We start from the raw sequence: 54,604 nt of genomic DNA on the forward strand, positions 1-54,604 counted from the left end.
TGGGTGGCGGCGGGGTGCGCTTCCTCAGGATGCGCGACCACGGTCAGCAGCGGGCGGGGGGGGGGGGGGGTGGGGGGGGGGGGGGGGGGGGGGCCCCCCCCCCCCCCCCCCGACCCGTCGGCGGGCGCTGTCACGGCATCTGTTCGGTATCAATTCGCCCAGGGCGTAGGGCAGACCCGGCGAAGAGGACGGAATCACGGGCCCGGCAGAGTACCGTCGGATAGCGAGACCGAGCGCCGTCGGCGCGGACGGTCCACAGCACCAGGCCCCGGAACCCCCGCGGGGCCCCTGGCGAAGGGGAAGCACCTCGTGGCACGCATCGGAGACGGTGGCGACCTGCTCAAGTGCTCGTTCTGCGGCAAGTCGCAGAAGCAGGTGAAGAAGCTGATCGCCGGCCCAGGCGTGTACATCTGCGACGAGTGCATCGACCTGTGCAACGAGATCATCGAGGAGGAACTCGCCGAGACCTCCGAGGTCCGTTTCGAGGAGCTCCCGAAGCCGCGTGAGATCTACGAGTTCCTGGACCAGTACGTGGTCGGCCAGGACCTCGCCAAGAAGGCGCTGTCGGTCGCGGTCTACAACCACTACAAGCGGGTCCAGGCGGGCGAGGCCGGCCGTAGCGGCGGCAACGGCCGCGAGGACGCGATCGAGCTGGCCAAGTCGAACATCCTGCTGCTGGGCCCCACCGGCTCCGGCAAGACCCTGCTGGCGCAGACCCTGGCCCGGATGCTGAACGTCCCCTTCGCGATCGCGGACGCCACCGCGCTGACCGAGGCCGGCTACGTCGGCGAGGACGTCGAGAACATCCTGCTCAAGCTGATCCAGGCGGCCGACTACGACGTCAAGAAGGCCGAGACCGGGATCATCTACATCGACGAGATCGACAAGGTCGCGCGCAAGAGCGAGAACCCGTCGATCACCCGCGACGTCTCCGGCGAGGGCGTGCAGCAGGCGCTGTTGAAGATCCTGGAGGGCACCACCGCCTCGGTGCCGCCGCAGGGCGGGCGCAAGCACCCGCACCAGGAGTTCATCCAGATCGACACCACCAACGTGCTGTTCATCGTCGGCGGTGCCTTCGCCGGCCTGGAGCGGATCATCGAGGGCCGCGCGGGTGCCAAGGGCATCGGCTTCGGCGCCAACATCCGCTCCAAGCGCGAGTCGGACGCCAGCGACCACTTCCGCCAGGTGATGCCCGAGGACCTGGTGAAGTTCGGCATGATCCCCGAGTTCATCGGCCGTCTGCCGGTGATCACCAGCGTGCACAACCTGGACCGCGAGGCGCTGCTGCAGATCCTCACCGAGCCGAAGAACGCGCTGGTCAAGCAGTACCGCAAGCTCTTCGAACTGGACGGCGTGGAGCTGGAGTTCTCCCGGGACGCGCTGGAGGCGATCGCCGACCAGGCGATCCTGCGCGGCACCGGCGCGCGCGGTCTGCGGGCCATCATGGAGGAGGTGCTGATGTCCGTGATGTACGAGGTCCCCTCGCGTCAGGACGTCGCCCGCGTGGTGGTCACCGGGGACGTCGTCTCCAAGCACGCCATCCCCACCCTCGTCCCGCGCGACATGATCAAGCGCGAGCGCCGCGACAAGAGCGCCTGAGTCCGGGCCGACGGCCTTCGGCCGGAGGCAGCGAAGGGGCCCCGCACCGGAATCCGGTGCGGGGCCCCTTCGTCACCGCGGTTCCGGGCGGGCCTACTTGGGCACCTCGGCGACCGCGCGCAGGTCGCGGGTGTCGGCGGCGAGCTTGTCGATGTCGGGCTGGGTGCCGTCGTCGGAGCCCTTGAGCACCATGACGACGGTGCTCTTGTCGGCCCAGGCGCAGAGGGCCAGCTTGCTCTCGCCGCTCTGCGAGGTGGCGCACTCCATCTGGCCGCCCTTGGGGCCCGGGTCCACCGCGTGCCGGCCGCTGATCGTGCCGCCCGCGCCGGAGAAGCCGGCGAACATCTGGTCCAGCTCCTGCTTGGGCAGCAGCACCTTGCCGTAGACGCCGACCGCGATCAGCTGCGGGGTGGAGTCCGCGTCCTGGTAGACCCCGGCGACGCCGGTGGGCTTCCAATTGCCGTCGCCCTGGCCGATCTTGGAGGTCAGCTCGTCCTGCAGCTTCCCGGTCACCGCCGGGTCGTCGTTGGCCTTGAGGTCCTTGAAGGTCGCCGGCATCACGAGCTTCTCGGTGCCGGTGCCGCTGGTCACGTTCCAGGCGAGGTACCCGAACACGCCGATCAGGACGACCAGGACGGCGCCGACGGTGCCGAGCACGATCCACAGCGTGCGGCGCGACTTGCGCGGCGGCACCGGCGCGTACCCGCCGTAACCGGGGTAGGCCCCGGGTGCGCCCTCCGGGGTGCCCGGGTAGCCCGGGTAGCCGCCGGCCTCCGGCCCGCCGGGTGCGGGGTAGCCGGGCGGCGGGGCCTGCGGCGGGACACCGCCGTAGCCGGGGGCGGCCGGCGGCGGGGTCGCCGGGTACCCGGGCTGCGGCGGGGGCCCGTACGGGTTCTGGTCGGACATGCGGGACCCTTTCTGGGACGTCGCGCGTGGAGACCGCCGGGGGTACCGGCGGAGTGGTGCTGCCGCGGGGGCGGCCGGGCGGGGCCGCGGGTCAGCGGGCCACCTTCATGGCGTCGCGGATGGTGCGGGTCTTCTCCGCGGCCTGGTCGGGGGTGAGGCCCGAGTCGCTGCCGCCCGTGCTGCCGGTGGTGCCCAGGCTGAGGTGGCTGAACGTGACCCGGCCGTAGGTGGACTTGTCCGCCCAGACGCAGACCGTCGGGCCGGGCTTGCCGATGATGCTGGCGACGCCGCAGCTGAGCTTGCCGTCGGAGGCGTGGCCGTCCTTGGCGGGGAAGTCGGTCATCGGGGTGGACCAGGTCAGGCCGCCGCTGTCCTTCTTGGAGTCGGCGATGATCTGCGCGGGGTCGTTGAGGGAGCCGTAGATGCCGACGACCGACAGCGAGTCCATGTTCTTGACGTCGGCGCCCTTGCTGTAGCTGGCCACCAGCGCGTGCAGGTCGGTGCCGACCTTGGCGACCTCGGGCTTGCTCATGTCGGCGGCCTCCTCCTTCGCCGACTTCTGGACGTAGCCGTCGAGCAGCGTCTGCGGTGCGCTGAGCTTGTAGCGGCCGCCCGAGTCGCTGCCGGCGCCGAGGAACTTCCAGGCGGCGAAGCCGCCGCCGCCGAGCACCAGGGCGCCGACGACGAGGCCGACCACCAGGCCGCCCTTGCCCTTGCGCGGCGGCGCCGGGTAGCCCGGCTGGCCGTACGGGCCCTGCGGGGGCACGCCGTACTGCGGTTGCGGGGCGCCGTAGGGCTGCTGCGGCGGGTACCCGTACTGGGGCTGCGGGGCGCCGTAGGGCTGCTGCGGCGGCGGTGCGCCGTAGGGCTGGCCGCCGTAGGGCTGGCCCTGTGGCGGCGGATACTGCTGTCCCTGTCCCTGGCCGTACATGTGTCCTCGTGCTCCCCCGCCGCACTCGCGGCCGATCTTCGTATGGGTATGTCCGTGCACGCCCGGTCACCCGGACGAGTGCCCGGGCACGCTACCGCACGGCACCGGCGGCGGGAGCGCCCGGACCGGCCGAGTCCGCGGACCGAAAGCGGTTCGTAACCAGCGCCCACGGTTACGTAAACTGTGCGTCGTGACCGACACGACGAACCAGCGCCCCGTGAGCACCACCGGGGACGATGCGGCAACCCTCCCGACGACCTACACCCCCGCGGACGTAGAGGGCGAGCTGTACGAGCGCTGGGTGGACCGTGGCTACTTCACCGCGGACGCGAAGAGCGACAAGCCCGCGTACACGATCGTCATCCCCCCGCCGAACGTCACCGGCGTCCTGCACCTCGGTCACGCCTTCCAGCACACGCTGATGGACGCGCTGACCCGCCGCAAGCGCATGCAGGGCTTCGAGACGCTCTGGCTGCCCGGCATGGACCACGCGGGCATCGCGACCCAGAACAAGGTCGAGCAGCAGCTCGCCGAGGCCGGTCTCTCCCGCCACGACCTGGGCCGCGAGGCCTTCGTGGAGAAGGTCTGGGAGTGGAAGCAGAGCTACGGCGGCCGCATCCTCGGCCAGATGCGCCGCCTCGGCGACGGCGTGGACTGGTCGCGCGAGCGCTTCACCATGGACGAGGGCCTGTCCCAGGCCGTCCAGACCATCTTCAAGCGCCTGTTCGACGACGGCCTGATCTACCGCGCCGAGCGCATCATCAACTGGTGCCCGCGCTGCCTCACCGCGCTGTCCGACATCGAGGTGGAGCACGAGGACACGCCGGGCGAGCTGGTCTCGATCCGCTACGGCGACGGTGACGACTCGATCGTCGTCGCCACCACCCGGGCCGAGACGATGCTGGGCGACACCGCGGTGGCCGTCCACCCGGACGACGAGCGCTACCGGCACCTGGTCGGCCGGACCATCAAGCTGCCGCTGACCGACCGGGAGATCCCGGTCGTCGCCGACGAGCACGTCGACCCGGAGTTCGGCACCGGCGCCGTCAAGGTGACGCCCGCGCACGACCCGAACGACTTCGCCATCGGCCAGCGCCACGGCCTGCCGAACCTGACGGTGATGGACGAGCGCGGTGCGATCACCGTGCACGGCCCCTTCCTCGGCCTGGACCGGATGGAGGCCCGTTCGGCCGTCGTCGGCGCGCTGCGCGAGCAGGGCCGGATCGTCGCCGAGAAGCGCCCGTACATGCACGCCGTCGGCCACTGCTCGCGCTGCCACACCGTGGTCGAGCCGCGGCTGTCGCTGCAGTGGTGGGTCAAGGTCGAGCCGCTGGCCAAGGCCGCCGGCGACGCCGTCCGCGACGGCAAGGTGGAGATCCACCCGAAGGAGCTGGAGCGCCGCTACTTCGACTGGGTCGACAACATGTACGACTGGTGCATCTCGCGCCAGCTCTGGTGGGGCCACCGGATCCCGGTCTGGTACGGCCCCGAGGGCGAGGTCGTCTGCGTCGGACCGGACGAGCAGCCGCCGACCGGCGAGGGCTGGGTCCAGGACCCGGACGTCCTGGACACCTGGTTCTCCTCCGGCCTGTGGCCGTTCTCCACGCTGGGCTGGCCGGAGAAGACCGCCGACCTGGAGAAGTTCTACCCGACCGACGTCCTGCTGACGGGCCACGACATCATCTTCTTCTGGGTCGCCCGGATGATGATGTTCGGCCTGTACGCGATGGACGGCGAGGCGCCGTTCAAGACCGTCGCGCTGACCGGTCTGGTCCGCGACGAGTTCGGCAAGAAGATGTCGAAGTCCTCCGGCACCGCGGTGGACCCGCTGGACTGGATGGACGCCTACGGCGCCGACGCCGTCCGCTTCACCCTGGCCGGCGGCGCCAACCCGGGCGCCGACGTGCCGATCGGCGAGGACTGGGTCAAGGGCTCGCGCAACTTCTGCAACAAGATCTGGAACGCGACCCGCTTCGCGCTGATGAACGGCGCCACCACCGAGGGCCCGCTGCCGGCGCCCGAGGAGATGACCGCGGTCGACCGCTGGATCCTGTCGCGGCTGAACGCCACCGTCGCCAAGGTGGACGGGCTGTACGAGGACTACCAGTTCGCCAAGCTCTCGGACGCGCTGTACCACTTCGCCTGGGACGAGGTCTTCGACTGGTACGTGGAGCTCTCCAAGACCACCCTGGCCAAGGGCGGCCCGCAGGCCGACGCCTCGCGCCGGGTCCTGGGCGAGGTCCTGGACGTCACCCTGCGGCTGCTGCACCCGGTCGTCCCGTTCGTCACCGAGGCGCTGTGGACCAGCCTCACCGGCGCCGAGTCGCTGGTCGTCGCCGAGTGGCCGAAGGACAGCGGCTACCGCGACGCGGCCGCCGAGTCGGAGGTCGCCACGCTGCAGCAGGTGGTCACCGAGGTCCGCCGGTTCCGCTCGGACCAGGGCCTGCAGCCCGCGCAGCGCGTCCCGGCCCAGCTGGAGCTGGCCGGCACCGTGCTGGCCGTCCACGAGGACGCGATCCGCTCGCTGCTGCGGCTGACCGTCCCCGAGGAGGGCTTCGCGGCCACCGCCTCGCTGCCGGTGGCCGGTGCCACCGTCGCGCTGGACCTCTCCGGCACCATCGACGTCGCGGCGGAGCGCAAGCGCCTCGCCAAGGACCTCGCGGCCGCCGAGAAGGAGAAGACCCAGACCACCGCCAAGCTCGGCAACGAGGCCTTCCTGGCCAAGGCGCCGGACGAGGTGGTCGCCAAGATCCGGGGCCGTCAGGAGGCCGCCGAGGCCGACATCGCCCGGATCACCGCCCAGCTCGCGGCGCTGCCGCAGGGCTGAGCCCGCACCGCCCCTGGGGGGCCGCATCCCGCGACGCGCGGGGTGCGGCCCCTCGGCGTTCTCCGGCGTGCCCGATTCTCGGCGTGCTCCTTCCGGCGTGCTCCTTCGGGCGCGCTGGTTGCGGCGCGTTCGTTTGCGGCGCGCCGTTTTCGGCGGGCCCGGCGGGCCGGTCACTACGCCTAATAGAGCAGCAACATTGCTCCCTTCCGGCGAATATTCATCCTGGACCGGGTGAGGTCCTATTCCGAGCGAATTGATTCCGGTCTTGCCCGCGCGCGTTCGCGGAAGTTTTCAGGTCGGATGTGTACGGTGTGCTCGGAGTTTCCGAAGGTGTTTCTGCTGAGCGTTCCTGCTGAGCGACGGACGGGAGGCATGGCGTGGTGGTGACCGAGGAGTTGGCCCAGGAACTGCCTGCCGAGGCGGTCGAGGAGGCCAAGGCCAGGGCGGCGACCCTGCTGCTCGCCTTCCGCCACGGCAACCAGCTCGCGTTCGACCACGAGTTGGACCTGCTGCTGGCGGAGAACGCCGAGCGGGAGGTGACCGCCCTGCTCACCTGGATCGCCGCCGAGGCCGTCCGCAAGGCGTACGCCCCCGAGGTCGGCGACCGGGTGCTGCGGGCGATGGCCCGCCGGGCCCCTCTGGACGGCGGCGCCGTCCAGGTGGACGAGGAGAGCGCGAACGCCGCCCAGCTGATCGAGGCGGTCGCGGACGGCCGGGTGGCCGAGGTCCGCGGCCTGGTCGCGGCGACGGCGGACACCACCTTCCTGCTCGGCGGTCTGCTGCAGGGCGTCGCGATGATGCTGCCGCTGCTGCCCGAGGGTGAACTGGCCCAGATCACGGCCGAGTTGCGCCGCCGGCACGGCGGCTGCGCGCACGTCCCGGAGGCCCGGGCCGGGGTCTGACCCCGGCCCGGGGGCGGCTCACGGCATGGCGTGCAGGTGGGCGCCGATGGTGGCGGAGACCGGATTGCCCGCCCTGGCGTCCCAGTTGGTCGACCAGGTCATCGCCCCGCCGATGCCGGGCCAGGCGGTGTCCGGCCGGTAGCTGCCGCAGCCGGTGCCGGAGGCCAGGCAGTCCAGCGCCTTGTTCACCGTGCCGGGGTCGGTGTAGCCGCCGCCGGCGGCGCTGGTGGAGGCCGGCACCCCGAGCCCGACCTGGTCGGGCCGCAGTCCGCCCTTGAGCTGGATGCAGGCCAGGGCGGTGAGGAAGTCCTCGGTGCCCTGGGAGTAGACGTTGCCGTCGCAGCCGTTCATCGCACCGGAGTTGTAGTACTGCATGTTGACGATGGTGAGGACGTCCTTCACGTTCAGCGCCAGCTTGAAGTACTCCATCCCGGTCGACTGCATGTCGATGGTCTGCGGCGCCATGGTGAGGACGAACCCGCTGCCCGCCCGCGCCGCCAGGGAGTGCAGCGCCTGGCCCATGTAGGTGGAGTCGATGCCGTTCTCCAGGTCGATGTCGATCCCGTCGAAGCCGTAGTTCTGCAGCAGGGCCCAGGCGGTGTCGGCGAAGGTCGCGGCGGAGGCGGAGTCGCCCACCCAGACCGTGCCGTTCTGGCCGCCGACGGAGAGCACCACCCGCTTCCCGGCCGCCCGCTTGGCCGCGATGTCGGCCTTGAACTGGGCGTCGGTGTAGCCGCCGAGCTTGGTGGACAGGGCCGGGTCCAGGGTGAAGCCCAGGCCGCCGCGGGTGGCGGTGGCGTCGGCGAAGGCGACCGCGATGATGTCGTAGGCGGCCGGGACGTCGCTGATCCGCTGCACCGTGGCGCCGTTGTCGAAGTTCTGCCAGTACCCGGTGAGGACGTGCTTGGGCAGGCCGGGCGGCCTGGTCGGGGTGGACGTGCCGGTGGGGGTGGGCGTGCCGGTGCCCGTGCCGGTGGCCGTCGGGCTCGGTGAGGCGGTGCCGGTGGCGGTCGCCGTGGCCGTCGGGCTGGGGGAGGGCTGCGGCCCGCCGGGCCCGAGCAGGGTGACGTCGTCGGCGAGGAAGGCAGGCTGGGCGTACCAGCCGTGCAGGTAGACGGTGACGCTGGTGGTGCCCGGGCCGGTGGTGAAGCTCGTGCTCAGCCGGCTCCAGCCGGTGCCGCCGGGGGTCCAGGTGCTCGGATCGCCGCCGCCGGTGCCGCGGGCGCCCAGGTAGACGTACGAGCCCTGGACCCAGGAGCTCAGGGTGTACGAGGAGGAGGGCTTCACCGACACGGTCTGGGTGCACTCGCCGGTGTCCGAGCCGGCGGGGGTGGACTGCAGGGCGTACCGGCCGGAGTGGGCGCCGGCGCTCCGGACCGTGCCGTTGGAGCAGGTCCAGCCGGAGAGGTCGCCGGTCTCGAAGCCGCCGTTGGTGATCAGGTCGGTGTCGGCGGCGTGTGCGCCGGTGCCGTCGGCCAGGACGAGCCCGCCGAGGCCGAGGACGAGGGCGCAGGTGCCGGCGAGCAGCGGGTGGAGGGCGCGCGGGCGCCGGTGTCGGGCAGGTGGCATGACTCCATCTCCAGTGGGGGAGGCCCGGCGGCGCTGGGTGGGGTCAGTGCCGTCCGGGGTGTCGATGGTGCGCGTGCGGGAGCTACCGACAACTCAAGTCCCGGTCGGGAACGGAGACTTGCCTCACAAGGTGGAGTAGACCAATCCGGCTGTCAAGAGGCCCTACGCGGCCAGCGGGGCGTCCTGGGCGGCGTCGCTCCCGGCGGTCCCGGTGCTCCCGGCGGGTCCGGCCAGGGCGGCGGTCAGCGTGGCGATCCGGGCCGAGGCGCGGCCGTCGCCGTACGGGCTCGGGGTGGCGGCCAGTCGGGCCAGCCGCTCGGGGGTGTCGGACAGCCAGCCGCGGGCCAGCTCGCCGAGCTCCTCGCCGGGCCGCACCAGCGCGGCGAAGCCGGCGTCGACCGCCTCCGGGCGCTCGGTGGAGCGGCGCACCACCAGCAGCGGACGGCCGAGCACGGTGCACTCCTCCTGCACGCCGCCGGAGTCGGAGACCAGCAGCGCCGCGTGGCTCGCCAGGCCGAGGAAGTCGCCGTAGCCGACCGGCTCGGTGACGGCCAGGCGTTCCAGCAGGGCGTCCAGTGCGAAGCGCGCGACGGCGGCCCGGGTGCGCGGGTGCATCGGGAACAGCACCGGGGTGCCGGCCCGGGCGATCCGGTCCAGCTCGGCGAGCACGGCGCCGAGCGCCTCGGCGGTGTCGGTGTTCTCCGGGCGGTGCACGGTGGCCAGCACGTACCCGTCCGGGCGCAGCCCGTGCGCGGCGAGCAGCGCGGCGCGGGTGGCGGCGTCGGGCAGCTGACGGCGGACCACCTCGACCACGGTGTTGCCGGTGAGCTCGATCCGCCCCCGGTCGAGGGACTCGGCGCGCAGGTTGGCGACGTTGTCCTCGGTGGCGGCGCAGAGCAGGTCGGAGACGTGGTCGACCATCACCCGGTTGTGCTCCTCGGGCATCGCCCGGTCGTAGCTGCGCAGCCCGGCCTCGACGTGCACCAGCGGGATCTCCCGGGCGTTGGCGGCCAGCGCTCCGGCGAGGGTGGCGTTGGTGTCGCCCTGGACGACGACGGCGGCGGGGCGGTCCTCGGCGAAGGCGGCGTCCAGCTGGCCGAGGGACTGGGCGATCTGGCCGGCCCGGGGGCGGCCGCCGACGCCGGTGAGCAGCTCGGGCTCCGGCAGGTCGAGGTCGCGCAGGAAGCGGCCGGACATCGCCTCGTCCCAGTGCTGGCCGGTGTGCACCAGCCGGGTGGCGTCGCCGAGTTCGTGGATCAGCGGGGCGAGCTTGACCAGCTCGGGGCGGGTGCCGAGGACGACGGCGACGCTGTTCGGGGGCAGGCACGTGCTCATGCGGGGGCTCCGGGAGGACGACGCGGGGTGGGGGAGTGGGGGCTCAGGACTCGAGCGCGGTGGGGGCGCCGACGGCGACCTTCTCGGCGTTGCGCCGGGTCTTGGCCCAGCCGTTGCGGCCGAGCAGCAGTCGGACGGCGGCCCGGGCGGCGACCACGAAGAGGTGGTAGGCGTACAGCCACACCAGGACGCCCCAGAGCAGTCCGGTGAGCCGGCTGCGGTCCGGGTGGACGGCCCTGCGGTAGGCGAGGCCCCAGAACACCATCGGCAGGGTGGCGAGCACGAAGGCGAGCAGCATCCACGGGCCGAACCGGAGCTGGAAGTCGGCGGTCTCGGCGGGGAAGAGCACCAGCCCGGCGGTGGTGATGGCCAGCGAGAGCGGGAAGAGCAGCACCAGCAGGACGCAGACCACCGGCTGGAGGAAGGTGTAGAGCACCTCGGCCTTGCCGGAGGCCGGGTAGTGCGGGGAGCGCAGCACCCGGCCGGTGTAGCGCAGGCACTGCATGTTGCCCTGGGCCCAGCGGGTGCGCTGGGTGAGGAAGCGGCGCAGCGAGACCAGGCCCTCCTGGGAGACCTGGGCCTCGGTGACGTGGGTGAGCCGCCAGCCGGCCAGGCGCAGGTCGAGGCCGGACTCGTAGTCCTCCAGCAGGGCGCGCTCGGGCCAGGGGCGGCCGGCCCGGCCCTCCTCGGCGGTGAGCGAGTCGAGGGCGGTGAGCCGGACGAACTGGCCGTTGCCGCCGAGGCCGACGCTGCCGGTGCGGCGGCGCAGCAGCTGCATGCCGGCGTTGTTGGCCTGGAACTCGACGTCCTGCATCCGGACCAGGGCGCGGGCGAGGGCGTTGGCGGTGCGGCCGCGGCCGGGCAGCGGGCGTTCGTCGTCGGCGTTGCGCATCCGGACGCCGATCTGGACGGCGCCGGTGTCGGGGCGGCCGAGGGCCTTGGGGTTGCAGACCTGGCCGAGGGCGCCGGGGTCGAGCTGTCCGTCGGCGTCGACCACGCCGATGACCACCCGGGAGCGGTCGGTGGACTCGGGGAGCCAGGCGGAGATCTCGCGGTAGGCGGCGTTGAGCGCGGCGCCCTTGCCGATCCGGGCGTGCGGGCGGCGGCGCTGGACGAGGTGGATCCGCGGGTCGCGGGCCGCGGCGGCGAGGACGAGTTCGCGGGTGGCGTCCTCGCTGTCGTCGTCGATCACCCAGAGGTGGGCCTCGGGCGCGCTGGTCCGCAGGCCGTCCAGGGTCTGGGTGACCACGGCCTCCTCGTCGCGGCAGGGGATGACCAGGTGCCACTGGAGGGCGGCGGGGTCGCCGGGCGGGGCGGGGCGGCTGTGCCGGAAGGCGTGGCGGGAGCCGGCCCAGTACACGAGGAAGCGTCCGAAGACGAGGGCCATGTAGCCGACGAGGGCCAGGGAGATCAGTCCGGCGAACCAGACGACGGCGTCCTGGCGGAGCACGATCCAGTCGTGCAGGGCGTCGGGCATGGCGCAGTGCTCCTCGTGATCAAAGGCTGTCGGCTCCTGTGGGTTGCGAATCGATGCTCCATTGCCGTACAAACTCGCTGAATCGATAGTAAAGGGAGCAAACTCAAGAAGCCGGGCAAAGACGGGGCAAAGTGGCCGTTCTCACCCCGCGCCCACCCCGCCGCGATCCCGTCGGCGCCGTTCCCCTCGCCCTGTGAGGACGGGCCGCCGCCGCTCCGTAGACTGTGGACGTGAGCGACAAGGCCGACCCGAATCCGTACACCCTCCGCCCCTCCGACGACAGCACCGGCGACGCCCTGCGCGACGTCGAACTGGAGCTCTCCAAGCGCTGGCCGGAGAACAAGCTGGAGCCCTCGCTCGACCGGATCGAGGCGCTGATGGACATCCTGGGCCAGCCCCAGCGGTCCTTCCCCTCCATCCACATCACCGGCACCAACGGCAAGACCTCCACCGCCCGGATGATCGAGCAGCTGCTCAACACCTTCGAACTGCGCACGGGCCGCTACACCAGCCCGCACGTGGAGAGCGTCACCGAGCGGATCACCCTGGACGGCGCCCCGATCAGCCCGGAGCGCTTCGTCGAGGTCTACCGCGACATCGAGCCCTACGTGCAGATGGTCGACGCCGCGCAGCCCGTCCCGATGTCCTTCTTCGAGGTGCTCACCGGCATGGCCTACGCGGCCTTCGCCGATGCCCCGGTGGACGTCGGGGTGGTCGAGGTCGGCATGGGCGGTTCCTGGGACGCCACCAACGTCATCGACTCCGCCGTCGCCGTGATCACCCCGATCGGGCTGGACCACACCGACAAGCTCGGCAACACCACCGGCGAGATCGCGGTCGAGAAGTCCGGGATCATCAAGTCCGGCGCCGTCGCCGTGGTCGCCCAGCAGCAGCTGGACGCCGCCCAGGTCATCCTGCGCCGGGCCGTCGAGGTGGACGCCACGGTCGCCCGCGAGGGCATGGAGTTCGGCGTGATCCGCCGTGAGCTCGCCGTCGGCGGCCAGCTGGTGACGCTGCGCGGGCTCGGCGGCGAGGAGTACGAGGACGTCTTCATCCCGCTGCACGGCGAGTACCAGGCGCACAACGCGGCGCTGGCGCTGGCCGCGGTCGAGGCCTTCTTCGGCGTCGGCGGCGCCCGCGGCGGCCAGCTGGACGTCGACAAGGTCCGCCAGGGCTTCTCCGGCGTCTCCTCGCCGGGCCGCCTGGAGATCGTCCGCCGCAGCCCCACGATCATCCTGGACGCCGCGCACAACCCGCACGGCGCCCGGGCCACCGTCGCCGCGATCAACGAGTCCTTCGGCTTCACCCGCCTGGTCGGCGTGATCGGCACCTCGGGGGACAAGGACGTGGCCGGCGTGCTGGAGGCCTTCGAGCCGATCCTGGCCGAGGTCGTCATCACCCAGAACTCCACCCACCGCGCCATGGACGTGGACGCCCTCGCGGCCCTGGCCGTCGAGATCTTCGGCGACGACCGCGTCCAGGTCGAGCCCCGCCTCGACGACGCCATCACCGCGGCCGTCACCCTGGCCGAGGAGGAGGGCGACCTCGGCGGCGCCGGGGTCCTGGTCACCGGTTCGGTCATCACGGTGGGCGAGGCCCGCCTGCTGCTCGGGAGGAAGTGACATGAGGACGCTCTGCTCCTCGACGCTGATCGGCGAGGCGCTGCTGGTGCTCTTCGCGGCGCTGGTCGCGATGCAGCTCTCCAGCGTCTCGACGGCCACCGTGTGGATCGTCAGCGGCATCGCGATGGCGCTCTGCATCGCGCTCTGCGGCATGATCAACCGCCCCGGCGCGGTGCAGATCGGCTGGGCGCTGCAGATCGGCCTGATCGCCAGCGGCTTCGTCCTGCCGACCATGTTCGGCCTCGGCGTGGTCTTCGCCGGCCTGTGGTGGTGCTCGGTGCACTACGGCCGCAAGGTCGACGAGTTCAAGGCCGCCCGCGCCGCCGCCACCGAGGCGCAGGCCCAGGCCGCCTGACCCCGGCCGGGTGGGCGCAACCGACCGGTCGTTCACGCAAGGTAACCTCTGCCCCGTACCGCACGTCGTACCAGATCACCAGGAGACGCACCGTGTCCCAGCGCACTCTCGTCCTGCTCAAGCCCGACGCCGTCCGCCGCGGCCTGGCGGGCGAGATCATCAGCCGCATCGAGCGCAAGGCCGGCTGGCAGCTGACCGCGGTCGAGCTGCGCACCTTCGACCGGGAGACCCTGGAGACCCACTACGCCGAGCACGTCGGCCGCCCGTTCTACGAGCCGCTGCTGGAGTTCATGACCTCCGGTCCGTCGATCGCGCTGATCGTCGAGGGCGAGGAGGTCGTCAAGGGCATCCGGATGCTGGCCGGCGCCACCAACCCGCTGGAGGCCGGCTCCGGCACCATCCGCGGCGACTACGCGACGATCACCCGCGAGAACCTGATCCACGCCTCCGACTCCCCGGAGTCCGCCGAGCGCGAGATCAAGATCTTCTTCCCCGCGAACGCCTGACGCGGAGTCCGTCTTCGGACGCCACGCCCCGGCAGGGACGTTGGTACCGCCCCGGTCGGGACCATTGGCCCGGCCGGGGCATTCTTATCGTGAAATAGGGAACTGGGAACGCCGACACGGCGTCCCAATGCTCGGAGAAGCGATCACGCTCCGGACAATGGACGGTATGCCCCGCGTCGATGTCCGTGCCGTGCGGCGTGACTACGATGGACGCGACTCAAGGGCCCGGTACGGCAGCTCAGCCGGTCTCCGCCCAAGCGTGGGCGCGCATCCGTCCACCCCCAAGAACTCCGAGCCCGGGAAGGCACCCACACCCCATGGCGAGCAACCTGTCCTTCATCGGCCGCGACTTGGCGATCGACCTCGGAACAGCCAACACGCTGGTGTACGTCAGGGGCAAGGGGATCGTCCTCAACGAGCCGTCCGTCGTCGCGGTCAACACCAACACCGGCGGCATCCTGGCGGTCGGCGCCGAGGCCAAGAAGATGATCGGCCGCACGCCCGGCAACATCGTCGCCATCCGCCCGCTCAAGGACGGCGTGATCGCCGACTTCGAGATCACCGAGCGGATGCTGCGCTACTTCATCCTCAAGATCCACCGCCGCCGCTACCTGGCCCGCCCGCGGGTCGTGGTCTGCGTGCCCTCCGGCATCACCGGCGTCGAGCGCCGCGCCGTCATCGAGGCCTCCTCGCAGGCCGGCGCCCGCCAGGTGCACATCATCGAGGAGCCGATGGCCGCCGCGATCGGCGCCGGCCTGCCCGTCCACGAGGCCACCGGCAACATGGTCGTCGACATCGGCGGCGGCACCACCGAGGTCGCCGTCATCTCCCTCGGCGGCATCGTCACCGCCCAGTCCATCCGGGTGGCCGGCGACGAGCTGGACAACGCGATCGTCCAGCACATCAAGAAGGAGTACTCGCTCCTCCTCGGCGAGCGCAGCGCCGAACAGATCAAGATGAGCATCGGCAGCGCCTTCGGCATGGAGGGCGAGAAGGACGAGCACGCCGAGATCCGCGGCCGCGACCTGGTCAGCGGCCTGCCCAAGACCGTCGTCATCTCCGCCGCCGAGGTCCGCGCCGCCATCGACGAGCCGGTCAACTCGATCATCGACGCGGTCAAGACCACCCTCGACCAGTGCCCGCCCGAACTGGCCGGCGACGTCATGGACCGCGGCATCGTGCTCACCGGCGGCGGCGCCCTGCTGCGCGGCCTGGACGAGCGGCTGCGCCGCGAGACCGGCATGCCGATCCACATCGCCGAGAACCCGCTCGACTCCGTCGCGCTCGGCTCCGGCAAGTGCGTCGAGGAGTTCGAGGCGCTCCAGCAGGTACTGGACGCCTCCCCGCGCCGTTAGCACCACGACGACACCATCCGACACTCAACTGAACGGGCCGCCGCCCGGGCCCCACAGCCCCGGGCGGTCGCCAGGTACGAAGGGGCAGTACCAGCACCGTGAGGGACACACGAGAGAGCCGGCTGCTGCTCATCCTGCTGGTGGCCGTCGCCTTCGCGCTCATCACCGTGGACATCAAGGGCGGTGAGGACTCCCCGCTCGGCCCGGCCCGGCACGCCGCCGCGAAGGTCCTCGGCCCGGTCGAGCGCGGCGCCGCCACCGTCGTGGACCCGGTCGCGGACACCGTCCGCGCCTTCCGCGACGCCGCCACCGACAGCGGCCGCACCGACCAGCTCGCCCGCGAGAACACCGAACTGCGGCAGAAGCTCGCCTCCTCCGACATGGCCACCGGGCGCACCAAGCAGCTGGACGACCTGCTGCGCACCGCCGGCGCCGGCGGCTACACCGTCAAGGCCGCCCAGGTCATCGCGATCGGCCCGGCCCAGGGCTTCTCCTGGACCATCACCGTCGACGCCGGCAGCGACGACGGCCTCACCCGCGACATGACCGTCATCAACGGCCAGGGCCTGGTCGGCCGGATCACCACCGTCGGCCCGACCACCGCCACCGTGCTGCTCGCCTCCGACCCCGGCTTCTCGGCCGGCACCCGGCTGGAGGGCAGCGGCGAGATCGGCTTCGCCTCCGGCGGCGGCGACAGTCCGATGAAGGTCTCCCTGCTCAACGGGAAGGCCCAGGTCAAGACCGGCGACCGGCTGGTCACCTTCGGCTCGCAGAGCGGCCGCCCGTTCGTGCCCGGCGTCCCGGTCGGCAAGGTCACCGAGGTCCAGGCCAACGCCGGCCAGCTGACCAAGACCGTCCTGGTCGAGCCCTTCGTCCAGTTCACCCGACTGGACCTGGTCGGCGTGGTCGTCGTGCCCCCGCGCACCGACCCGCGCGACGCCGTGCTGCCGCCCGCGCCCACCCCGGGGCAGAGCCAGGCCCCGGCCGCGCCCGCCCAGCCGCAGGGCTCCGCGCCCGCCGCCCCGCCCGCCAAGCCCACTGGGGGGAACTGAGCCATGCGCCTCGCCCGCATCCCCGTCTCGGCCGTCCTGATCCTGCTCGGCCTGATCCTCCAGGTCAGCGTCTTCGGCCGGCTCCAGCTCCCGGGAGCCACCCCGGACATACTGCTCCTCGTCGTGGTCGGCCTCGCCATGGTCTACGGGCCGACCGGCGGCTGCCTGGTCGGCTTCTCGGCCGGCCTGCTGGCCGACCTCGCACCGCCCTCCGACCACGCGATCGGCCGCTACGCCCTGGTGCTCTGCCTGATGGGCTACGCCGCCGGGCTGCTGCGCCCCGAGCACGGCCGCCAGCGCTCCGTCTCCGGCGCGCTGCTGGTGGTCGGCGCCGCGGCGATCGCCTCCACCCTGCTGTACGCGCTGGTCGGCGCCCTGGTCGGCGACACCGCGGCCCGGCACGTCGGCCTCGGCGGCCTGGTGGTCAGCGCCCTGCTGTACGACCTGCTGCTGGCCCCGTTCGTGGTGCCGCTGGTGATGATGCTCGGCCGCCGCTTCGGCCGCGACCCGGTGACCGCCGCCGACGACGACGAGAGCGGGCCGGGCCTGGGTCTGGGATCGCTGGCCCGCTACCGCACCACGCGCGAGGTCTCCAGCGGCCCGGCGTACAAGAAGCGGCGCGTGCCCGGCTTCGCCCGGCGCCCGTAACCGGCCGGTCCAGGCCCGCCCCCAGACCTCCTGACCCTCCCGCACCCCTGGAGCGCACGAGACGTGAGCAACATCCCCGAGACCGGCCGTACCCGGCGGGTGACGATCCGTCTGGTGGTTCTGCAGATCCTGGTGCTGTCGCTGCTCGCCACCCTGGGCGGACGGCTCTGGTACCTGCAGATCCGCAACGCCAAGGAGTACACCGCCAAGGCGACCGGCAACCACATCCGCGAGGTGGTCGAACCGGCCGTCCGCGGCGAGATCCTGGACGCCTCCGGGCGGATCCTGGCCGGCAACGAGACCCGGCTGGTGGTGTCCGTCAGCCGCACCTCGCTGCTCCAGCAGAAGGACGGCGGCAAGGGGGTGCTCGGCCGGCTCGCCGACGTGCTCGGGATGCCCGCCAAGGACGTCCAGGAGAAGGTCCGGCTCTGCGACGCCAAGACCCAGCAGCCCTGCTGGAACGGTTCTCCCTACCAGCCGATCCCGGTCACCAAGGAGGCGACCACCCAGCAGGCGATGCAGATAATGGAGCGCCGCGAGGACTTCCCCGGGGTCACCGCGCAGCCCACCGCCGTGCGCCGCTACACCGGCGCCGAGGGCGCCAACATGGCCCAGGTGCTCGGCTACCTCTCGCCGGTCACCGACGACGAGGTCAGCAAGACCGCCGCCAAGAGCGGCCTGGACCGCTACCTGCCGGCCGACCAGATCGGCCGGGCCGGCCTGGAGTCGGTGTACGACCGCGACCTGCGCGGCACCGCCGGCATCACCAAGCTGGAGGTCGACAACCTCGGCCGGGTGATCGGCACCGCCGGCACCGTCGCCCCGCAGACCGGCGACAACCTGGTCACCAGCATCGACGCCCGGGTGCAGAAGGTCGTCGAGGACAACCTGGCGCAGGCCATGAACGACGCCCGGAACACCTTCGACAAGGTCACCAACCGCAACTACGAGGCCGACTCCGGCGCCGCCGTCGTGATGGACGTGCACACCGGCCGGATCGTCGCGATGGCCAGCGCCCCCACCTACGACCCCAACCTCTGGGTCGGCGGCATCAGCGGCAAGGACTACCAGTCGCTGACCAGCAAGGACTCCAACTTCCCGCTGCTGAACCGCGCCATACAGGGTCAGTCCGCCCCCGGCTCGACCTTCAAGGTCGTCTCCACCACCGCCGCCGTGCAGGCCGGCTACTCGCTGGACGGCACCTACGCCTGCCCCAAGAGCCTCACCATCGGCGGCCGCGAGTTCAAGAACTTCGAGAGCGAGAACTTCGGCTCCATCTCCCTGGAGAAGGCGCTGGAGGTCTCCTGCGACACCGTCTTCTACGGCCTGGCCTACGACCAGTGGATGAAGGACGGCGGCATCAAGCCGAAGAACCCGGGCGACTGGTTCTTCAAGACCGCCCACGAGTTCGGCCTCGGCGCCAAGACCGGCATCGACCTGCCGGCCGAGGTCCCCGGCCGGGTGCCGGACCGGCAGTGGAAGCAGTCCTTCTACGACAACAACAAGGACGCCTGGTGCGCCCAGGCGCAGAAGGGCGGCAACAGCTTCTCGGACCAGATCGCCCGGGAGAACTGCGTCGACGGCTACCAGATGCGCGCCGGTGACGCCGTCAACTTCGCGATCGGCCAGGGCGACACCCTCGTCACCCCGGTCCAGATGGCCCGGATCTACTCGGCGCTGGCCAACGGCGGCACCTTCTACCGGCCGACCATCGCCAAGGCGGTGATAAGCCCGAGCGGGGACCTCGTCCGCGACATCGCCCCGCACGAGGACGCCAAGTTCCCGGGCGACCAGAAGCTGCTCAGCTACATCGACCAGGCCACCGCCGGCGTCATCACCAGCGGCACCGCCGCCTGGAAGTTCGCCGGGGCCGGCTGGCCGCAGAACAAGATCGAGCTGCACGCCAAGACCGGCACCGCCGAGGTCGAGGGCAAGCAGACCACCTCCTGGCTGACCACGTACAGCAAGGACTACGCGGTCGTCATGACGATAAGCCAGGGCGGCACCGGCTCCGGCGGCTCCGGCGACGCCGTGCGCCGGATCTACCAGGCGCTGTACGGCGTGGACGACAAGGGCAACATCGACAACGGCAAGGCGCTGCTGCCCGCGCCGCAGGGCCAGCTGCCGAAGTTCAACCCGGACGGCACCGCGATCATCAAGCCGGCCTCGTACGACGCCGGTGCGGACCGGGGGGCCGCCGCCACGCAGCTCACCCCGGTGGCCGCCGCGGCCCCGGCGATGGTGGACCCGGCCCTGCCCGACGCCGCCCCGGCGGCGGCCTTCCTCGACCCGGCGCCCCCGGCCGGCAGCCCGGCCGCGTACACCGCGGCCGACGCCGCCGCGCTCGAACCGAACCGCCCGGGAAGGGGACGGGCATGACCTCCTACGGCTCGTACCGGCAGCTGCGGCTGAGCCCGCAGCGCAGCGGGGTCTCCAAGGCCCTGGCCAAGGACTCCCCGCTCTGGCGGCTGGACTGGATACTGCTGCTGGCCGGCCTGGCCCTCTCGCTCGTCGGCTCGCTGCTGGTCTGGTCGGCCACCCGCGGGCGCGACAACCTCACCCACGGGGACCCGCAGTACTTCCTCTACCGGCACCTGACGAACTTCGTGATCGGCCTGGTGCTGTGCGCCGTGGTGATAGCGATAGGAGCCCGGCGGGTCCGCACCCTGGTGCCCTTCGTCTACGTCGGCGTGATCCTGCTGCTGATGGCGACGCTCAGCCCGATCGGCTCGACCGTCAACGGCGCCCACTCGTGGATCCAGCTCGGCGGCGGCTTCTCCGTCCAGCCCGCCGAGTTCGCGAAGGTCGCCATCCTGCTGGCGATGGCCGTCGTGCTGTCGGACCAGGTCGACGCGGGGGAGCGGGAGTTCCCCTCGCACCGGGCGGTGTTCCGGGGCCTGGTCTGGGCCTGCCTGCCGATGGGCCTGGTGCTGCTGATGCCGGACGCCGGGTCGGTCATGGTGATGTCCGCGGTCGTGCTCGGCATCCTGCTCGGCTCCGGCGCCGCCAACCGCTGGGTGCTCGGCATCCTGGCGCTCGGGGTCAGCGGGAGCATCGCGATCTGGAAGCTCGGGCTGCTCAGCCAGTACCAGATCGACCGCTTCGCCGCCTTCGCCAACCCCCAGCTCGACCCCAACGGCGTCGGCTACAACACCGCCCAGGCCCGGATCGCGATCGGCTCGGGCGGACTGACCGGCAAGGGGCTGTTCCACGGCACCCAGACCATCGGGCAGTTCGTGCCGGAGCAGCAGACCGACTTCGTCTTCACCGTCGCCGGTGAGGAACTCGGCTTCGTCGGAGCGCTGGCGATCATCTCGCTGGTCGGCGTGATCCTCTGGCGGGCCTGCCGGATCGCCCGCCAGGCCACCGACCTGTACGGGACGATCGTGGCGGCCGGCATCATCGCCTGGTTCTCCTTCCAGGCCTTCGAGAACATCGGGATGTGCCTGGGCATCATGCCGGTCGCGGGCATCCCGCTGCCCTTCGTCTCCTACGGCGGCTCCTCGATGTTCGCGGTCTGGATCGGCATCGGGCTGCTCCAGGCGGTGCGCAGCCAGCGGCCGATAGCGGCGTGAGCCGTCGGCTCCCCTGAACATTCGGCTCCCCTGAACGTTCGGCTCCCGGGGCCGGTCCGGATCCCTTCGGACCGGCCCTTCGCCTTGCCCCGCAAGAGAGTTGACGAATCGTCAGGCAGGATGCAAGAGGCAGTCGGCGGCGGTCAGGACCGCCCGGGTCTGGTGGGCCAGCTGCTCCTGGACCGGCACCCAGCGGGCACCGAAGCGGTGCCGCAGCCGCTCCAGGCTGTCCGCCACGACGGCGCGGGCGCGCTCCCGGGTGGCCTCGGCGGCCGGGCCGCGGGCGTCGGCGAGCAACCGCAGCAGGATCGAGGCCACCCGCAGCGGCAGCCGGGCGGCGACCAGCCCGGCCGTGGTCGCCCGGGAGGCGCTCAGCGGGCCGGGGCACCACAGCTCCAGCCACTCGGCGGCCATCCGCGGGGCCACCGCCAGGTTGAACTCGGCGGTGCGCACCAGCGGGCCGTACGCCTCCCGGGCCTGGGCCGGGACGCGGGCGAGCAGCGCGTCGAGCTGCTCGGTGCGCAGGGTCAGCTCGCGGGCCGCCTCGCCGACGGCCCGCGGCCCGGCCGGATGGACCCGGGCGTCGCCGACCGCGTCCACGGCCCACATCGGGACCTCCAGGACGGCGGTCACCCCGCCGTACCGGGCCGCGTACGACCAGGTGGACAGCTCGGGCTCGTCCGGCAGCGCCCGGGGGGTGCCGGTGCTGCCGGGCGGCGGCATCAGATAGGTGCCGGGGGCGGGGCTGGACCAGCCGACCGCGTCGTAGGAGTCCACGTCCAGCGGGATGCCGGCCCGGTCCGCGGAGCGGGCGAAGCGCTCGGCCAGGCCGCGCACCGGGCCGGTCAGCTGGACGAAGGCGCCGCCGAAGTCCACCCCGTGCAGCGAGCACTGCAGGAAGGGGCGCAGCTCGTCGATCAGTCCGGTCAGCGCCAGGCTCTCCGGCATCGGCGGGCGGCCGGAGCCGGGGGCGGGCAGCAGTTCGGGCTGCTCCTCGAAGGCGGGGCGGAAGAAGTGCTCGTAGTGGCGGCGCATGGTGAGCGGGCCGTCCAGCCAGCCGGCGTTGAGGGCGGCGCCGTCCGGGTCCAGGCAGAGCAGCAGGTGCCAGGACAGCCCGGGCCGGGCGGGGCGCTCCAGCAGCACCTCGGCCAGCCGGACGGCGGCGGCGGTGCCGATCGGCTCGTTCGGGTGCGGGCCGCCGACCACCAGGGCGGCGCGCGGCCCGCGGTCCACCGAGAGCAGCAGCAGCGGGCGCCCGGCCCGGGAGCGGCCCACCTCGCGCAGCCGGCAGCGGTCGGGGTGGCGCAGGGCGAGGCGGCGGGCCGCGCTCTCCGCCTGGGCCGCGGTGGGGTAGCGGGCCGGCCGGGCGTCGGGGGCGCGCAGGGCCAGGGGCCGGACCCGCCGACCGGTGTCGGTCATGGTTCTCCTTGCGACCGGTCGTACGGCCGCCGGGGCGCGCGGGAGTGCCGCGCCGCCGGACGCGGCCTGCGGGCCGGGGGACGGGCTCCGCGGGGCCGGGGTGAGGGGGCCGCGCGGGGACGGGGGAGGGCGTACTGGGGCGAGCGGGCCGCCGGGGAGTCGGCGTTGGCCGAGCGTACGACCCAACTCCCGTCTCCGGAAGGGGTGCAGGGCCTTGGGCAGGGCCCTGTCAGTACCGCACGGGCGTTCCGGGCGTGTCAACGGCGGACGGGGCCGGGCGGCGGGCGCGCACCGCGCGTGCCGGGGCGGTCACCGGCGGGTGCGGATCGCGCCGGGGCGCACCGGCGGGCAACCGTGCCGGACGGGCCGTTCCCCGGATTGGGCTACCCTTGAGGGTCACCCCTCCCGTGCCGAATCGCGGCACCGAATCACGTCGTAAGGGTTCCTAGTACATGACTGTCGAATCGGTCTTCCCACGCCTGGAGGCACTCCTCCCGCACGTCCAGAAGCCGATCCAGTACGTCGGCGGCGAGCTCAACTCGACCGTCAAGGACTGGGACGCCTGCGACGTCCGCTGGGCGCTGATGTACCCCGACGCCTACGAGGTCGGGCTGCCCAACCAGGGCGTCATGATCCTCTACGAGGTGCTGAACGAGCGCGAGGGGGTGCTGGCCGAGCGCACCTACAGCGTCTGGCCGGACCTCGAGGCACTGATGCGCGAGCACCGGGTGCCGCAGTTCACCGTGGACGCCCACCGCCCGGTCAAGGCCTTCGACGTGTTCGGGCTGTCGTTCTCCACCGAGCTCGGCTACACCAACATGCTGACCGCGCTCGACCTGGCCGGCATCCCGCTGGAGGCCGCGGACCGCACCGACGAGGACCCGATCGTCCTGGCCGGCGGCCACGCGGCGTTCAACCCCGAGCCGATCGCGGACTTCATCGACTGCGCGGTGATCGGCGACGGCGAGCAGGCCGTCCTCGACATCACCGAGATCATCCGCGCCTGGAAGGCCGAGGGCCGCCCGGGCGGGCGCGACGAACTGCTGCTGCGCCTGGCGCGCACCGGCGGGGTGTACGTGCCGAAGTTCTACGACGTGGAGTACCTGGCCGACGGCCGGATCGGCCGCGTCGTGCCGAACGCCCCGGGCGTGCCGTGGCGGGTGTCCAAGCACACCGTGATGGACCTGGACGAGTGGCCGTACCCCAAGCAGCCGCTGGTCCCGCTCGCGGAGACGGTGCACGAGCGGATGTCCGTGGAGATCTTCCGCGGCTGCACCCGCGGCTGCCGCTTCTGCCAGGCCGGCATGATCACGCGCCCCGTGCGGGAGCGAAGCATCACCGGCATCGGCGAGATGGTCGAGCGCGGGCTCAAGGCGACCGGCTTCGAGGAGGTCGGCCTGCTGTCGCTGTCCAGCGCCGACCACACCGAGATCGGTGACATCGCCAAGGGGCTGGCCGACCGCTACACCGAGGACAAGATCGGCCTGTCGCTGCCGTCCACCCGCGTCGACGCCTTCAACATCGACCTCGCCAACGAGCTGTCCCGCAACGGGCGCCGCTCGGGCCTCACCTTCGCCCCCGAGGGCGGCAGCGAGCGCATGCGCAAGGTGATCAACAAGATGGTGTCGGAGGAGGACCTGATCCGCACCGTCGCCACCGCCTACGGCAACGGCTGGCGCCAGGTGAAGCTGTACTTCATGTGCGGCCTGCCCACCGAGACCGACGAGGACGTGCTCCAGATCGGCGAGATGGCGAAGAACGTCATCCAGAAGGGCCGCGAGGTCACCGGCCAGAACGACATCCGCTGCACCGTCTCCATCGGCGGGTTCGTGCCCAAGCCGCACACCCCGTTCCAGTGGGCCCCGCAGCTGTCCGCCGAGGCCACCGACGCCCGCCTGGCCAAGCTGCGCGACTCCATCCGCGGCGACCGCAAGTACGGCAAGAACATCGGCTACCGCTACCACGACGGCAAGCCCGGCATCGTCGAGGGCCTGCTCTCCCGCGGCGACCGCCGGATCGGCGCGGTCATCCGCGCGGTCTACGAGGACGGCGGCCGCTTCGACGGCTGGCGCGAGTACTTCTCGTACGACCGCTGGATGCTCTCCGCCGAGAAGGGCCTGGCCGGCACCGGCGTCGACGTCGACTGGTACACCACCCGCGAGCGCTCCTACGAGGAGGTGCTGCCCTGGGACCACCTGGACAGCGGCCTCGACAAGGACTGGCTGTGGGAGGACTGGCAGGACGCCCTGGAGGAGGTCGAGGTCGACGACTGCCGCTGGACTCCGTGCTTCGACTGCGGCGTGTGCCCCCAGATGGACACGGCCATCCAAATCGGCCCGACCGGTAAGAAGATGCTGCCGCTGACGGTCGTCAACAAGTAGTCGGCGCAGGGCTCTCGACCCCCGTCCGGAGTGTTCCGGGCGGGGGTCGGTCGTGGGCGGCTGACCAGGGGCGGAGCGAGCGGGGCGGCGGGGCGCGTACCCTTTGGGGTGACAGAGTCCGGACAGTGGCGGGTTTGCGCCGCGCCGGACGGGGAGAACTGACTAAGGACTGAGCGACCCTGGCACGCCGTACGCCCGACGGTCCGCCGCCCGCGCCGACGGTGCAGCGGATTCGTCTCCGCTACACCAAGCGCGGCCGGCTCCGCTTCACCAGCCACCGTGACTTCCAGCGCGCCTTCGAGCGCGCCCTGCGCCGGTCCGCCGTTCCGATGGCCTACTCGGCGGGCTTCACCCCGCACCCGAAGGTGTCCTACGCCAACGCCGCCCCGACCGGGGTGGCGAGCGAGGCGGAGTACCTGGAGATCGGCCTGGCCGCCGCGCGCGACCCGGAGCAGCTGCGGGCGCAGCTGGACGAGTCGCTGCCGGACGGCCTGGACGTGATCGACGCGGTCGAGGTGCGCACGCCCAACTTCGTGGAGCGCCTGGAGGCCTCCGAGTGGCTGGTGCGCCTGGACGGCGTCGAGCCGGCCGAGGCCGCCGAGGCGGTCCGCGCGTTCCTCGCCGAGGAGAAGGTCGAGGTCGAGCGCCGGACCAAGAACGGCGTGCGGGTCTTCGACGCGCGCGGTGCGGTGGCGGCGCTCGTCGCCGTCGAGCCGCAGGTCGACGGCGGTGCGGACACGGCGGTCGGAAACGGCCGCGATGTTCGGACGGGCCGTCCCTGTGCGATACTGCGCCTGGTAGTACGACACGCCACACCCGCCGTACGACCCGACGACGTATTGTCCGGTCTCCGTGCGACGGCCGACCTGGCGCCGCCGGTCCCCGCAGAGGTGACCAGGCTGGCGCAGGGGCCGCTCGACGAGGAGTCCGGCACGGTGACCGACCCGCTGGCGCTCGACCGCGCCGCGGCCCCGGCCGGCTGAGAAACGGCCGGCAGGCCGCGCGCTACCGCGTCCGCCTAGGGGGCGGAGGCCGGGTCCAGTGCCTCACTGGACCCGACGGTCCTCCAGGGTTGCCGCGGCTCCCCAGGGGAGCGAGCGTCGTCGCAGCACAGGCCGGCCACTCGGGGCCCGCCGACCACGACGGTCGGTGGGCTCGGGACCCCGTCCGGGAGCCACCCGGGGTTGGGGGACGGCTCAGCTTGGGAAAAACTCAGAAGACTGGTCAGACCAGAAGACTTTCGACACCCCGCGCAACGCGGGGCGCCGAGCGAGACTACGAGCCCCTGTGCGGCCTCGCGTCCGCACGGCGGCACCGTCAAAGGGTCCGGCCCGAGCATCCTCGCGATGCCGGCCGCCCACTGGTGCCGTGCCGTGCCCGGATGTGGAGCCCGGGGGCCTGACGGGAGATCCACCCGCATGCTCGATAACACCGATCCGCAGCAGACTGCGGCCACGGAACAGAACGAAACCGCCGCGACCGGTGGTGAGGGCGCGTCCGCCGCGCCGCCGCGCCGTCGCCGCCGGGCGGTGTCCCGCCCGGCGGGCACCCCGCAGGGTGCGGCCGCCGAGACGGCCGAGACGGTGGTCCCGGTCGAGCCGACGGCCGTTGCGGCCGAGGCGCCCGCCGAGGCGGCGCCGGCGGCCGAGAAGCCGGTCCGGGCCCGCCGGACCCGCAAGCGTGCCGAGGCTCCGGCCGGCGCTCCGGAGGAGACCGCGATCGTGGTCACCGCACCGGAGGCCGAGGCGAAGGCCACGGAGACGAAGACCACGGAGGCGAAGGCCGAGGAGAAGGCGGAGAAGCCCGTTCGGGCCCGTCGGACCCGCAAGAAGGCCGAGGCCCCGGTCGAGGAGCCGGTGGCCGCCGCCCCCGCCCCGGTCGTCGAGCCGGTCGTGGAGCCGGTCGCCGAGCCGGTGGCCGAGGAGGCCCCGGCCGCTCCGGCCCGCCGCCCGCGCCGCCGTCGCGTGGTCGAGGCCGCGCCGGTGGTCGAGGCCCCGGCGGAGGAGCCGGTGGCCGAGGAGCCCGCCGTCGAGGAGGAGCCCGCCGAGGAGGAGGCCGTCGAGGCCGTCGCCGAGGCCCCGGTCGCTGCCGAGCCGGTCGCCGCCCCCGCCCCGGCCGCCGAGGCCGAGCCGCACCACCGGGTGCGCCGCCGCGCCGTGCGCCCGGCCACCGCGGTCTTCCAGGCCCCGGTGTTCCAGGAGCCCGCCCCCTACGTCGCGCCCGCCGCGCCGCAGCAGCCCGCCGCCGCCCCGGCGCCGGTCGAGGCCCCGGCCGTCGAGGCCGAGCGCCAGGACGAGGACGAGTACGAGTACAGCGGTGTCGGCCGCCGCCGCCGGGTCCGCACCCGGGTCGAGCCGAACCGTCGCAGGACGGCCGCCGAGGCGCCGGCCAAGGCCGCCCCGGCCAAGTCGGCCCCGGCCAAGGCCGCTGCGGTGAAGACCGCTCCGGTCAAGGCCGCTCCGGTGAAGGCCGCTCCGGTCGAGGTCCCGGTCGTCGAGGAGCCCGTCGTGGAGGCCCCCGTCGCCGGTCCGGAGGCCGAGGACGAGTGGGAGGACGGCCGTCCGTCCCGCCGCCGCCGTCGGGGCGGCCGTCGCCGCCGCCGTGGCGAGGCCGAGGACTTCGAGGCCGCCGAGGCCGTCGAGACCGAGCAGCCCGCCGCCGAGGAGTCGACCCGGGCCGTCGCCGACGAGGACGACGAGGACGACGACGACCTGGCCGCCGGCCTGTCCTCGTCGCGCCGCCGTCGCCGCCGTCGCCGCCGCAGCGGTGAGGCCGGCGCCGTCGAGGCCGCCGAGACCACCGAGGACGGCGTCCGCACGGTGGTGAAGGTGCGCGAGCCGCGCCGCCGCTCCACCGAGCCGTCCTTCGACCCGGACGAGGTGCAGTCCATCAAGGGCTCGACCCGTCTGGAGGCGAAGAAGCAGCGCCGCCGCGAGGGCCGCGAGCTGGGCCGCCGCCGGGTGCCGATCATCACCGAGGCCGAGTTCCTGGCCCGCCGGGAGTCGGTCGAGCGCGTCATGGTGGTGCGCCAGAACGGCCAGCGCACCCAGATCGGCGTGCTGGAGGACGGCGTGCTGGTCGAGCACTACGTCAACAAGGAGCAGGCCACCTCGTACGTCGGCAACGTCTACCTGGGCAAGGTCCAGAACGTGCTGCCGTCCATGGAGGCCGCGTTCGTCGACATCGGCAAGGGCCGCAACGCGGTGCTGTACGCCGGTGAGGTCAACTTCGGTGCGCTGGGCCACGGCGGCCCGCGCCGGATCGAGTCGGTGCTCAAGTCCGGCCAGTCCGTGCTGGTCCAGGTCTCCAAGGACCCGATCGGCCACAAGGGCGCCCGCCTGACCAGCCAGATCTCGCTGCCCGGCCGCTACCTGGTGTACGTGCCCGAGGGCTCGATGACCGGCATCTCGCGCAAGCTGCCCGAGAACGAGCGGGCCCGCCTCAAGCAGATCCTCAAGAAGATCGTCCCGGACGACGCGGGCGTGATCGTGCGCACCGCCGCCGAGGGCGCCTCCGAGGAGGAGCTGACCCGCGACGTCCAGCGCCTCCAGCAGCAGTGGGAGGACATCCAGAAGAAGGCCGCGACCGGCAACGCCCCGGCGCTGCTGTACGGCGAGCCGGACATGACCGTCCGGGTCGTCCGCGACATCTTCAACGAGGACTTCACCAAGGTCATCGTCTCCGGCGACGAGGCGTGGAAGACCATCCACGAGTACGTCTCCAACGTGGCGCCGGACCTCGCCGAGCGGCTCCAGCGGTGGACCTCCGAGGTGGACGTGTTCGCCACCTACCGGATCGACGAGCAGCTGATGAAGGCGCTGGACCGCAAGGTCTGGCTGCCCAGCGGCGGTTCGCTGGTGATCGACCGCACCGAGGCGATGATCGTCATCGACGTCAACACCGGGAAGTTCGTCGGCCAGGGCGGCAACCTGGAGGAGACGGTCACCCGGAACAACATCGAGGCGGCCGAGGAGATCGTGCGCCAGCTGCGGCTGCGCGACCTCGGCGGCATCATCGTGATCGACTTCATCGACATGGTCCTGGAGTCCAACCGCGACCTGGTGCTGCGCCGGCTGCTGGAGTGCCTGGGCCGGGACCGGACCAAGCACCAGGTGGCCGAGGTCACCTCGCTGGGCCTGGTCCAGATGACCCGCAAGCGGGTCGGCCAGGGCCTGCTGGAGTCCTTCTCCGAGGCCTGCGTGCACTGCAACGGCCGCGGCGTGATCGTGCACATGGAGCAGCCGAGCGCCCACGTCCACGCCCCGGCGGCCACCGCCGTCGAGGCGGGCCCGGGCAGCGGCAAGCGCCGTCGCCGGGGCAAGGGCGGCGCGGGCCACGAGGAGCCGCAGGCCGTCGAGGCCGGGTCGGTGGCCGAGGCCGTCACCGAGGCGTTCGAGGAGCCCGCCGAGCCGGTGCGCGAGGAGATCGAGGGCCAGCTGGCCCTGGAGGTCCCGGGCGTCGAGGCCCCGGCCGTCGGGACCGTGGTGGTCGAGACGCCGAAGGCCGTGGAGGTGGAGGCCCCGGTGGCCGAGGCCCCCGCCGCCGCTCCGGCCGGCCGTCCGCGCCGCCGCGCGGTGCGCAAGGCGACGGCTCCGGCCGGTGCCCCGCAGGCCGCCGAGATCGTGGTGCTGCAGGCGAAGGCCGACGCGGCCCTGGAGGCGGCCCTGGCCGCCGCCGCCCCGGCCGCCGAGCCGGCGGTCGAGGTCGTGGCCGAGCCCGTCGCGGAGGTGGCCCCGGAGGCCGCCGCCGGGACCGCCGTCGCGGAGACCGAGGTCGTCGAGACCCCGGCCGCGGAGGAGGCCCCCGCCGAGGAGGCGTCGGCCGAGGAGGCCCCGGCGCCGAAGAAGCGGGCCGCCCGCAAGACCGCCGCGAAGAAGACCGCCGCCAAGAAGACCACCACGGCGGCCAAGAAGACCACCGCCCGCAAGACCGCGACCAAGCGGACGAGCGCGGCGGCCAAGAAGGCCGCGGCCGCCGAGGGTGATACGGCGTCCGAGTAGTGCCCACGCCGGGGGCGGGAGTCCTTCCCGCCCCCGGTCGTACCGGCCGGTTTGCCCCCTGGGCGGCCGGTCCGTATTCTTGACCATCGGCGTGTCTACGCCGCGCTCCCGAGCACATCACCTCTCCGAGAGCACCGCGCCCCGTGCGCGCGCGTTCGGAGGGAGGCCCCTGTGTCCGTACCCAGGTGGCTGGCGTCGGGAGTTCCGACCGAGTTGGGAAAGTAGGTACCGCATGTACGCGATCGTTCGCGCAGGCGGCCGCCAGCACAAGGTCGCCATCGGCGACGTGCTGGAGATCGACCGTATCGAGGCCAAGCCGGGTGACTCGGTGGAGTTCTCGACCATCCTGGTCGTCGACGGTGACGCCGTCACCTCCGACCCGTGGGTCCTGGCCGGCGTGAAGGCTCACGCCGAGGTGGTCGACCAGACCAAGGGCGACAAGATCGTCATCCTGCGCTACAAGAACAAGACCGGCTACCGCCGTCGTCAGGGTCACCGTCAGAAGCACACCGCGGTGCGCATCACCAGCATCGACTCGGTCAGCAAGTAAGGGGATAGCGAAAAATGGCACACAAGAAGGGCGCAAGCTCTACTCGTAACGGCCGTGACTCGAACGCCCAGCGCCTCGGCGTGAAGCGCTTCGGTGGCCAGGTCGTCTCGGCCGGCGAGATCCTCGTCCGCCAGCGTGGCACCCACTTCCACCCGGGTGCCGGTGTCGGCCGTGGTGGCGACGACACCCTGTTCGCGCTGACCGCCGGTGCGGTGCAGTTCGGCAACCGTCGCGGCCGCAAGGTCGTCAACATCGTGGCCGTCGAGGCCTGAGTCCGAACGGACTCCCGAGTCTGACAGGACTCACACTGAAGGGTGGGCCGGAATTCTCCGGTCCACCCTTCGCGCTTTACGCAGAAGAACCCTTCCCCGTACTGGAGGCACAACCATGACCACCTTCGTGGACCGCGTCGAACTGCACGTCGCCGCGGGTAACGGAGGCCACGGCTGCGCCTCCGTTCACCGTGAGAAGTTCAAGCCGCTCGGCGGACCGGACGGGGGGAACGGCGGTGAGGGCGGCAGTGTCATCCTGACCGTGGACGCGCAGGTCACCACCCTGCTCGAGTACCACCACTCGCCCAAGCGCAAGGCCACCAACGGCAAGCCGGGCGCGGGCGGCAACCGCACCGGCGCCGAGGGCTCCGACCTCGTCCTGCTGGTGCCGGACGGCACCGTGGTGCTGGACCGCCAGGGCAACGTGCTCGCCGACCTGGTCGGCCACGGCACCAGCTTCGTCGCCGCCCAGGGCGGCCGCGGCGGCCTCGGCAACGCCGCGCTCTCCTCGGCCCGCCGCAAGGCGCCCGGCTTCGCGCTGCTCGGCGAGCCCGGCGAGGCCCGCGACATCGTGATGGAGCTCAAGTCCGTCGCCGACGTGGCGCTGGTCGGCTACCCGAGCGCCGGCAAGTCCTCGCTGATCTCGGTGCTCTCCGCCGCCAAGCCGAAGATCGCGGACTACCCGTTCACCACCCTGATCCCCAACCTCGGCGTGGTCACCGCGGGCGAAACCGTCTACACCATCGCCGACGTGCCCGGCCTGATCCCGGGCGCCAGCCAGGGCCGGGGCCTGGGCCTGGAGTTCCTGCGGCACGTCGAGCGCTGCTCGGTGCTGGTGCACGTGCTGGACTGCGCCACCCTGGAGCCCGGCCGCGACCCGCTGACCGACCTGGAGACCATCGAGGCCGAGCTCGCCGAGTACGGCGGTCTGGAGGACCGCCCGCGCCTGGTCGCGCTCAACAAGGTGGACGTCCCGGACGGCCAGGACATCGCCGACCTGACCCGTGCCTCGCTGGAGGAGCGCGGCTACCAGGTGTACGAGGTCTCCGCCGCCTCCCGCAAGGGCCTGCGCGAGCTGAGCTTCGCGGTGGCGAAGATCGTCGCCGAGGCGCGCGCCGCCAAGCCGGCCGAGGAGTCCACCCGGATCGTGATCCGGCCCACGGCCGTCGACGACGAGGGCTTCACCATCGAGGAGGAGGACGGCTCCTACCGCATCCGCGGCGTCAAGCCGGAGCGCTGGGTCCGCCAGACCGACTTCAGCAACGACGAGGCCGTCGGCTACCTGGCCGACCGGCTGGCCCGCCTCGGCATCGAGGACCGGCTGTGGAAGGTCGGCGCTCGCGAGGGCGACACCGTCATCATCGGCCCGGAGGAGAACGCCGTCGTCTTCGACTGGGAGCCGACCATGGCCGCCGGCGCCGAGATGCTCGGTCGCCGCGGTGAGGACCACCGGATGGAGACCCAGCGCCCGGCGGTCGACCGCCGCCGCGAGAAGCAGAAGGGCCGGGACGCGGCCGAGGCCGAGTACCTCGCCTTCGAGGCGCTCTCCAGTGGCCGGCAGGCCGCGATCGAGGACGACGAGGAGCACTGAGTCGACCCCGCCGCGCAGCGGACGGCCCCGCCACCTGTCGAGGTGGCGGGGCCGTCCGCTGTGTTCCGGCATGACGCGCCGTCACCTCGCCCGAGAGGTCCGGAGCTTGAGCGGGGCCGGTCCAGCCGGTGAAACCCCCTGGGGGTGACCTGCGCGGATCGCGTAGATTTCGGCCATGGCGGCCGGGCCGGGCCCCGCCGCACCCGCACCACACCGGAAGGGCGTACAGCGAGATGAGCGAGGACTCACTGCGGGAGGAGGTGCTGACCGCACGGCGGATCGTGGTCAAGGTCGGCTCCTCCTCACTCACCACGGCGGCCGGCGGCCTGGACGCCGACCGGGTGGACGCCCTGGTGGACGCGCTCGCCAAGGCGCGCAGCCGCCCGGAGCCGCCGGAGGTGGTGCTCGTCTCCTCCGGTGCCATCGCCGCCGGGCTCGCCCCGCTCGGTCTGGACAAGCGGCCCAAGGACCTGGCCCGCCAGCAGGCCGCGGCCAGCGTCGGCCAGGGGCTGCTGGTCGCGCGGTACACCGCCTCCTTCGCCCGGTACGGCATCCGGGTCGGCCAGGTACTGCTCACCGCCGAGGACGCCAGCCGCCGCGCCCACTACCGCAACGCCTACCGGACACTGGACCAGCTGCTGGCGATGGGCGCGATGCCGGTCGTCAACGAGAACGACACCGTCGCCACCGCCGAAATCAAGTTCGGCGACAACGACCGGCTCGCCGCGCTGGTCGCCCACCTGGTCCGGGCCGACCTGCTGGTGCTGCTCTCCGACGTGGACGGCCTCTACGACGGCGACCCGTCCCGGCCCGGCACCAGCCGGATCGCCGAGGTGAGCGGCCCGCACGACCTCGACGGCATCCAGATCGGCAGTGCCGGCAAGGCGGGCGTGGGCACCGGCGGCATGGTCACCAAGGTGGAGGCGGCCCGGATCGCCACCGGCGCGGGCATCCCGGTGGTGCTCACCGCCGCCAGCCACGCCGCCGACGCGCTGGCCGGGCGGCCCACCGGCACGCTCTTCCGGCGCACCGGCAGCCGCACCTCCGACCGGATGCTCTGGCTGGCCCACGCCAGCAGCCCGCGCGGTGCCCTGCACCTGGACGCGGGCGCGGTCGAGGCGGTCGTCTCCGGCGGCGCCTCGCTGCTGCCCGCCGGGGTGACCAAGGTCGACGGGGACTTCGCCGCGGGTGATCCGGTGGACCTTCTTGCCGAAAACGGCCACATCGTGGCCCGCGGACTGGTCAACTTTGATGCGAGGGAGTTGCCCCGCCTGCTCGGCCGGTCCACCCGCGACCTGGCCCAGGAGTTCGGCGCCGGGTACGAGCGCGAGGTCGTCCACCGCGACGACCTGGTCGTTCTGCACGGCTGACCGGCCGTACGGCCGGCAGCGGCCGGACGGCGCGGCGCGGTCGGCGGGCCGCTCCGTACGGGAGCGGACCGGCCGCGGGCGAGGAGGGGCGCAGCCGTACCGGTCGGCCGGGGGCCGGCGGGCCGGTACGGGACGACACGAGATCGCCGAACAGGAGGCCGCCGGTGGAACGCAGGCGCGAGGCAGCGCTGACCGGAGGGACGGCGGGCCGGCGGCTGACCAGCATCGACGGCGGACGCGGGGACGGCCCCGCCGAGCCGGCCGGTCCGCCGTCGCAGGGGCCCGGCGGGGTGCGCCGGCTGCGGCCGCAGCGCGCGCAGGCGGCGGATCCGCCGAGCGTGCCGGAGCAGGCCCGGCTGTGGCACGTGGTGCTGAGCGTGGCCGGGCAGACCACCCCGCTGTCCGCGCTGCGGGCCTCGCTGGAGCGGCTGGCGCACGACCACTCGTTCTTCCTGACCGCCCGCTACGCGGCCGACCACGCCGAGATCCGCTACTGGGAGCAGGCCCGGGACCTGCACGACGCGGCGGCGATAGCGCTGCGGCTGTGGGGCGAGCACAAGGTGACCGCGAGCCTGCCGCCGTGGGAGATCGTCGGGCTGGAAGTGGTCGACCGGGCGACGTACCGCAAGCGGGTCGCCGAGGGCTTCGGCGATCCGCCGCCGCACCTGGGCGGGGTGCACCCGTACTGAGGGCGGGGTGCGGCCGTACCGATGGTGGGGTACGCCCGTGCTGAGGGCGGGGCGCGGCCGTACCGATGGTGGGTGCGCCCGTACCGAGGGCGCGCGGAGCCGTCCGGGCGCCGTCTCACCGGGCGAAATGACGGCTCGGCGGCGCGGGGGCAGTCGCTACCCTTGGCGGCATGACCAACGACCTCGCCACCGCCGACAGCCCCGTCCTCGCCGTAGCGCGCCGTGCCCGGGAGGCGGCCGCCGCGCTCGCCCCGCTGCCGCGCCGGGCCAAGGACGCCGCGCTGCTGGCGATCGCGGACGCGCTGGTCGCCCGCAGCGCCGAGATCGTCGCCGCCAACGCCGAGGACGTGGCCCGGGCCCGCGCGGCGGGGACGGCCGAGTCGGTGGTCGACCGGCTGAGCCTGACCGGCGAGCGGATCGCCGCGATCGCCTCGGACGTGCGCGACGTGGCCGGCCTGGCCGACCCGGTCGGCGAGGTGGTGCGCGGCTACACCCTGCCGAACGGCCTGGACGTGCGTCAGGTGCGGGTGCCGCTCGGCGTGGTCGGCATCATCTACGAGGCCCGGCCGAACGTCACCGTGGACGCCGCCGCGCTCTGCCTCAAGTCCGGCAACGCGGTGCTGCTGCGCGGCTCCTCCTCCGCCTACCGCTCCAACACCGCGCTGGTCGCCGTCCTGCGGGACGCCGTCGTCGCGGCCGGGCTGCCGGCCGACGTCATCCAGCTCGTCCCGGGGGAGAGCCGGGACTCGGTGCAGGAGCTGATGCGCGCCCGCGGCCTGGTCGACGTGCTGATCCCGCGCGGCGGCGCCTCGCTGATCCGTACCGTGGTCGAGGGTTCGACCGTCCCGGTGATCGAGACCGGCACCGGCAACTGCCACGTGTACGTGGACGCCCGGACCGACCTGGCGATGGCCGTCGGCATCCTGCTGAACTCCAAGGCGCAGCGGGTCAGCGTCTGCAACTCCGCCGAGACGCTGCTGGTGCACCAGGACGTCGCGGACGCCTTCCTGCCGCTCGCGCTGGCCGCCCTGGCCGGGGCCGGGGTGACGGTGCACGGCGACGAGGCGGTGCTCAAGGCCGCCGAGGGCACCGGCGTCACCGCGGTGCCCGCCACCGACGAGGACTGGGGCGCCGAGTACCTCTCGTACGACCTGGCGGCGGCCGTGGTGCCCTCGCTGGACGCGGCCGTGGAGCACATCCGCCGCTGGTCCTCGGGCCACACCGAGGCGATCGTCACCACCTCGCAGGCCGCCGCCCGCCGGTTCACCCAGTTGGTGGACTCGACCACGGTGGCCGTCAACGCCTCCACCCGGTTCACCGACGGCGGTGAGTTCGGCTTCGGCGCGGAGATCGGCATCTCCACCCAGAAGCTGCACGCCCGCGGCCCGATGGGCCTGCCGGAGCTGACCAGCACCAAGTACATCGTCACTGGTGACGGGCACGTCCGCGGCGAGGAGACGCAGACCGTGGGCGGGGGCGCGGACGCCGAGTGAGGGCGGGGCGCGGGCGCCGAACGGGGCGCCGCGCGGGGCGGTCGTCACACGGGTGACGGACCAACTGCCGGGAGCCACAGACAAATCGCCCGGCCGGTAATACGCTGAATCCGTGGCTGAGGATGTGGGGGGCTTGCCGTACCCCGACGGCGCCGACCACGGTGGTGCGGACGACGAGTTCGCCACCGTGGTCTTCGATGAGGCCTTCGTCCGGTCCGCCGCCGTGCACGAGCCGACCGCCAAGGAGCGGCAGCTCGCCGCCGCCGAGGCGCGGTTCGAGCCGGACTCCGCGGGACCGGGCTGGAGCTATGACGTGCCGGCTGCGGACGGGCTTCCGCTGGAGCTGCGCCCGTACCCGAGCGGACTCGACGAGGACCACCTCTACCCCGACCCCTGGTCGGGCCCGGGCCGGGCGACCGGCCGCCGGGGCCGGCGGTGGGGGCGGCGCTACGACCCGGTGCGGGCCCGCGGACGGTACGTGGCCCAGCAGCGCTGGCACCGGCCGGTGGCCTGGGTGCTCGCCGTGATCATGGGCGTGAGCCTGGTGGCGGTGGCGGTCGCGGCCGTCTACCAGGGCGTGGGCGGCTCCTCGGGGGCGCCCCGGCGCCCGGAGTCCGGCAGCAGCAGCCCGGGCGCGGACCCGCGGTCGGTGCCGGCCGAGCCGTCACTGGCGGCGTCGACGCCCTAAGGGAGTGTCCGGGGGCGCACGCCCCGGGGCGGTGGTCACGGAGCGTTCCCGGCAATCTGCGCCGGGGCCCTCGTGGCGGGCCCGGTGTGCGCCTACCCTGGTGCTATGGGTGACCCGCGCGAGCCTCCTGAGGGTACGCCCGAGGGCGGTTCCGGCAATGAGGACGAGTTCCGGTCCGTCGTCTTCGACGAGTCGTTCGTCCGGGCTGCCCGGATCCAGGAACTGTCCGCCCGGGAGCGGCTCGCGGGCTCCTTCGGCAAGGCCACCCGGGCCCGGGTGCGGCTCGGGCCGCTGGGCAGCGTGCCGCGTCAGGCGCTGGCCCTGCTGCTGCTCATCCTGCTGGCCTTCGGGGCCGCGGTGTACTTCGGGGTGAACTCGCCCAAGGGGATCCCGGCCCGGCCGGAGGGCAGTCAACTGACCGTCAGCCTGGTCGCGTTGAGCCCGGCTTCGGCCGTGCGCCCGGTCGCCGACCCGGCGCACCCGTTCGCGGCGCTGCCGACCGGGTACGGCGACGGGGCGGCCGGACTGAACACCCCGAGCGGCGCGGGCACCGAGCACTTCAGCAAGGTCGAGGTGACCAAGGCCCTCGACACCGTGCAGCGCTACCTGGTCGCCTCCTCGCTGGCGCCGGCGGAGCTGGTCCAGGGCGCCACCACGGACGTGCGGGTCTTCGTCACGCCCGGTGAGCAGGCCCAGTTCGACGCGAGCGTCGCCCAGCCGGTGGACGACCGGCACCACGCGGTGACCGGCTGGATCGTCCGCTTCGACCCGGCGCAGGTCGCGCTGGCCTCCGACACCGTGAAGGTGGTCGGCGCGATGCGGGTCGACGAGTCGGACGGCGGCACGCTGCAGATCACCACCGACCACACCTTCGTCTACGCGTTGAAGCCCGCCGGCGCCCCGGCCGGCGCCCCGGTCACCCTGGAGACGGTGCGGCGCGAGCTGACCTTCCAGCTGGACCGGGTCGACCTGGGGCAGGCGCAGCTGCGGCTGGTGGACGCGGTGCTGCAGGCCGGTCCGGAGCCGTGCACCGCCTCGATGGCGGGCTTCCTGCAGCCGGTGCTGGCCACCGCGCAGGGCACCGCGGTGGCCGCGCCGACGCCGGTCGACCCGGGCAACCACGCGCGGCCGGCCTGGCAGGTGTGCGGGGTGCTGGCCGGGAGCTGAGCGGGGCGGGCGTCGGGGTGGTGGCGGCGTCGGGGGCGTCTTGGGCAGCGGGGCGGCGGGGCGGCGGCGGGGTGGCCGGTGACCCGGGCGGGGCACCGGCCGTCCCGTCGGAGGAGGCGGGGGAGAGGGCGGGGGCGGGGGTCAGCCGTCGGCGCGGTTCCCGGAGTCGCCGCGCTCCCCGGAGCCGTTGCGGGGGCCGGAGTCGTTGCGGCCGCCACCGGTGAAGGTGTCCCGCAGCTTGCCGCCGACCGTCGCGGCGCCGCCGGCCACGTCCCGCAGCAGGCCCATCAGCGGGTCCTTGCTCTCCTTCACCGAGGTCGTGTAGTGCTCGGCGGCGGCCTTCCACTGCTCGCCGACCGAGGTGTCCGGGTCGTCGGTGCGGCGCGGGTAGGCGCCGGCCAGGATCGAGCGGTACTCGTCGCTCTCCGCCCACTTCTTGAGCTGGGCGACCCGGACCACCGCGAACGGGTGGGTCTGCGGCAGCAGCTGGAGCAGCTTGAGCACGCCGTCGCGCAGGTCCCCGGCCTTCTCGTACTCCTCGGCCTGCTCCAGGAAGGCGTCGACGTTCATCTCGGCCAGGTTGTGCCCGCCGGCCAGCTTCATCAGGGCCCGCATGGACGCCTGGAGGTCCTGCCCGGCGAGCAGGCCGGCCCGGTCGCTGGACAGCTCGGCCTTGCGGAACCACTCCTTGAGCGCGGTGACGATGGCCATGATCGCCAGGTTGCCGAGCGGGACCCAGGCGATCCGGGTGGCGATGTTGGTGAGGATCATCAGCATCGTCCGGTAGACCGCGTGGCCGGACATCGCGTGGCCGACCTCGTGGCCGATGACGGAGCGCAGCTCCTCCTCGTCCAGCAGCTCTACCAGGCCGCTGGTGACCACGATGATCGGGGTGTCGATGCCGATGGTGAACGCGTTGACCGTCGGGTCCTGGCTGACGTACAGGTCGGGGACCTGCTCCAGGTCGAGCACGTAGGCGGCGTCGCGGACCATGCCGTACAGCTCGGGGAACTGGCGCTCGGAGGTCTTCACGGCGGTGGCCAGGAACATCAGCCGGATCGAGCGCTCGGAGACCAGCCCGGCGAGCTTGCGCAGGACGTCGTCGAAGCCGGAGAGCCGGCGCAGGGCGACCAGCGCCGAGCGGTCGGCGGGGTGCTCCCAGGCCCGGGTGGAGATCTCGGGGAAGCGCTGACGACGGCGGCTCGGTGCGTTCGCGGTCGTGTCGGTCATGGTCTGCGTACCTCCTGGTCGACGGCGGCCTCGGCGCAGCGCCCGGCCCCCCGCTGGTCTTCGCCGGCAGTGACTCGTCTGCAACGACTGCCTGTGCAACGTCCGCGGTTGCGTACTCGTCCCCGGGGGCGGGCCCGGGCACGGCCGCGGTGGCGGTGCGGCGGCGGCTTGGCGGCGGGTCGGTGGTGGGTCGGGCGCGGCGCGGGGGCCGGTGGGCGCTGCCGGTGTGAGGCGGGTTTACCCTGAATGCCCTGGAGAACCGAGACCGGACCCGGCCGCGGTACCGAGCAGTTCGAGGAGTCCCTCAGATGTCCACCGAAGCGCTGGTCAGCCTGGCCGCACCCATCTCCGACGAGGCCGGCCCGGGCCTGTTCCTGCGGATCATCGTGATCGCCTCCTTCGTCGGGATCGGCCTGCTGGTCTGGATCATGGCCCGCGCCTTCCGGGGCCAGTAGACGCCGCGTCCCCCTCGGTTCGCTCACGCCCGGTCAGCGGCGGTGGGCCGCCGAGCGGTTGCCGTGTAACCCCCCGTACGATGACGGCTGGGCCCTCACCGGCCCGGAACCACCCCCAGGTCCGTCACCGAGCCGAGAAGGTCCCGCCGACCATGAGCACTGCTGCCGCACTCCCCGCCCTGAACCTCCTCGCCGAGGGGGGCAACCACGACAGCCTCAACCCGCTGCTGACGGGTGGCGCCGCGCTGTTCATCCTGGTTCTCCTGCTCTTCATCACCACCCGCTTCAACCGGGACCGCTGAGCTCCGTCCCGGGACCGCTCGGGGAGCGTCCGGCCGGTGCGCCGGCCGCTCCCTCACGCATCTGCGGACAACCCCCACACGGGCGTTCCCGCACCGCAACGGGCGTCGCGTAAGGTGTGGCGGCATGGGAGAGCAGGCCGGGAATCCCGGCGGACCGGAACCGGTGAAGAAGCGCCTCGGGGTGATGGGCGGCACCTTCGACCCGATCCACCACGGCCACCTGGTCGCCGCGAGCGAGGTGGCGAGCGCGTTCCACCTGGACGAGGTGATCTTCGTCCCGACCGGTGAGCCGTGGCAGAAGAGCGACCGCCAGGTCACCCCGGCCGAGGACCGCTACCTGATGACGGTCATCGCCACCGCCGAGAACCCGCAGTTCTCGGTGAGCCGGATCGACATCGACCGCGAGGGCCCGACCTACACCGTCGACACCCTGCGCGACCTGCACTCCCTGCACCCGGCCGCGGACCTCTTCTTCATCACCGGCGCCGACGCGCTGGCCCAGATCCTGTCCTGGCACGACTCGGACGAACTCTTCTCGCTGGCCCACTTCATCGGTTGCACCCGTCCGGGGCACACTCTGTCGGACGCCGGGCTTCCGGTGGGCGGGGTCTCCCTGGTGGAGGTCCCGGCGTTGGCCATCTCCTCCACGGACTGCCGCAACCGGGTCGCCAAGGGCGAGCCGGTCTGGTACCTCGTCCCGGACGGGGTGGTCCGCTACATCGACAAGCGGGCGCTCTACGCGCCGCACGGGACCTGAGCCAGGAGCGGGCGTGACCGATCGCAGCGGTAACGGCAGCGGCAACGGCGGGCAGCCGCAGGAGTGGTCCACCGGCCAGTACCAGCAGCCGTACCAGCAGTCGTACCAGGGCCAGGGCCAGGGCGAGGGGCACCCGCAGGGGCAGCAGCAGCCCCCGGCGTACGGGCAGCAGTACGAGGAGCAGCCGTACGGGCCTCAGACGTACGACCAGTACGGGCAGCCGGTGTACGGGCAGGGCTCGTACGGCGGGCAGCAGGCCCAGGCCCAGGCCCAGGGCTACCAGCAGGGCGGCCAGCAGGGCGGGCAGTTCCCGCAGCAGCAGTCGTACGGGCAGCAGGGGTACGAGCCGCAGCCGTACGAGCCGCCGACGTACGACCAGTACGGGCAGCCGGTGTACGGGCAGGACTCGTACGGGGGCTACCAGCAGCAGGGGTACCAGGCGTACCAGCAGCAGCCGTACCAGGCCGCGCCGGCCGCGCCGGCCGGGCCGGTGGTCGCCGAGCCGCAGCCGACCGTGCCGCAGCCGTCCGCCCCGGCGGGGCCTGCCGCCGTGCCGCCGCCGCGCCGCCGGACCCCCCGGCCGGGTGCGGAGGCCGCCCCGGCCGCGCAGGCCGCGCCCTCCGAGCAGGTGGCCGGGGCCCGTCCCGGCAAGGCCGGCAGCCGGGCGCCCAAGGACTCCTACCAGACGGGCGAGTTCACCTTCGTCGACGAGGAGGCGGAGGAGTCCGAGGACGTCATCGACTGGTTGAAGTTCGCCGAGTCCCGCAGCGAGGTGCGCGCCGAGCGCCGCCGCAAGCTCAAGAACCGGCTGGTCGGCCTCGGCGTGGTGCTGGCGCTCGCGGCCGGCGGCGTCGGCGGCTACCTGTGGTTCACCGGGGACAAGCCGACCGCGGCCGCCGCGGCGGGCGGGCGGCAGGTCAACGTCGTCCACCTGCGCGACCTCCAGGGCAAGGTGTCCAGCGCGCTGCTGGTCGACGACGCCTCCGGGCACAAGGGCACGGTGCTGCTGCTGCCCGACGTGCTGCGGCTGCCCGGCCCGGGTGACCCGCCGGTGACCACGGTCGGCCAGGCCATGGACGCGATCGGCGCCTCGGCGACCCGCGACGGCCTGTCCACCGTGCTCGGCGCCCCGGTGGCCGGCACCTGGCGGCTGGACACCCCGTACCTGGAACTGCTGGTCTCCCAGCTCGGCGGCGTCCGGGTGGACACCAACGCCGAGACCCGCGAGGGCGGCAAGCCGGACGGCAAGCAGCTCTCCCCGGCGGGCAAGAACACCCTGCTCAGCGGGAAGGCCGCGGTCGCCTACGCCACCCTCCAGGCGCCCGGCGAGAACCGGGACGCCCAGCTGGCCCGGTTCGGCCAGGTCATGGACGCCGTGGTGCGCACCATGCCGACCACGTTCAAGGACGCCAAGGACGACGTGCACCGGATGAACGCGGTGCTCGACCCCTCGCTGCCCGAGGACGCCCTGGCCGGCGTGCTCACCCAGCTCGCCCAGCAGGCCAAGGACGGCCACTTCGGCACCACCGCGCTGACCGTCAAGCCCGACGGCACCCTGGACGAGGCGACCGCCGGCAAGCAGGTCAAGGACGTGCTCGGCGGCACCGTGAAGTCCGCGGCGGCCGGCGACGCCCCCGCCCGGGTCTCGGTCCAGGACGCCTCCGGCAACGACGCGGCGGGCGCCGCGGCGCAGGTCCAGATCGTCAACTCGGGCCTGACGTTCATCCCGGGCGGCGCCAAGACCGCGCCGCAGGCCACCAGTGAGATCCGCTACACCGACGACGCCCGGCAGGGCGCGGCGAAGTCCCTGGCGACCAGCCTGGGGCTGCCGGACACGGCGGTGAAGAAGGTCGGCGACGCCCAGAACGCGGACCTGGTGGTCGTGCTCGGCAAGGACTACCAGCCGCCGAAGACCCAGTAGCGGACCGGCTCCGGCACCTCGCCCGCCCCGCGGCCCCGGAAATGCGTTCCGAGGCCGCGGGGACGGCGTGAGATCCTGGAAGGCGACCCCTGCCGCCGTGCCGGGGCCGTCCCACGCCGCCGAGCCGGAAGAACACCGTGACCGTCACCGACCACAGCCAGCAGCTCATCAACGTCGCCGCCCAGGCGGCGGCCGACAAGCTCGCGCACAACATCATCGCCTTCGACGTCAGCGAGGTGCTGTCGATCACCGACGCCTTCCTGATCGCCTCCGCGAACAACGACCGCCAGGTCCGCTCGATCGCCGAGGAGATCGAGGACCAGCTGCGCGAGCAGCTGGACATCAAGCCGGTGCGCCGCGAGGGCGAGCGCGAGGGCCGCTGGATCCTGCTCGACTACCTGGACATCGTCGTGCACGTCCAGCACTCCGAGGAGCGCTCCTTCTACTCGCTGGACCGCCTCTGGAAGGACTGCCCCGAGCTGCCGCTGCCCGAGGACGCCGTGGAGTCGCGCAACCGCCCCGACGCGATCACCGACGACGCCGGCAACGCCGTCGCCCCGGCCGACGACTTCGGCAAGCCCGAGGACCTGCACTGAGCAGGGATGCGCGCGGCCCGCGCGTCGTCTTCTGGCGGCACGGCCAGACCTCCTGGAACCTCGAATCGCGCTTCCAGGGCACCACGGACATCGACCTGACCGGCCAGGGCGTGCTGCAGGCCCAGCGGGCGGCCCGGCTGCTCTCCGGCCTGCACCCCGACCTGCTGATCTCCTCGGACCTCAAGCGCGCCCGGCGCACCGCCGACGAGCTGGCCCGGGTCACCGGACTGGACGTGCAGCACCACGAGGGGCTGCGGGAGACCTACGCGGGCTCCTGGCAGGGCCTGACCAACGCCGAGATCCGTGAGCGCCACCCGGAGGAGTACGCGGCCTGGGCGGCCGGGGAGCCGGTGCGCCGCGGTGGCGGCGAGCTGTCCACCGAGGTCGCCGACCGCTCGGTGCCGGTGGTGCTGGAGGCGGTCGCCAAGCTGCCGGAGAACGGCACCCTGGTCGTGGTCAGCCACGGCGGCACCATCCGGACCATGCTCGGGCGGCTGCTGGGACTGGAGCCTCCCGTGTGGGAGTGCTTCGGCGGGCTGTCCAACTGCTGCTGGTCGGTGCTCGGCAGGGGGGCGCGCGGTTGGCGTCTGCTGGAGCACAACGCGGGCACGCTCCCGCAGCCGGTGATCGGCGACGACACCTGACGGCACTCGGCACCTGACGGCACTCGGCGACGGGGGCTTCGAGGGGCCCGGAAGGAGCGGATTTCGCAGTTCCGGGCCTGACCAGCTAGAGTCTTCCTCGTTCGCAGGGAAGGAACGCGGCCCGGAAGGGAAGCGGGAGATCCGGCGAGTGCGGGGCTATAGCTCAGTTGGTAGAGCGCTTGCATGGCATGCAAGAGGTCTGGGGTTCAATTCCCCATAGCTCCACTCCGCATCGGCGGTCGTGGAAATCGGAGTTCCGGAGCCAGGTCGCCAGTGTCGCGGGGCTATAGCTCAGTTGGTAGAGCGCTTGCATGGCATGCAAGAGGTCTGGGGTTCAATTCCCCATAGCTCCACAGTGGTTCGAGAGGCCGTCACCTGAGGGTGGCGGCCTTTCGTGCTTCCTGGAAGGGGATCGCGGGGTGGGGGCCCTCGGGTTCCTGTGCCCCGTACCCGCGCCCTGCTGTTCGCCCGGGTGCCGGCGGGGACGGTGCCAGGCGGCTCGGCTCGGCTCGGCTCGGGTCGGGTCGGGTCGGGTCGGCTCGGGGACCGGGGGCGCGGTGACCGGGGGTGCGGTGACCGGCCCGGGAAGCGGATTTCAGGAGCACCCCCAGGACCGTGTAAAGTAGTCGATGTCGCCGAGGGAAACCGGACGGAAACGACGGGAAACCCGGCGACATCGCAGGTCAAGGGGCTATAGCTCAGTTGGTAGAGCGCTTGCATGGCATGCAAGAGGTCTGGGGTTCAATTCCCCATAGCTCCACAGTGGTCAAGAGCCGCCTCCCGTTACGGGGGGCGGCTCTTCGCCGTTGTGTGCATGCCACCGGCGGACGGGAGGGAAAGACCGCTACCGTCGTGCCATGGCCGATCTGCAGCGAAGGCGGAACGAGGAGCTGGCCCGGATACTGCACCAGCTCGGCTGGAGTCCGGAACGGCTCGCCCGTGAGGTGAGCCTCGCCCTCCCGCCGGGCCTGGCGATCAGCTCCACTGCCCCGTACAAGTGGCGCGACCGCGGCATGGTGCCGCGCAGCCCGCACGACCAGACGGTCTGCGAGGTGCTCAGCCGCACCCTCGGCATAGCCGTCACCTACGAGCAGCTCTGGGGCCGCATGGGCGGCCACCGCGGCGCCAAGATCCTCTCGCCCCGGCTGCTCACCGACCCGTGGACCGCCGACACCGCCCAGACCGCGCTGCGCGAGGCCGCCACCGACGCCGGACCGGTCCGGCTCACCGACCTGTTCCGCAGCGCCGACCTCGACCACGCCGCCGAACGGCTCTCCTCACCGCCACCGCCGGTCGGCGGCGGCGAGGGCGCGCTGCGCGTCGACCCCACCCTGGCCGGCGAGCTCGGCCTCTCCTACCGCAGCAAGCAGCGCCTCGAACGCTCCTGCGGCGGCGGCCTCGTCCTCGGCCCCACCCGCGCCGAACTCGCCATGCTGGCAAAGCTCCTGGAGCTCGGCGCGTACGACGAACGACTCGGCCGCGAACTGTACGGCACCGCCAGCAGGCTGGCCCGGCTGGCCGGCTGGGCCGCGTTCGACCTCGGCCACGACGCGGCCGCCCAGCGGGCCTTCGTCGCCGCGCTGCGCGCCGCCCACGTCAGCGGCGACGTCCGGCTCGGGGTCGCCGGGCTCGGCGCGCTGGTGGCCCTCGCCACCCAGGGCAGCGGCGGGCGCGGCCTGGACGCCGTCACCGCGCTGCGCACCGCCCTGGACGCCCACGGGCCCGCACTCAGCCCCACCGGGCGGGCCCGCCAGTACGGCAGGATCGCCCGCGCCCACGGCCGCCGCGGCGAGGCCGACCAGGCCGAGGCGGCCGCCGCCCGGGCCTTCGCCGAGATCGACGGCGTCCCCGGCACCGAGGAGGCCCGGGCCGACCTCGCCGGGATGGTGGGGGAGGGGCGGCTGGCGCTCGGTCAGCACCGGATGGCGAAGGCCCTGCTCGCCGAGGCCGTCGCCGGGCTCGGGTCGGGGCGCGCCCGGTCCAAGGCGCTGCTGATGGTCCGGCTGGCCGAGACCCACCGGCGGCTCGGCGACCAGCGGGAGGCTGCCCGGACGGCGGGGCTGGCGCGCGCGCTCGCGGCGGGGATGCAGTCGGAGCGGCTGGCCCGGGCGCTGCGGGACTTCGAGGCGGCGGGGCTGCGGGACGGCGGGACGGCGCGGGCGGCTGCGCCGTAGGCGGTGGGGGTGGGCGGTTGGCCGTGGTTCGGCGGTCGGCGGTCGGCTGTGGGGGTGGGCGGCTGTGCGGCGGTCGGTGGCGCGGCGCGGTTGGCTGTGGGGGCCGCAGGGGCGCGGTGCCGCCGGTGGGACGGCCAGGAGAGCCCTGACCTGCTTGCGGTACCCTGAGCCCATGCGAACCGTGCGCCTGCTCCTTAGCCGGCCGCGCTGACCAGGACCGGCCGCGCCCTCGGGCGGTGCCGGAGTCGGCGTGGCGTCCCCTCCTGCGAGGGGATTTTTTGTTTTCCGCCCCCGCCCGCGCCGTGGGAGGGGTCCACGGTCGGCCGCGTCGCGGTTCGCCAACTGACACCGATGGAGCTTGAAGGACCATGAGCGAGACGACCCCTGCGTCCGGCGCGGCCGAGACCGCGACCGAGCCGTTCCGGTACAGCGCCGCGCTGGCGGCGGAGATCGAGTCCCGCTGGCAGGACATCTGGGAGAAGGAGGGCACCTTCCACGCCCCCAACCCCACCGGTGAGCTGGCCGACCCGGCCGCCGGCGACGTCGCCGCGAAGCCGCACAGCTTCATCATGGACATGTTCCCGTACCCCTCGGGCGCGGGCCTGCACGTCGGCCACCCGCTGGGCTACATCGCCACCGACGTCTTCGCCCGCTACCAGCGGATGACCGGCCACAACGTGCTGCACACGCTGGGCTACGACGCCTTCGGCCTGCCCGCCGAGCAGTACGCGGTGCAGACCGGCACCCACCCGCGGGTCTCCACCGAGGCCAACATCGCCAACATGCGCCACCAGCTGCGCCGGCTGGGCCTGGGCCACGACCCGCGCCGCTCGATCTCCACGATCGACCCGGACTACTACCGCTGGACGCAGTGGATCTTCCTGCAGATCTTCAACTCCTGGTACGACGAGGCGGCCGGCAAGGCCCGCCCGATCGCCGAGCTGGTCGCCCGGTTCGAGTCCGGCGAGCGTGAGGTGCCGGGCGGCCGCGCCTGGGCCGAACTGACCGCCGGTGAGCGCGACGAGGTGCTGGGCGAGTACCGCCTGGCGTACGCCAAGGAGGTGCCGGTCAACTGGTGCCCGGGCCTGGGCACCGTGCTGGCCAACGAGGAGGTCACCGCGGACGGCCGCTCCGAGCGCGGCAACTTCCCGGTGTTCAAGTCCAACCTGCGCCAGTGGATGATGCGCATCACCGCGTACTCCGACCGCCTGATCGCCGACCTGGACCTGCTGGACTGGCCCGAGGCCATCAAGCTGCAGCAGCGCAACTGGATCGGCCGCTCCGAGGGCGCCCGGGTCGACTTCGCGGTCGACGGCGGGAAGATCACCGTCTTCACCACCCGGCCCGACACCCTGTTCGGCGCCACCTACATGGTGCTGGCGCCCGAGCACGACCTGGTCGACTCGATCGTGCCCGCCGCCTGGCCGGAGGGCGTGCCCGCCGAGTGGACCGGCGGCGCCGCCACCCCCGCCGAGGCCGTCGCCGCCTACCGGGCCACCGCCGCCGCCAAGTCGGACGTCGAGCGCCAGGTCGAGGCCAAGGTCAAGACCGGCGTCTTCACCGGCGCCTACGCCGTCAACCCGGTCAGCGGCGCGTCCGTCCCGGTGTTCATCGCCGACTACGTGCTGATGGGCTACGGCACCGGCGCCATCATGGCCGTCCCCGCCCACGACCACCGCGACTTCGCCTTCGCCCGCGCCTTCGCGCTGCCGATGCGCTGCGTCGTCGAGCCCACCGACGGGCGCGGCTCGGACCCGGCGGAGTGGGACGACGCCTTCGACACCTACGACTCGGTCATCGTCAACTCGGTGCGCTCCGAGGGTGATTCGGCGCAGTCTGGGTCCCGGTCCTCGTCGCTGTCCCTGGACGGGCTGAGCGTGGTCGACGCCAAGGCCGCCGCCACCGCCTGGCTGGCCGAGCGCGGCATCGGCGAGGGCACCGTCAACTACCGCCTGCGCGACTGGCTGTTCAGCCGCCAGCGGTACTGGGGCGAGCCGTTCCCGATCGTCTACGACGAGGACGGCGTGATGCACGCGCTGCCCGAGTCGATGCTGCCGGTCGAGGTCCCCGAGGTCGACGACTACTCGCCGCGCACCTACGACGCGTTCGACTCGGCCTCCTCGCCGGAGACCCCGCTGTCCCGCAACGAGGACTGGGTCAACGTCGAGCTGGACCTGGGCGACGGCGTCCGCAGCTACCGCCGCGAGACCAACACCATGCCCAACTGGGCGGGTTCCTGCTGGTACGACCTGCGCTACGTCGACCCGACCAACGCCGACGCGGTGGCCGACCCGGCCAACGAGCGCTACTGGCTGGGCCCCACCGAGGCCAAGCCGGCCGGCGGCGCCGACCTGTACGTCGGCGGCGCCGAGCACGCCGTGCTGCACCTGCTGTACGCCCGCTTCTGGCACAAGGTGCTGCACGACCTGGGGCACGTCTCCTCCGTCGAGCCGTTCCACAAGCTGTTCAACCAGGGCATGATCACCGCGGACGTCTACCGCGACGAGCGCGGCTTCCCGGTGCCCGCCGCCGAGATCGAGGAGCGCGACGGCAAGTACTTCTGGCAGGGCGAGCCGGTCAAGCGCGAGGCCGGCAAGATGGGCAAGTCCCTGAAGAACGCCGTCGCCCCGGACGAGATCGCCGACGAGTACGGTGCGGACACCCTGCGCCTGTACGAGATGTCGATGGGCCCGCTGGACGTCTCCCGTCCGTGGGACACCCGGGCCGTCGTCGGCTCCTACCGCTTCCTGCAGCGGCTGTGGCGCAACGTCGTCTCCGAGGGCACCGGCGAACTGGTCGTCACGGACGAGGAGCCGGACGACGCGACGCTGCGCGCCCTGCACAAGGCGATCGACGGCATCCGCGGCGACATGGCCGGGCTGCGCTTCAACACGGCCGTCGCCAAGGCGATCGAGCTGAACAACTACCTGGTCAAGCGCGGCTCCACGCCGCGGGCCGTGGCCGAGCAGCTGGTGCTGATGGTCGCGCCGCTGGCCCCGCACATCGCCGAGGAGCTGTGGCGCCGCCTGGGCCACGGCGAGTCGCTGGCGCACACCGACTACCCGGTCGCGGACCCGGCGTACGTGGTCGACGAGTCGGTGACCTGCGTGGTGCAGATCAAGGGCAAGGTCAAGGCCCGGCTGGAGGTCGCGCCGAGCATCACGGACGCGGAGCTGGAGACGCTGGCGCTGGCGGACCCGGCGGTGGTCGCGGCGATCGGTGACGCGGCGGTGCGGAAGGTGATCGCGCGGGCGCCGAAGCTGGTGAACATCGTGACCGGCTGAGGTCGGTTCGGGACGGCTCCGGACTGGAGTTGATCGGGCGGGTGTCCTTCGGGGCGCCCGCCCGGTGTTCTGTCCGGACCTCGTGCGAGGGCGCAGGGTGCAGAGGCGCAGGGGTGCAGAGGCGCAGGTGGATCGGGTGCGGGCCCTCCGGGAGATCCCGGATCTGTCCCTGATCTCCGTCCGCCGGGCCCGTTCCGGGCCTTCCGGGCCCGGGTGCGGCGGCTACGGTGGAACCCACGGCAGTGCGGCCCGCGTTGGGCCCGGTGGGGGCCGAAACGGCGGCGGAAGGTGACGCGCGATGGACGTGTTCGGCGTGATGATCGGCTTGGTCCTGCTCTTCGGGGTCGCGACGCTCGTCCTGGCCGTGGTCGGCACGGTCAAGGCGGCCAAGGCCGTTGCCGCGAAGGTCGAGAGGCACGAGGCCAACGCCCGGCGCGCCGTCGAGACCGCCACCCTCAAGGCGAAGAAGTACACCAAGGTCGGCCCGCCCGCGCAGATCGCCACCGTCCGCCTCCAGCTGCGGACCTCGCTGGACGGCACCCGACAGGTGCTGGAGGGCGGGCTGGAGCAGGACGGCCAGCTCGGCGAGTCGCTCGCGCTGCTCACCCGGCTCGACGCGCACGCGGCCGAGCTGGACGGCGAGCTGCGGGTGCTGGAACGCGAGCCGGACACCACGCGGATCGCGGCCAAGCTGCCGGAACTGCGCGAGCGCGCGGAGCGGATCACCCACGCCGCGGAGACCATGCGGTGGGCGGCCCAGGACCGGATGCACCGGTTCGCGGACGACGAGCTGAGCCGGCTGAGCCAGGAGTGCGAGAGCGAGGCGGGGGCGCTGCGGCACTGGGACACGGCGGGGGGCGGTGCTGCCGGCTCGGGTGCTGGTGCTGGTGCTGGTGCGGGGGCAGGCGGGGGTGCGGGTGCCGGTGCCGGTGCGGCCCGGGCCGGGCTGACGGACGGCAGGGGGCGGCCCAACGCCGAGGACATCCTCGGGCTGGCCGACCCGCTGGCGAAGCTGGCGCAGCGGCTGCGGAAGCCGTCGGCGGGGCCCTCCACGGGGCCGTCCGCGAGCTGATTCCCGCCCGCGGCCGGGCCCGCTCAGGAGCGCGCGGACAGCTGCTGTCATCCCGGACGAACGGGGAGTAACCTCCGCCTCATGCCCTCCGACCTCGCACTTGTCACCGATTCCACGGCCTACCTGCCGCAGGCGGCGCTCGACCGGCACGGGATCACGGTGGTACCGCTGAGCGTCGCGGTCGGTGACGAGGTCCGCTGCGAGGGCGTCGAGATCTCCCCGAAGGACGTCGCCGAGGCGCTGCGCGGCAAGCAGCGGGTGACCACCTCACGGCCCAACCCGGAGACCTTCGCCGCCACCTACCGGGCGGCCGCCGAGGCCGGGGCGCGGGGAATCGTGTCGGTGCACATCTCCGGCGAACTGTCCGGCACGGTCGAGGCCGCCCGGCTGGCTGCCGCCGAGGCGCCGGTGCCCGTGCGGGTGGTCGACAGCCGACTGGTCGGAATGGCCCTCGGGTACGGCGTGCTGGCGGCGGCCGAGGCGATCGAGGCCGGCCTGGGCCTCGCGGAGGCGGCCGGGGCGGCGACCGATCGGGCGGCCGGGACCAGCGGCTTCTTCTACGTGGACACCCTGGAGCACCTGCGCCGGGGCGGGCGGATCGGGGCGGCGCGGGCGCTGCTGGGTTCGGCGCTGGCGGTCAAGCCGTTGCTGCACCTGGACGGGGGGCGGATCGAGCCGCTGGAGAAGGTGCGGACGGCGTCGCGGGCGATCGCCCGACTGGAGGAGATCGCGGTCGAGCGCTCGGGGGAGGGCGAGGTGGACATCACCGTCCACCACCTGGCCGCCGAGGAGCGGGCCGAGCAGCTCGCGGAGCGGCTGCGGGCGCGGGTGCCGGGGTTGCGGGAGCTGTACGTGGGCGAGGTCGGGGCGGTGATCGGCGCGCACGTCGGGCCGGGGCTGCTGGCGGTGGTGGTCGCGCCGCGCTGAGGCGGCGGGGGGATGGGCGGGTCGAGGCGGCTCGGGTCAATCGCGTGATGGTGTGGCCACTCGTGTGAGTGACACTTTTTATCCACAGCCCCAGGGTTTTCCACAGGCTTTCGGAAATTTCCGCGGGTTTCGCGAGGTGCTCCTAGCGTCCTCGCCATGACGACCTTGGGCCTGGGCGCGGCGAAGCGCCAAGCGATCGACGAGACGGTACGGCTGCGGATGGCGGCGCTGTTGCCGACAGAGGACGAGCCGGTGGTCAGCGAGCCGGCGGGCCGTGAGCCGACTGCCGGCCAGCCGCCGGAGGGTGGTCCGGTGACGGCCGTACCGCCTGCCGCAGTGCCGCCGGGGGCCGGCCCGCCCGAGCCGGTGCACCTCCCCGATCCGCCGGGCGGCGGGGCGCGGCTGCGGTTCGCCTCGGCGCTGGCGCTCGACCGGCGGGCGGTGGCCGGGCTGGCCGTCCTGCTCCTCTTCGCGGTGGGCTACGCCGTGCAGCACTTCTGGCTGGCCCGACCGGAGGCGGTCGCCGTTCCGGCACTGGCGGCCGCGTCGGCGCCGCCGGAGCCGGGCCCGCCCGCCACCGACGGCCCGCCCGGCAGCGGGGCCGGGCCACCCACGGGCCCCGCGGGCCCGGGCGCCGAGCCCGCCGTCGTCATCGACGTCGGCGGCCGGGTCCACCTGCCCGGTCTGCACACCCTGCCCGGGGGATCGCGGGTGGCCGACGCGCTGCGGGCGGCTGGCGGTCCGCTGCCGGAGACGGACACCCGGAGCCTCAACCTGGCCCGCGTCCTGACGGACGGTGAGCAGATCACGGTCGGTGAGCAGGCGCTCGTTCCCGTACCCGTCCCCGCTCCCGGAGGCGCCGGCGGACTGCCCGGTGCCGGTACGCCCCGGCCACCCGTCAGTCTCAACCGCGCCACCCTCGAACAGCTCGACGCCCTCCCGGGCGTCGGCCCGACCCTCGCCCAGCGCATCCTCGCCTACCGCGCCTCGCACGGTTCGTTCCGCTCGGTCGACCAGCTCCGGCAGGTCAGCGGCATCGGTGCCCGCACCTTCGCCGAACTCCGTCCGCTCCTCACCCTCTGACGTCCCCCTGTTCCCGTCCCTCTGTTCCCGTCCCACTTCCGGCCCCGTTGCGGGCCCCTCGCCGATGCCGAAAGGAGGTACCGCCGTGACCGCCACCACCGCGCCGCTCCCGCGCACCCGCTCCTCGGGCGCCGACTTCCGACTGCTGCTGCCCGCCGTCTCGGCCTGGCTGGTCACAGCGGTGCTCCTGCCCGTGGAACCGGGGTCCGAGCCGCTCATCCTGCTGTCGGCGGGTGCCGCCGTGCTCGCAGCCGTCCTGCTGCTCGCCCGACCGGGCCTGCTGCCCCGGCGCGGGGCGGCAGTGGCGTTGGCGGCCGTCCTGCTCACCGGTGCGGCGGCCGCGATCGCGACCCCGTTGCACACCGCCGACCTGCACCGGGGCCCGCTGCCGGAGCTCGCCCGTGCGGCCGAGCACGCGCCGCCGCGCGCCCCGGGCACGCCCGCCACGGCGGTCGAGGTGGAGCTGACCGTCGCGGGGGACCCCAAGGTCCACACCTCCCGGGGCGGCACCACCGGTGGGCAGAGCCTCCTCACCGTCGAGGCCGTGGCCGACCGCGCGACCGTCCTCCCGGACGGACGGGCCACCCGGACACACACCCCGGTGACGGTCATGGTCCGCGGGCCGGAGAGCGACTCCTGGCTGCGGCTGCTGCCGTCCGAGCGGCTGGCCGTCGAGGCCGAGGTGCGGCCGGCGGGAGCGGGCTACGACACCGAGTCCGCGGCACTGCTGCTCGTCCACGGCCCGCCCCGGCAGCTCGCACCGCCGAGCCTGCCGCAGCGGATCGCCGGGCGGCTGCGCGAAGGCCTGCGCACGGCCAGCGACGGGCTCCCGCCGGACGCGCGCGGGCTGCTCCCCGGGCTGGTCGTCGGCGACACCTCGCGACTGCCCGACGACCTGGTGGACGCCTTCCGGGCCACCGACCTGGTGCACCTGGTGGCCGTCAGCGGGGCCAACCTGGCGATCGTCCTCGGCGTACTGCTGGGTGCACCGGCGCAGGCCGGCACGGCGGAACGGCGCGGACTGGCCGCGCTGTCGGGGCTGTCGCTGCGCACCAGTGCCCTGGCCGGTACGGCGCTGACCCTGGCCTTCGTGACGGTCTGCCGACCCGAACCCAGCGTGCTGCGGGCGGCGGGCACGGGACTGATCGGCATGCTGGCCCTGGCCACCGGCCGCCCCCGCCAGGCCGTACCGGCGCTCGCCGGGTCCGTCCTGGTCCTGGTGCTGCTGGACCCGTACCTGGCGCGCTCCTTCGGCTTCCTGCTCTCGGTGCTCGCCACCGCCGGGCTGCTCGTCCTCGGGCCGCACTGGGCCGAGTCCCTACGGGCTAGGCGCTGGCCGCACCACCTGGCGGGTGCGCTGGCGGCCACGGCGGCGGCGCAGGCACTGTGCGCACCGGTGACGGTGGTGCTGTCCGGGCACATCAGCCTGGTCGCGGTGCCGTGCAACCTGCTGGCCGAACTGGCGGTGGCGCCGGCGACGCTGCTCGGCTTCGGGGTGCTCGCGCTGCAACCGTTCTTCCCGTCCCTGGCCCGGCTGCTGGCCGAGCCCGCCGGGGTGCCGGCCGGCTGGCTGGCCTTCGTCGGTCGGCGCGGGGCCGAGCTGCCCGGTGGGCAACTGTCGTGGCCCGGAGGCTGGTTCGGGGTGGCGACGGTCGCCCTGGCGACCCTGGCGGCCTGCTGGGTGGCGCCGCTGCTGCTGCCCCGCCGAGTGGAGTCCGGCCGTCCGGCGGGTGCCCGTCGTCGTTGGGCCCGGGCCGTGGTGACCGGCGTTCTGCTGGTGGTGCTGCTGGGCGTGCTGCTGCGCCCGCCGCAGCTGGCCCGGATCGCCACGGGCTGGCCGCCGCCGGGGTGGCGGCTGGTGATGTGCGACGTCGGGCAGGGAGACATGTTGGCCCTGTCGACCGGTGCGCCGGACAGCGCGGTGGTGATCGACACCGGGCCGGATCCGGACGCCGCCGACCGCTGCCTGCGGGAGCTCGGCATCACGACCGTGCCGCTCCTGCTCCTGACGCACTTCCACGCGGACCACGTCGAAGGCGTGCCGGGGGTGTTGCGGGGGCGCCAGGTGGGCGCGGTGGAGGGCACGGTGCTGGACGACCCACCGGGAGAGGCGGCCCGGGTGACGGCCTGGGCGGCGGGCGCAGGCGTACCGCTGTTGCGTGCGGGGCGTGGTGAACGGCGTTCGGCCGGTGCGGAGTTGTCCTGGGACGTGGTGTCGCCCGCTCCAGGGGCGGCCGTCGAAGCGCCGGGAGCGAACAACGCGAGCGTGGCACTGCTCGTCTCCTCGGCCGGCGGTCTGCGGATGGCACTGCTGGGTGACCTCGAACCGCCCGCCCAGTCGGCCCTGTTGGGGCGCCTCGGGAGAGTGGACGTGTTGAAGGTCGCGCACCACGGCTCGGCCCACCAGGACTGGGACCTGACCGGTGCCCTGCGGCCCCGGCTTGCCCTGATCTCCTGCGGCGAGGGCAACCCGTACGGGCATCCGTCGCCCCGTACCGTCGACCGCTTGCGTGCGTCGGGTGCCACTGTGCTGCGCACCGACCGGGCGGGGGACATCGCCGTGACCGGCGACTCCCCGTCCACCCTCGCCGTCGCCGTCCACCCCCAGCCCGCCCACGGCACCCGCGCCGGGCACACCGCCCCGGGGCACTCCACCCGTGGGCCCCGCGCCCCGCCCGAGTGACCCCGCTCTCCTTCTTCCCTCCACGGGGTGGGGTGGGCAGGGGGTAGGGGTGGGGGAGGTGGAGGGGGGCGGGGGCGGGGGCCCCGGGGAAAGGGATTGCGGCGCGGGGGCGGGCCGCCCCCCCCGCCCCCCCCGCGGAAGGCCCCACCCGAAGGCGGAAAAACACCAGGGGGGCGCCCCGCAAAACCCGGGTGTTG

Annotated in this window: 41 protein-coding genes and 3 tRNA genes; 37 read left to right on the plus strand and 7 right to left on the minus strand. The window is 73.3% G+C overall.

Going from position 1 to position 54,604, the window contains the following annotated elements; genetic code table 11:
• The first annotated feature begins 309 nt into the window (after positions 1 to 309).
• Entirely contained in the window at positions 310 to 1,599 is a 1,290-nt protein-coding gene (gene clpX / locus ACFXOZ_RS26125; protein ID WP_030283761.1) for an ATP-dependent Clp protease ATP-binding subunit ClpX, read from the plus strand.
• A 93-nt stretch (positions 1,600 to 1,692) separates the two neighbouring features.
• On the opposite strand, the gene ACFXOZ_RS26130 is transcribed toward clpX, so the two are convergent.
• The gene (locus ACFXOZ_RS26130) at positions 1,693 to 2,505 is read right to left on the minus strand and encodes a hypothetical protein (RefSeq protein ID WP_380524790.1); all 813 of its coding nucleotides are present in this window, start codon (positions 2,503 to 2,505) and stop codon (positions 1,693 to 1,695) included.
• 91 nt (positions 2,506 to 2,596) lie between these two features.
• A complete protein-coding gene (locus tag ACFXOZ_RS26135) occupies positions 2,597 to 3,436 on the minus strand; it encodes a hypothetical protein (RefSeq protein WP_375893093.1) in 840 nt (279 codons plus the stop codon).
• Between the two features lie 190 nt (positions 3,437 to 3,626).
• Between ACFXOZ_RS26135 and ACFXOZ_RS26140 the strand changes: the two genes are divergently transcribed.
• Entirely contained in the window at positions 3,627 to 6,263 is a 2,637-nt protein-coding gene (locus ACFXOZ_RS26140) for a valine--tRNA ligase (protein WP_380592983.1), read from the plus strand.
• A 377-nt stretch (positions 6,264 to 6,640) separates the two neighbouring features.
• The gene (locus ACFXOZ_RS26145) at positions 6,641 to 7,165 is read left to right on the plus strand and encodes a hypothetical protein (RefSeq protein WP_380592986.1); all 525 of its coding nucleotides are present in this window, start codon (positions 6,641 to 6,643) and stop codon (positions 7,163 to 7,165) included.
• A gap of 18 nt (positions 7,166 to 7,183) precedes the next feature.
• On the opposite strand, the gene ACFXOZ_RS26150 is transcribed toward ACFXOZ_RS26145, so the two are convergent.
• The 3 genes from ACFXOZ_RS26150 to ACFXOZ_RS26160 all read right to left on the minus strand — a co-directional run bounded on the left by ACFXOZ_RS26150 (position 7,184) and on the right by ACFXOZ_RS26160 (position 11,546).
• Complete coding sequence (locus tag ACFXOZ_RS26150; RefSeq protein ID WP_380592988.1) at positions 7,184 to 8,734, minus strand: chitinase; 1,551 nt, start codon at positions 8,732 to 8,734, stop codon at positions 7,184 to 7,186.
• 162 nt (positions 8,735 to 8,896) lie between these two features.
• A complete protein-coding gene (gene wecB, locus ACFXOZ_RS26155; protein WP_380524794.1) occupies positions 8,897 to 10,069 on the minus strand; it encodes a non-hydrolyzing UDP-N-acetylglucosamine 2-epimerase in 1,173 nt (390 codons plus the stop codon).
• Positions 10,070 to 10,112: 43 nt separating this feature from the next.
• Positions 10,113 to 11,546, minus strand: coding sequence for a glycosyltransferase family 2 protein (locus ACFXOZ_RS26160; RefSeq protein WP_380592990.1), 1,434 nt, complete (start codon positions 11,544 to 11,546; stop codon positions 10,113 to 10,115).
• 230 nt (positions 11,547 to 11,776) lie between these two features.
• Here ACFXOZ_RS26160 and ACFXOZ_RS26165 point away from each other — a divergent pair, with 230 nt between their 5' ends.
• The 8 genes from ACFXOZ_RS26165 to rodA all read left to right on the plus strand — a co-directional run bounded on the left by ACFXOZ_RS26165 (position 11,777) and on the right by rodA (position 20,659).
• Complete coding sequence (locus tag ACFXOZ_RS26165) at positions 11,777 to 13,168, plus strand: bifunctional folylpolyglutamate synthase/dihydrofolate synthase (RefSeq protein ID WP_375893102.1); 1,392 nt, start codon at positions 11,777 to 11,779, stop codon at positions 13,166 to 13,168.
• 1 nt (position 13,169) lies between these two features.
• Positions 13,170 to 13,523, plus strand: coding sequence for a DUF4233 domain-containing protein (locus tag ACFXOZ_RS26170; protein ID WP_375893104.1), 354 nt, complete (start codon positions 13,170 to 13,172; stop codon positions 13,521 to 13,523).
• Between the two features lie 92 nt (positions 13,524 to 13,615).
• Positions 13,616 to 14,029: a nucleoside-diphosphate kinase gene (gene ndk / locus ACFXOZ_RS26175; RefSeq protein WP_375893106.1), complete on the plus strand. Its 414-nt coding sequence runs from the start codon at positions 13,616 to 13,618 to the stop codon at positions 14,027 to 14,029.
• Positions 14,030 to 14,358: 329 nt separating this feature from the next.
• The gene (locus tag ACFXOZ_RS26180; protein WP_317621116.1) at positions 14,359 to 15,384 is read left to right on the plus strand and encodes a rod shape-determining protein; all 1,026 of its coding nucleotides are present in this window, start codon (positions 14,359 to 14,361) and stop codon (positions 15,382 to 15,384) included.
• A gap of 98 nt (positions 15,385 to 15,482) precedes the next feature.
• Positions 15,483 to 16,436, plus strand: coding sequence for a rod shape-determining protein MreC (gene mreC / locus ACFXOZ_RS26185; protein WP_375893107.1), 954 nt, complete (start codon positions 15,483 to 15,485; stop codon positions 16,434 to 16,436).
• 3 nt (positions 16,437 to 16,439) lie between these two features.
• Positions 16,440 to 17,084, plus strand: coding sequence for a rod shape-determining protein MreD (mreD, locus tag ACFXOZ_RS26190; protein WP_375893109.1), 645 nt, complete (start codon positions 16,440 to 16,442; stop codon positions 17,082 to 17,084).
• Between the two features lie 63 nt (positions 17,085 to 17,147).
• A complete protein-coding gene (mrdA, locus tag ACFXOZ_RS26195; protein WP_380592993.1) occupies positions 17,148 to 19,463 on the plus strand; it encodes a penicillin-binding protein 2 in 2,316 nt (771 codons plus the stop codon).
• A complete protein-coding gene (rodA, locus tag ACFXOZ_RS26200) occupies positions 19,460 to 20,659 on the plus strand; it encodes a rod shape-determining protein RodA (RefSeq protein WP_375893113.1) in 1,200 nt (399 codons plus the stop codon). The genes mrdA and rodA overlap by 4 nt, the downstream gene beginning before the upstream one ends.
• Before the next feature lie 111 nt (positions 20,660 to 20,770).
• Here the strand turns inward: rodA and ACFXOZ_RS26205 are convergent, their stop codons facing one another.
• On the minus strand, positions 20,771 to 22,078 hold the full coding sequence (locus ACFXOZ_RS26205) for a M14 family zinc carboxypeptidase (RefSeq protein ID WP_380592995.1): 1,308 nt from the start codon (positions 22,076 to 22,078) through the stop codon (positions 20,771 to 20,773).
• Positions 22,079 to 22,530: 452 nt separating this feature from the next.
• Here ACFXOZ_RS26205 and ACFXOZ_RS26210 point away from each other — a divergent pair, with 452 nt between their 5' ends.
• The 11 genes from ACFXOZ_RS26210 (at position 22,531) to ACFXOZ_RS26260 (ending at position 37,279) form a co-directional block, all read left to right on the plus strand.
• Complete coding sequence (locus tag ACFXOZ_RS26210; protein ID WP_380592997.1) at positions 22,531 to 24,459, plus strand: TIGR03960 family B12-binding radical SAM protein; 1,929 nt, start codon at positions 22,531 to 22,533, stop codon at positions 24,457 to 24,459.
• 221 nt (positions 24,460 to 24,680) lie between these two features.
• Complete coding sequence (locus ACFXOZ_RS26215; RefSeq protein WP_375893117.1) at positions 24,681 to 25,442, plus strand: TIGR03936 family radical SAM-associated protein; 762 nt, start codon at positions 24,681 to 24,683, stop codon at positions 25,440 to 25,442.
• Positions 25,443 to 25,877: 435 nt separating this feature from the next.
• Positions 25,878 to 29,459 (plus strand): ribonuclease E/G, encoded by a 3,582-nt coding sequence (locus ACFXOZ_RS26220; RefSeq protein WP_380592999.1) that lies wholly within the window; start codon positions 25,878 to 25,880, stop codon positions 29,457 to 29,459.
• 232 nt (positions 29,460 to 29,691) lie between these two features.
• Positions 29,692 to 30,009: a 50S ribosomal protein L21 gene (gene rplU / locus ACFXOZ_RS26225; RefSeq protein WP_375893120.1), complete on the plus strand. Its 318-nt coding sequence runs from the start codon at positions 29,692 to 29,694 to the stop codon at positions 30,007 to 30,009.
• Between the two features lie 14 nt (positions 30,010 to 30,023).
• Positions 30,024 to 30,281, plus strand: coding sequence for a 50S ribosomal protein L27 (rpmA, locus tag ACFXOZ_RS26230; RefSeq protein ID WP_030058248.1), 258 nt, complete (start codon positions 30,024 to 30,026; stop codon positions 30,279 to 30,281).
• A gap of 115 nt (positions 30,282 to 30,396) precedes the next feature.
• The gene (gene obgE / locus ACFXOZ_RS26235) at positions 30,397 to 31,872 is read left to right on the plus strand and encodes a GTPase ObgE (RefSeq protein WP_375893123.1); all 1,476 of its coding nucleotides are present in this window, start codon (positions 30,397 to 30,399) and stop codon (positions 31,870 to 31,872) included.
• 233 nt (positions 31,873 to 32,105) lie between these two features.
• The gene (gene proB / locus ACFXOZ_RS26240; protein WP_375893124.1) at positions 32,106 to 33,242 is read left to right on the plus strand and encodes a glutamate 5-kinase; all 1,137 of its coding nucleotides are present in this window, start codon (positions 32,106 to 32,108) and stop codon (positions 33,240 to 33,242) included.
• A 164-nt stretch (positions 33,243 to 33,406) separates the two neighbouring features.
• Complete coding sequence (locus ACFXOZ_RS26245; protein ID WP_375893126.1) at positions 33,407 to 33,931, plus strand: hypothetical protein; 525 nt, start codon at positions 33,407 to 33,409, stop codon at positions 33,929 to 33,931.
• Between the two features lie 170 nt (positions 33,932 to 34,101).
• Positions 34,102 to 35,424 carry a glutamate-5-semialdehyde dehydrogenase gene (locus ACFXOZ_RS26250; protein ID WP_380593002.1) on the plus strand — a complete coding sequence of 441 codons (1,323 nt, stop codon included), beginning with the start codon at positions 34,102 to 34,104 and terminating at the stop codon, positions 35,422 to 35,424.
• A 112-nt stretch (positions 35,425 to 35,536) separates the two neighbouring features.
• Positions 35,537 to 36,112: a hypothetical protein gene (locus ACFXOZ_RS26255; RefSeq protein WP_375893129.1), complete on the plus strand. Its 576-nt coding sequence runs from the start codon at positions 35,537 to 35,539 to the stop codon at positions 36,110 to 36,112.
• Positions 36,113 to 36,217: 105 nt separating this feature from the next.
• On the plus strand, positions 36,218 to 37,279 hold the full coding sequence (locus ACFXOZ_RS26260; protein ID WP_375893131.1) for a hypothetical protein: 1,062 nt from the start codon (positions 36,218 to 36,220) through the stop codon (positions 37,277 to 37,279).
• 141 nt (positions 37,280 to 37,420) lie between these two features.
• On the opposite strand, the gene ACFXOZ_RS26265 is transcribed toward ACFXOZ_RS26260, so the two are convergent.
• Entirely contained in the window at positions 37,421 to 38,509 is a 1,089-nt protein-coding gene (locus ACFXOZ_RS26265) for a M48 family metallopeptidase (RefSeq protein ID WP_380403592.1), read from the minus strand.
• Positions 38,510 to 38,817: 308 nt separating this feature from the next.
• On the opposite strand from ACFXOZ_RS26265, the gene ACFXOZ_RS26270 reads away from it, so the two are divergent.
• The 15 genes from ACFXOZ_RS26270 (at position 38,818) to ACFXOZ_RS26340 (ending at position 54,407) form a co-directional block, all read left to right on the plus strand.
• A complete protein-coding gene (locus tag ACFXOZ_RS26270; RefSeq protein WP_188306314.1) occupies positions 38,818 to 38,964 on the plus strand; it encodes a hypothetical protein in 147 nt (48 codons plus the stop codon).
• Positions 38,965 to 39,116: 152 nt separating this feature from the next.
• Entirely contained in the window at positions 39,117 to 39,266 is a 150-nt protein-coding gene (locus ACFXOZ_RS26275) for a hypothetical protein (protein WP_350505430.1), read from the plus strand.
• Positions 39,267 to 39,390: 124 nt separating this feature from the next.
• Positions 39,391 to 40,023, plus strand: a complete 633-nt coding sequence (gene nadD, locus ACFXOZ_RS26280) for a nicotinate-nucleotide adenylyltransferase (RefSeq protein WP_375893133.1) — start codon at positions 39,391 to 39,393, stop codon at positions 40,021 to 40,023.
• Positions 40,024 to 40,036: 13 nt separating this feature from the next.
• Positions 40,037 to 41,944 carry an LCP family protein gene (locus ACFXOZ_RS26285; RefSeq protein ID WP_380593005.1) on the plus strand — a complete coding sequence of 636 codons (1,908 nt, stop codon included), beginning with the start codon at positions 40,037 to 40,039 and terminating at the stop codon, positions 41,942 to 41,944.
• Between the two features lie 137 nt (positions 41,945 to 42,081).
• Complete coding sequence (rsfS, locus tag ACFXOZ_RS26290; RefSeq protein WP_375896675.1) at positions 42,082 to 42,540, plus strand: ribosome silencing factor; 459 nt, start codon at positions 42,082 to 42,084, stop codon at positions 42,538 to 42,540.
• Positions 42,537 to 43,184 (plus strand): histidine phosphatase family protein, encoded by a 648-nt coding sequence (locus tag ACFXOZ_RS26295; RefSeq protein WP_375896681.1) that lies wholly within the window; start codon positions 42,537 to 42,539, stop codon positions 43,182 to 43,184. Before rsfS ends, ACFXOZ_RS26295 begins: the two co-directional genes overlap by 4 nt.
• A gap of 152 nt (positions 43,185 to 43,336) precedes the next feature.
• Positions 43,337 to 43,409 (plus strand) — tRNA-Ala (locus tag ACFXOZ_RS26300).
• Positions 43,410 to 43,464: 55 nt separating this feature from the next.
• Positions 43,465 to 43,537 (plus strand) — tRNA-Ala (locus ACFXOZ_RS26305).
• Positions 43,538 to 43,871: 334 nt separating this feature from the next.
• Positions 43,872 to 43,944: transfer RNA gene (locus ACFXOZ_RS26310), tRNA-Ala, on the plus strand.
• Positions 43,945 to 44,041: 97 nt separating this feature from the next.
• On the plus strand, positions 44,042 to 45,358 hold the full coding sequence (locus ACFXOZ_RS26315) for a hypothetical protein (RefSeq protein ID WP_380524806.1): 1,317 nt from the start codon (positions 44,042 to 44,044) through the stop codon (positions 45,356 to 45,358).
• Between the two features lie 368 nt (positions 45,359 to 45,726).
• Positions 45,727 to 48,642, plus strand: coding sequence for a leucine--tRNA ligase (gene leuS / locus ACFXOZ_RS26320; protein ID WP_380593007.1), 2,916 nt, complete (start codon positions 45,727 to 45,729; stop codon positions 48,640 to 48,642).
• A gap of 298 nt (positions 48,643 to 48,940) precedes the next feature.
• On the plus strand, positions 48,941 to 49,714 hold the full coding sequence (locus tag ACFXOZ_RS26325) for a hypothetical protein (RefSeq protein WP_380593009.1): 774 nt from the start codon (positions 48,941 to 48,943) through the stop codon (positions 49,712 to 49,714).
• Between the two features lie 81 nt (positions 49,715 to 49,795).
• Positions 49,796 to 50,641 carry a DegV family protein gene (locus tag ACFXOZ_RS26330; RefSeq protein ID WP_375896665.1) on the plus strand — a complete coding sequence of 282 codons (846 nt, stop codon included), beginning with the start codon at positions 49,796 to 49,798 and terminating at the stop codon, positions 50,639 to 50,641.
• A 156-nt stretch (positions 50,642 to 50,797) separates the two neighbouring features.
• Positions 50,798 to 51,724, plus strand: a complete 927-nt coding sequence (locus ACFXOZ_RS26335; RefSeq protein WP_380593011.1) for a helix-hairpin-helix domain-containing protein — start codon at positions 50,798 to 50,800, stop codon at positions 51,722 to 51,724.
• Positions 51,725 to 51,809: 85 nt separating this feature from the next.
• A complete protein-coding gene (locus tag ACFXOZ_RS26340; protein ID WP_380593012.1) occupies positions 51,810 to 54,407 on the plus strand; it encodes a ComEC/Rec2 family competence protein in 2,598 nt (865 codons plus the stop codon).
• Positions 54,408 to 54,604: the final 197 nt, after the last annotated feature.

Source organism: Kitasatospora sp. NPDC059160 (genome assembly GCF_042755465.1).
Classification (GTDB): domain Bacteria; phylum Actinomycetota; class Actinomycetes; order Streptomycetales; family Streptomycetaceae; genus Kitasatospora.

Coding starts and splice junctions, on each gene's coding strand:
- ACFXOZ_RS26130 (WP_380524790.1), bottom strand. CDS start 2,505: ATGTCCGACCAGAACCCGTACGGGCCCCCGCCGCAGCCCGGGTACCCG.
- ACFXOZ_RS26135 (WP_375893093.1), bottom strand. CDS start 3,436: ATGTACGGCCAGGGACAGGGACAGCAGTATCCGCCGCCACAGGGCCAG.
- ACFXOZ_RS26150 (WP_380592988.1), bottom strand. CDS start 8,734: ATGCCACCTGCCCGACACCGGCGCCCGCGCGCCCTCCACCCGCTGCTC.
- wecB (WP_380524794.1), bottom strand. CDS start 10,069: ATGAGCACGTGCCTGCCCCCGAACAGCGTCGCCGTCGTCCTCGGCACC.
- ACFXOZ_RS26160 (WP_380592990.1), bottom strand. CDS start 11,546: ATGCCCGACGCCCTGCACGACTGGATCGTGCTCCGCCAGGACGCCGTC.
- ACFXOZ_RS26170 (WP_375893104.1), top strand. CDS start 13,170: ATGAGGACGCTCTGCTCCTCGACGCTGATCGGCGAGGCGCTGCTGGTG.
- mreD (WP_375893109.1), top strand. CDS start 16,440: ATGCGCCTCGCCCGCATCCCCGTCTCGGCCGTCCTGATCCTGCTCGGC.
- rodA (WP_375893113.1), top strand. CDS start 19,460: ATGACCTCCTACGGCTCGTACCGGCAGCTGCGGCTGAGCCCGCAGCGC.
- ACFXOZ_RS26205 (WP_380592995.1), bottom strand. CDS start 22,078: ATGACCGACACCGGTCGGCGGGTCCGGCCCCTGGCCCTGCGCGCCCCC.
- ACFXOZ_RS26210 (WP_380592997.1), top strand. CDS start 22,531: ATGACTGTCGAATCGGTCTTCCCACGCCTGGAGGCACTCCTCCCGCAC.
- ACFXOZ_RS26220 (WP_380592999.1), top strand. CDS start 25,878: ATGCTCGATAACACCGATCCGCAGCAGACTGCGGCCACGGAACAGAAC.
- rplU (WP_375893120.1), top strand. CDS start 29,692: ATGTACGCGATCGTTCGCGCAGGCGGCCGCCAGCACAAGGTCGCCATC.
- rpmA (WP_030058248.1), top strand. CDS start 30,024: ATGGCACACAAGAAGGGCGCAAGCTCTACTCGTAACGGCCGTGACTCG.
- obgE (WP_375893123.1), top strand. CDS start 30,397: ATGACCACCTTCGTGGACCGCGTCGAACTGCACGTCGCCGCGGGTAAC.
- proB (WP_375893124.1), top strand. CDS start 32,106: ATGAGCGAGGACTCACTGCGGGAGGAGGTGCTGACCGCACGGCGGATC.
- ACFXOZ_RS26250 (WP_380593002.1), top strand. CDS start 34,102: ATGACCAACGACCTCGCCACCGCCGACAGCCCCGTCCTCGCCGTAGCG.
- ACFXOZ_RS26260 (WP_375893131.1), top strand. CDS start 36,218: ATGGGTGACCCGCGCGAGCCTCCTGAGGGTACGCCCGAGGGCGGTTCC.
- ACFXOZ_RS26265 (WP_380403592.1), bottom strand. CDS start 38,509: ATGACCGACACGACCGCGAACGCACCGAGCCGCCGTCGTCAGCGCTTC.
- ACFXOZ_RS26270 (WP_188306314.1), top strand. CDS start 38,818: ATGTCCACCGAAGCGCTGGTCAGCCTGGCCGCACCCATCTCCGACGAG.
- ACFXOZ_RS26275 (WP_350505430.1), top strand. CDS start 39,117: ATGAGCACTGCTGCCGCACTCCCCGCCCTGAACCTCCTCGCCGAGGGG.
- nadD (WP_375893133.1), top strand. CDS start 39,391: ATGGGAGAGCAGGCCGGGAATCCCGGCGGACCGGAACCGGTGAAGAAG.
- ACFXOZ_RS26315 (WP_380524806.1), top strand. CDS start 44,042: ATGGCCGATCTGCAGCGAAGGCGGAACGAGGAGCTGGCCCGGATACTG.
- leuS (WP_380593007.1), top strand. CDS start 45,727: ATGAGCGAGACGACCCCTGCGTCCGGCGCGGCCGAGACCGCGACCGAG.
- ACFXOZ_RS26325 (WP_380593009.1), top strand. CDS start 48,941: ATGGACGTGTTCGGCGTGATGATCGGCTTGGTCCTGCTCTTCGGGGTC.
- ACFXOZ_RS26330 (WP_375896665.1), top strand. CDS start 49,796: ATGCCCTCCGACCTCGCACTTGTCACCGATTCCACGGCCTACCTGCCG.
- ACFXOZ_RS26335 (WP_380593011.1), top strand. CDS start 50,798: ATGACGACCTTGGGCCTGGGCGCGGCGAAGCGCCAAGCGATCGACGAG.